Origin of the sequence: Nocardioides aestuarii, from assembly GCF_039527245.1 — a bacterium.
Lineage (GTDB): Bacteria > Actinomycetota > Actinomycetes > Propionibacteriales > Nocardioidaceae > Nocardioides > Nocardioides aestuarii.
In genome coordinates this window covers 2,619,971-2,676,274 of record NZ_BAAAJT010000002.1, presented here as the reverse complement: position 1 = coordinate 2,676,274, position 56,304 = coordinate 2,619,971, and the positions used below count along the sequence as shown (strand labels likewise).

At 69.4% G+C, this 56,304-nt stretch carries 53 protein-coding genes and 1 pseudogene (1 of these 54 running past the window's edge); 25 read left to right on the top strand and 29 right to left on the bottom strand.

Annotated elements, in window-relative coordinates:
- Both ABD091_RS13560 and ABD091_RS13555 read left to right on the top strand, forming a co-directional pair.
- On the top strand, positions 1 to 24 hold the end of the coding sequence (locus tag ABD091_RS13560) for an SDR family oxidoreductase (protein ID WP_343919282.1). The gene continues 825 nt to the left of window position 1, outside the view; only the last 24 of its 849 coding nucleotides appear in the window; the start codon falls outside the window, past its left edge; it ends in the stop codon at positions 22 to 24.
- Positions 25 to 36: 12 nt separating this feature from the next.
- Positions 37 to 1,035, top strand: a complete 999-nt coding sequence (locus ABD091_RS13555; RefSeq protein ID WP_343919279.1) for a GTP pyrophosphokinase — start codon at positions 37 to 39, stop codon at positions 1,033 to 1,035.
- A 22-nt stretch (positions 1,036 to 1,057) separates the two neighbouring features.
- Here the strand turns inward: ABD091_RS13555 and ABD091_RS13550 are convergent, their stop codons facing one another.
- Entirely contained in the window at positions 1,058 to 2,050 is a 993-nt protein-coding gene (locus tag ABD091_RS13550; protein WP_343919277.1) for an aldo/keto reductase, read from the bottom strand.
- A gap of 68 nt (positions 2,051 to 2,118) precedes the next feature.
- Between ABD091_RS13550 and ABD091_RS13545 the strand changes: the two genes are divergently transcribed.
- Positions 2,119 to 2,508 carry a hypothetical protein gene (locus ABD091_RS13545; protein ID WP_343919275.1) on the top strand — a complete coding sequence of 130 codons (390 nt, stop codon included), beginning with the start codon at positions 2,119 to 2,121 and terminating at the stop codon, positions 2,506 to 2,508.
- On the opposite strand, the gene ABD091_RS13540 is transcribed toward ABD091_RS13545, so the two are convergent.
- The gene (locus ABD091_RS13540; RefSeq protein WP_343919273.1) at positions 2,509 to 2,889 is read right to left on the bottom strand and encodes a DoxX family protein; all 381 of its coding nucleotides are present in this window, start codon (positions 2,887 to 2,889) and stop codon (positions 2,509 to 2,511) included.
- Positions 2,890 to 2,973: 84 nt separating this feature from the next.
- Here ABD091_RS13540 and ABD091_RS13535 point away from each other — a divergent pair, with 84 nt between their 5' ends.
- On the top strand, positions 2,974 to 3,438 hold the full coding sequence (locus tag ABD091_RS13535) for a MarR family winged helix-turn-helix transcriptional regulator (RefSeq protein ID WP_343919271.1): 465 nt from the start codon (positions 2,974 to 2,976) through the stop codon (positions 3,436 to 3,438).
- A gap of 6 nt (positions 3,439 to 3,444) precedes the next feature.
- On the opposite strand, the gene ABD091_RS13530 is transcribed toward ABD091_RS13535, so the two are convergent.
- The 5 genes from ABD091_RS13530 to ABD091_RS13510 are packed head-to-tail and all read right to left on the bottom strand — an operon-like array spanning position 3,445 to position 7,628.
- Complete coding sequence (locus ABD091_RS13530; protein ID WP_343919269.1) at positions 3,445 to 4,413, bottom strand: quinone oxidoreductase family protein; 969 nt, start codon at positions 4,411 to 4,413, stop codon at positions 3,445 to 3,447.
- 10 nt (positions 4,414 to 4,423) lie between these two features.
- On the bottom strand, positions 4,424 to 4,783 hold the full coding sequence (locus tag ABD091_RS13525) for a hypothetical protein (RefSeq protein ID WP_343919267.1): 360 nt from the start codon (positions 4,781 to 4,783) through the stop codon (positions 4,424 to 4,426).
- Positions 4,780 to 5,643, bottom strand: coding sequence for a DODA-type extradiol aromatic ring-opening family dioxygenase (locus ABD091_RS13520; protein ID WP_343919265.1), 864 nt, complete (start codon positions 5,641 to 5,643; stop codon positions 4,780 to 4,782). The genes ABD091_RS13525 and ABD091_RS13520 overlap by 4 nt, the downstream gene beginning before the upstream one ends.
- 9 nt (positions 5,644 to 5,652) lie before the next feature.
- Entirely contained in the window at positions 5,653 to 6,471 is an 819-nt protein-coding gene (locus ABD091_RS13515) for a citryl-CoA lyase (RefSeq protein WP_343919263.1), read from the bottom strand.
- On the bottom strand, positions 6,468 to 7,628 hold the full coding sequence (locus ABD091_RS13510) for a CaiB/BaiF CoA transferase family protein (RefSeq protein ID WP_343919261.1): 1,161 nt from the start codon (positions 7,626 to 7,628) through the stop codon (positions 6,468 to 6,470). The genes ABD091_RS13515 and ABD091_RS13510 overlap by 4 nt, the downstream gene beginning before the upstream one ends.
- A 172-nt stretch (positions 7,629 to 7,800) precedes the next feature.
- On the opposite strand from ABD091_RS13510, the gene ABD091_RS13505 reads away from it, so the two are divergent.
- Entirely contained in the window at positions 7,801 to 9,282 is a 1,482-nt protein-coding gene (locus ABD091_RS13505; protein ID WP_343919259.1) for an amidohydrolase family protein, read from the top strand.
- 3 nt (positions 9,283 to 9,285) lie between these two features.
- Positions 9,286 to 10,107: an IclR family transcriptional regulator domain-containing protein gene (locus ABD091_RS13500; RefSeq protein WP_343919257.1), complete on the top strand. Its 822-nt coding sequence runs from the start codon at positions 9,286 to 9,288 to the stop codon at positions 10,105 to 10,107.
- Here ABD091_RS13500 and ABD091_RS13495 read toward each other — a convergent pair.
- The 3 genes from ABD091_RS13495 to ABD091_RS13485 all read right to left on the bottom strand — a co-directional run bounded on the left by ABD091_RS13495 (position 10,091) and on the right by ABD091_RS13485 (position 12,412).
- The gene (locus ABD091_RS13495; protein WP_343919255.1) at positions 10,091 to 10,747 is read right to left on the bottom strand and encodes a potassium channel family protein; all 657 of its coding nucleotides are present in this window, start codon (positions 10,745 to 10,747) and stop codon (positions 10,091 to 10,093) included. The two genes, ABD091_RS13500 and ABD091_RS13495, sit on opposite strands and share 17 nt — an antisense overlap.
- Before the next feature lie 16 nt (positions 10,748 to 10,763).
- Positions 10,764 to 12,113 carry a TrkH family potassium uptake protein gene (locus tag ABD091_RS13490; protein ID WP_343919253.1) on the bottom strand — a complete coding sequence of 450 codons (1,350 nt, stop codon included), beginning with the start codon at positions 12,111 to 12,113 and terminating at the stop codon, positions 10,764 to 10,766.
- A gap of 86 nt (positions 12,114 to 12,199) precedes the next feature.
- Complete coding sequence (locus tag ABD091_RS13485) at positions 12,200 to 12,412, bottom strand: hypervirulence associated TUDOR domain-containing protein (RefSeq protein ID WP_343919251.1); 213 nt, start codon at positions 12,410 to 12,412, stop codon at positions 12,200 to 12,202.
- Positions 12,413 to 12,466: 54 nt separating this feature from the next.
- Here ABD091_RS13485 and ABD091_RS13480 point away from each other — a divergent pair, with 54 nt between their 5' ends.
- The 3 genes from ABD091_RS13480 to ABD091_RS13470 all read left to right on the top strand — a co-directional run bounded on the left by ABD091_RS13480 (position 12,467) and on the right by ABD091_RS13470 (position 15,055).
- The gene (locus ABD091_RS13480; RefSeq protein WP_343919249.1) at positions 12,467 to 13,009 is read left to right on the top strand and encodes a hypothetical protein; all 543 of its coding nucleotides are present in this window, start codon (positions 12,467 to 12,469) and stop codon (positions 13,007 to 13,009) included.
- A 106-nt stretch (positions 13,010 to 13,115) separates the two neighbouring features.
- Positions 13,116 to 14,237, top strand: a complete 1,122-nt coding sequence (locus ABD091_RS13475; protein WP_343919247.1) for an endonuclease — start codon at positions 13,116 to 13,118, stop codon at positions 14,235 to 14,237.
- Positions 14,238 to 14,311: 74 nt separating this feature from the next.
- Positions 14,312 to 15,055, top strand: a complete 744-nt coding sequence (locus ABD091_RS13470) for a glycerophosphodiester phosphodiesterase (protein ID WP_343919245.1) — start codon at positions 14,312 to 14,314, stop codon at positions 15,053 to 15,055.
- A gap of 28 nt (positions 15,056 to 15,083) precedes the next feature.
- On the opposite strand, the gene ABD091_RS13465 is transcribed toward ABD091_RS13470, so the two are convergent.
- From ABD091_RS13465 to ABD091_RS20245, 3 genes and pseudogenes are all read right to left on the bottom strand, one after another.
- Complete coding sequence (locus tag ABD091_RS13465; RefSeq protein ID WP_343919243.1) at positions 15,084 to 15,854, bottom strand: nuclease-related domain-containing protein; 771 nt, start codon at positions 15,852 to 15,854, stop codon at positions 15,084 to 15,086.
- 55 nt (positions 15,855 to 15,909) lie between these two features.
- Positions 15,910 to 16,650, bottom strand: a complete 741-nt coding sequence (locus tag ABD091_RS13460) for a PASTA domain-containing protein (protein WP_343919241.1) — start codon at positions 16,648 to 16,650, stop codon at positions 15,910 to 15,912.
- A gap of 87 nt (positions 16,651 to 16,737) precedes the next feature.
- A pseudogene (locus ABD091_RS20245) lies at positions 16,738 to 16,833 on the bottom strand (DUF2510 domain-containing protein); the annotation flags it as partial.
- Positions 16,834 to 17,537: 704 nt separating this feature from the next.
- On the opposite strand from ABD091_RS20245, the gene ABD091_RS13455 reads away from it, so the two are divergent.
- From ABD091_RS13455 to ABD091_RS13445, 3 genes are all read left to right on the top strand, one after another.
- Positions 17,538 to 18,071 (top strand): hypothetical protein, encoded by a 534-nt coding sequence (locus ABD091_RS13455; RefSeq protein WP_343919239.1) that lies wholly within the window; start codon positions 17,538 to 17,540, stop codon positions 18,069 to 18,071.
- Between the two features lie 88 nt (positions 18,072 to 18,159).
- Positions 18,160 to 18,339 (top strand): hypothetical protein, encoded by a 180-nt coding sequence (locus tag ABD091_RS13450; protein ID WP_343919237.1) that lies wholly within the window; start codon positions 18,160 to 18,162, stop codon positions 18,337 to 18,339.
- Between the two features lie 40 nt (positions 18,340 to 18,379).
- Complete coding sequence (locus ABD091_RS13445) at positions 18,380 to 19,357, top strand: bile acid:sodium symporter family protein (RefSeq protein WP_343919235.1); 978 nt, start codon at positions 18,380 to 18,382, stop codon at positions 19,355 to 19,357.
- Here ABD091_RS13445 and ABD091_RS13440 read toward each other — a convergent pair.
- The 4 genes from ABD091_RS13440 to ABD091_RS13425 all read right to left on the bottom strand — a co-directional run bounded on the left by ABD091_RS13440 (position 19,350) and on the right by ABD091_RS13425 (position 23,565).
- Entirely contained in the window at positions 19,350 to 20,204 is an 855-nt protein-coding gene (locus tag ABD091_RS13440) for a DUF1707 SHOCT-like domain-containing protein (RefSeq protein ID WP_343919233.1), read from the bottom strand. The two genes, ABD091_RS13445 and ABD091_RS13440, sit on opposite strands and share 8 nt — an antisense overlap.
- An 18-nt stretch (positions 20,205 to 20,222) precedes the next feature.
- Positions 20,223 to 21,368 (bottom strand): hypothetical protein, encoded by a 1,146-nt coding sequence (locus ABD091_RS13435; protein WP_343919231.1) that lies wholly within the window; start codon positions 21,366 to 21,368, stop codon positions 20,223 to 20,225.
- 243 nt (positions 21,369 to 21,611) lie between these two features.
- Positions 21,612 to 22,871, bottom strand: a complete 1,260-nt coding sequence (locus ABD091_RS13430; protein WP_343919229.1) for an HNH endonuclease signature motif containing protein — start codon at positions 22,869 to 22,871, stop codon at positions 21,612 to 21,614.
- 127 nt (positions 22,872 to 22,998) lie between these two features.
- Positions 22,999 to 23,565: a hypothetical protein gene (locus ABD091_RS13425; RefSeq protein WP_343919227.1), complete on the bottom strand. Its 567-nt coding sequence runs from the start codon at positions 23,563 to 23,565 to the stop codon at positions 22,999 to 23,001.
- A 163-nt stretch (positions 23,566 to 23,728) separates the two neighbouring features.
- Between ABD091_RS13425 and ABD091_RS13420 the strand changes: the two genes are divergently transcribed.
- Positions 23,729 to 24,151, top strand: coding sequence for a hypothetical protein (locus ABD091_RS13420; protein ID WP_343919225.1), 423 nt, complete (start codon positions 23,729 to 23,731; stop codon positions 24,149 to 24,151).
- Here the strand turns inward: ABD091_RS13420 and ABD091_RS13415 are convergent.
- On the bottom strand, positions 24,140 to 24,574 hold the full coding sequence (locus ABD091_RS13415; RefSeq protein WP_343919223.1) for a hypothetical protein: 435 nt from the start codon (positions 24,572 to 24,574) through the stop codon (positions 24,140 to 24,142). The genes ABD091_RS13420 and ABD091_RS13415 overlap by 12 nt on opposite strands.
- Positions 24,575 to 24,591: 17 nt before the next feature.
- Positions 24,592 to 24,996, bottom strand: a complete 405-nt coding sequence (locus tag ABD091_RS13410; RefSeq protein WP_343919221.1) for a homing endonuclease associated repeat-containing protein — start codon at positions 24,994 to 24,996, stop codon at positions 24,592 to 24,594.
- A gap of 9 nt (positions 24,997 to 25,005) precedes the next feature.
- On the opposite strand from ABD091_RS13410, the gene ABD091_RS13405 reads away from it, so the two are divergent.
- Complete coding sequence (locus ABD091_RS13405) at positions 25,006 to 28,134, top strand: DEAD/DEAH box helicase (protein WP_343919219.1); 3,129 nt, start codon at positions 25,006 to 25,008, stop codon at positions 28,132 to 28,134.
- 818 nt (positions 28,135 to 28,952) lie between these two features.
- Here ABD091_RS13405 and ABD091_RS13400 read toward each other — a convergent pair.
- Complete coding sequence (locus ABD091_RS13400; protein ID WP_343919217.1) at positions 28,953 to 29,648, bottom strand: caspase family protein; 696 nt, start codon at positions 29,646 to 29,648, stop codon at positions 28,953 to 28,955.
- Positions 29,649 to 29,671: 23 nt separating this feature from the next.
- A complete protein-coding gene (locus ABD091_RS13395; protein WP_343919215.1) occupies positions 29,672 to 31,300 on the bottom strand; it encodes an AIPR family protein in 1,629 nt (542 codons plus the stop codon).
- A gap of 677 nt (positions 31,301 to 31,977) precedes the next feature.
- Between ABD091_RS13395 and ABD091_RS13390 the strand changes: the two genes are divergently transcribed.
- The 3 genes from ABD091_RS13390 (at position 31,978) to ABD091_RS13380 (ending at position 35,846) form a co-directional block, all read left to right on the top strand.
- A complete protein-coding gene (locus ABD091_RS13390; RefSeq protein WP_343919213.1) occupies positions 31,978 to 33,618 on the top strand; it encodes an Eco57I restriction-modification methylase domain-containing protein in 1,641 nt (546 codons plus the stop codon).
- 21 nt (positions 33,619 to 33,639) lie between these two features.
- Entirely contained in the window at positions 33,640 to 34,386 is a 747-nt protein-coding gene (locus ABD091_RS13385) for a PaeR7I family type II restriction endonuclease (protein WP_343919211.1), read from the top strand.
- Between the two features lie 704 nt (positions 34,387 to 35,090).
- Positions 35,091 to 35,846 (top strand): winged helix-turn-helix domain-containing protein, encoded by a 756-nt coding sequence (locus ABD091_RS13380; RefSeq protein ID WP_343919209.1) that lies wholly within the window; start codon positions 35,091 to 35,093, stop codon positions 35,844 to 35,846.
- Between the two features lie 203 nt (positions 35,847 to 36,049).
- Here the strand turns inward: ABD091_RS13380 and ABD091_RS13375 are convergent, their stop codons facing one another.
- Together ABD091_RS13375 and nrdR are read right to left on the bottom strand one after the other, a co-directional pair.
- Positions 36,050 to 38,950: a vitamin B12-dependent ribonucleotide reductase gene (locus ABD091_RS13375; RefSeq protein ID WP_343919207.1), complete on the bottom strand. Its 2,901-nt coding sequence runs from the start codon at positions 38,948 to 38,950 to the stop codon at positions 36,050 to 36,052.
- Positions 38,951 to 39,134: 184 nt separating this feature from the next.
- A complete protein-coding gene (gene nrdR / locus ABD091_RS13370) occupies positions 39,135 to 39,635 on the bottom strand; it encodes a transcriptional regulator NrdR (protein WP_343919205.1) in 501 nt (166 codons plus the stop codon).
- Positions 39,636 to 39,948: 313 nt separating this feature from the next.
- Here nrdR and ABD091_RS13365 point away from each other — a divergent pair, with 313 nt between their 5' ends.
- Complete coding sequence (locus ABD091_RS13365; protein WP_343919203.1) at positions 39,949 to 40,287, top strand: hypothetical protein; 339 nt, start codon at positions 39,949 to 39,951, stop codon at positions 40,285 to 40,287.
- Between the two features lie 241 nt (positions 40,288 to 40,528).
- Here ABD091_RS13365 and ABD091_RS13360 read toward each other — a convergent pair whose 3' ends face one another.
- From ABD091_RS13360 to ABD091_RS13350, 3 genes are all read right to left on the bottom strand, one after another.
- Positions 40,529 to 40,855: a LysM peptidoglycan-binding domain-containing protein gene (locus ABD091_RS13360; protein ID WP_343919201.1), complete on the bottom strand. Its 327-nt coding sequence runs from the start codon at positions 40,853 to 40,855 to the stop codon at positions 40,529 to 40,531.
- 140 nt (positions 40,856 to 40,995) lie between these two features.
- Positions 40,996 to 41,298 (bottom strand): GNAT family N-acetyltransferase, encoded by a 303-nt coding sequence (locus tag ABD091_RS13355; RefSeq protein ID WP_343919199.1) that lies wholly within the window; start codon positions 41,296 to 41,298, stop codon positions 40,996 to 40,998.
- Positions 41,273 to 42,103, bottom strand: a complete 831-nt coding sequence (locus ABD091_RS13350) for an SDR family NAD(P)-dependent oxidoreductase (RefSeq protein WP_343919197.1) — start codon at positions 42,101 to 42,103, stop codon at positions 41,273 to 41,275. Before ABD091_RS13350 ends, ABD091_RS13355 begins: the two co-directional genes overlap by 26 nt.
- Positions 42,104 to 42,137: 34 nt before the next feature.
- Between ABD091_RS13350 and ABD091_RS13345 the strand changes: the two genes are divergently transcribed.
- The 6 genes from ABD091_RS13345 to ABD091_RS13320 all read left to right on the top strand — a co-directional run bounded on the left by ABD091_RS13345 (position 42,138) and on the right by ABD091_RS13320 (position 49,885).
- Complete coding sequence (locus tag ABD091_RS13345; RefSeq protein WP_343919195.1) at positions 42,138 to 42,929, top strand: GNAT family N-acetyltransferase; 792 nt, start codon at positions 42,138 to 42,140, stop codon at positions 42,927 to 42,929.
- A gap of 59 nt (positions 42,930 to 42,988) precedes the next feature.
- Positions 42,989 to 43,720: a transcriptional repressor LexA gene (gene lexA, locus ABD091_RS13340; protein ID WP_343919193.1), complete on the top strand. Its 732-nt coding sequence runs from the start codon at positions 42,989 to 42,991 to the stop codon at positions 43,718 to 43,720.
- 62 nt (positions 43,721 to 43,782) lie between these two features.
- Entirely contained in the window at positions 43,783 to 45,450 is a 1,668-nt protein-coding gene (locus tag ABD091_RS13335; RefSeq protein WP_343919191.1) for an alkaline phosphatase D family protein, read from the top strand.
- On the top strand, positions 45,447 to 46,700 hold the full coding sequence (locus tag ABD091_RS13330) for an alkaline phosphatase family protein (RefSeq protein WP_343919189.1): 1,254 nt from the start codon (positions 45,447 to 45,449) through the stop codon (positions 46,698 to 46,700). Before ABD091_RS13335 ends, ABD091_RS13330 begins: the two co-directional genes overlap by 4 nt.
- 24 nt (positions 46,701 to 46,724) lie before the next feature.
- Positions 46,725 to 48,194 (top strand): MXAN_6640 family putative metalloprotease, encoded by a 1,470-nt coding sequence (locus tag ABD091_RS13325; RefSeq protein ID WP_343919187.1) that lies wholly within the window; start codon positions 46,725 to 46,727, stop codon positions 48,192 to 48,194.
- An 80-nt stretch (positions 48,195 to 48,274) separates the two neighbouring features.
- Positions 48,275 to 49,885 carry an MXAN_6640 family putative metalloprotease gene (locus ABD091_RS13320; RefSeq protein ID WP_343919185.1) on the top strand — a complete coding sequence of 537 codons (1,611 nt, stop codon included), beginning with the start codon at positions 48,275 to 48,277 and terminating at the stop codon, positions 49,883 to 49,885.
- 20 nt (positions 49,886 to 49,905) lie between these two features.
- Here the strand turns inward: ABD091_RS13320 and ABD091_RS13315 are convergent, their stop codons facing one another.
- Entirely contained in the window at positions 49,906 to 51,900 is a 1,995-nt protein-coding gene (locus ABD091_RS13315) for an ATP-dependent DNA helicase (RefSeq protein ID WP_343919183.1), read from the bottom strand.
- 60 nt (positions 51,901 to 51,960) lie between these two features.
- Between ABD091_RS13315 and ABD091_RS13310 the strand changes: the two genes are divergently transcribed.
- Complete coding sequence (locus ABD091_RS13310) at positions 51,961 to 53,238, top strand: glycoside hydrolase family 32 protein (protein ID WP_343919181.1); 1,278 nt, start codon at positions 51,961 to 51,963, stop codon at positions 53,236 to 53,238.
- On the opposite strand, the gene secD is transcribed toward ABD091_RS13310, so the two are convergent.
- Together secD and ABD091_RS13300 are read right to left on the bottom strand one after the other, a co-directional pair.
- Positions 53,235 to 55,499 (bottom strand): protein translocase subunit SecD, encoded by a 2,265-nt coding sequence (gene secD, locus ABD091_RS13305; RefSeq protein ID WP_343919179.1) that lies wholly within the window; start codon positions 55,497 to 55,499, stop codon positions 53,235 to 53,237. The genes ABD091_RS13310 and secD overlap by 4 nt on opposite strands.
- Positions 55,500 to 55,569: 70 nt before the next feature.
- On the bottom strand, positions 55,570 to 56,283 hold the full coding sequence (locus ABD091_RS13300) for a cache domain-containing protein (RefSeq protein WP_343919177.1): 714 nt from the start codon (positions 56,281 to 56,283) through the stop codon (positions 55,570 to 55,572).
- Positions 56,284 to 56,304 lie beyond the last annotated feature (21 nt).

Genomic DNA, 56,304 nt, shown 5'->3' with positions numbered 1-56,304 from the left:
GAGGCGGTCCGGGCTGCGCTCTGACAAGGTGGACGCATGTCCAGCTCCACCCATGCACCGGTCCGCGAGGCCGTGCGTGCCTACGCCGAGCTCCAGCCGACGTTGCGGGAGCCGACCCGGCGCTGGGTGGAGCTGGTCCAGAGCCTGCTCGACGACGCGGGCATTAACTACCTGACGGTCGCCGGCCGGACCAAGAGCGTCACCTCGTTCGCGGCCAAGGCCTCGCGCCTCGCCGAGGGTGAGCCGATGTACCCGGACCCGATGGCCCAGATCACCGACCTGATCGGGGTCCGCGTCATCACCTACGTCCACAGCGACGTCGCCGCCGTGGCCGCGGTCTTCGACGACCAGCTCGAGATCCTCGACGACCGCGACCTCGGCGAGGAGACGGCCAGCATGGGCCGCTTCGGCTACGCCAGCCGCCACCTGCTCGTGGCGCCGGCCGCGGTCCCGCCCCCGTCGTACGACGACCTGGCCGGCCACCGGGCCAGCATCCAGGTGCGCACCGTGCTGCAGCACGCGTGGGCGGAGTTCGAGCACGACATCCGCTACAAGGGCACCGTCCCCGAGGAGCACGCCCCCGACCTCGACCGTCGCTTCACCCTCGCGGCCGGGCTGCTCGAGCTCGCCGACCAGGAGTTCTCCGCCATCCGCGCGCGCCTCGAGGCCTCGGAACCGCCCGGCACCCCCGAGGCTGACCCGACCGACCCACGGATCAGCGGCCAGGAGCTCGCGGCCTTCCTCGCCGCGCAGTACTCCGACGCCGGCTGGTCCCACACCGACCACTACGGCTGGATCGCCGGCCTGCTGCTCGAGCTCGGCATCACCTCGCTCGACGAGCTCGCCGACCTGCTCTCCTCCGTCGACCCCGACGAGCTGATCGAGCAGATGGGCTACCGCCACCCCGCCGGCGCCGTCCGGCGCCTCGACGACGCCCTCCTCGCCGTCTTCGGCCAGCAGTACGTCGACCTCACCGGCAACTCCCACCGGGTCCCGGCCCTCCGCAGCCGCCTCGAGAAGCTGAGCTGGTCGTGACTCCCCGCCGGGCCGGGCACGCTCACCAGGCGTAGGCCTCCGGCGCCGGCTTCGACCCGTTCGGCCCAGGTGCGGGGAAGATCTCGTCGAGGCGAGCGAGCGTCTCCACCGACAGCTCGATCTCGAGCGCCCGCAGGGTGCCGTCGAGCTGCTCGGTGGTGCGCGGGCCGATGATCGGCGCGGTCACGGCCGGCCGCGAGAGCAGCCAGGCGAGCCCCACGTGGGCGGGGTCTTCCTCCAGCTCCGCGCAGAGCTCCTCGTACTCCAGCACCGCCGCGCGGTGCTGGTCGAGCAGCTCGGCCGAGCGGCCCTTGCCCGAGCGGGAGCCGCCGCCGTCGCGGGCCTTGCGGAGCGCGCCGGACAGCAGCCCACCCATCAGCGGCGACCACGGGACCACCCCGATGCCGTAGTGCTCGGCCGCCGGCAGCACCTCGAGCTCGACCCAGCGGTTGAGCAGGTTGTAGATCGACTGCTCGCTCACCAGTCCCATGAAGTGGCGGGCCTTCGCGGCCTCCTGCGCCTGGGCGAGGTGCCAGCCGGCGAAGTTCGACGAGCCGACGTAGAGGATCTTCCCCTGGGCGTGGAGCACCTCCATCGCCTCCCAGATCTCCTCCCACGGCGTACGCCGGTCGACGTGGTGCATCTGGTAGAGGTCGATGTGGTCGGTCTGGAGCCGCCGCAGCGACGCGTCGCAGGCGTGCCGGATGTTGCGCGCCGAGAGGAAGGTGTCGTTGGGCCAGTCGCTCATCGACCCGTAGAGCTTGGTGGCGATGACCGTCCGCTCACGCCGACCGCCGCCCTGCGCGAACCACCGGCCGATGATCTGCTCGGTGATCCCCTCCCCCTGCTTCCACCCGTAGACGTTGGCGGTGTCGAAGAAGTTGATGCCGTGGTCGTGGGCCCGGTCCATGATCGCGTGGCTGTCGGGCTCGTCGGTCTCGGGACCAAAGTTCATCGTGCCCAGGCACAGCCTGCTCACCGACAGTCCGCTGCGTCCGAGATGGGTGTAGTCCACAGGTGCTCCTTCGTCGGGGGTCGGTCGTCCTCGACAGTACGTCGGGCCCCACGACTAGCCTGCGCCACGTGACCGACGCCTACCGCGCCCCGATGACGGACGCGGCCGCCCTCGAGCGCGGCGTCGTCGGCATCCGCGCCGCGATCACCGAGCGCGACCACGCGCGGCTCGCACGCTTCTGCGCCGTGCCCGACCGCAGCTTCATGTGGACACGCCTCGACGGCGACGTCCACCTCGGGCGCGTCGCCGGGCCGTGTCGTACGTCGGACGACCCCGCCTACCGGGCGGCGGAGCTGGTCCACGTCCGGCCCTGCGAGTGGCTCGGCGTCCCGGTCGACCCCCTCCTGGTGCCCGAGCAGGTGGCCTACGCGTTCTCCCGCGGCGGCCGCAACTTCCAGCGGATCGGCCTGCCCGGCGCCGCCGACGCCACCGCGGCCGTGTGGGAGCGCCTGTCCTGATCAAGCGGTGAACTGCTCCGGGCCGAAGCGACCGACGACCACGACGATCGCCAGGGCGGCCAGCACGAGGTTGACCACGACCATCGGCGTCTCCTTGCGCCGGGCGTGCGTGATCAGCGCGCCGACCATCAGCAGGACCAGGCCGAGCGCGGCCAGCGGCGCGAGGACCGGCACGACGCCCACCAGGGGCGGGACGACCAGACCGACCGCGGCGAGCACCTCGAGGGCGCCGATCAGCTTGATGACGCCGGGGCTGAAGTCCTCGACCCAGCCCATCCCCTGGCCGGCCAGGTCGGCCTTCGACTTCGTCAGCTTCATCGAGCCGGCCGCAGCGAAGGCGACGGCGAGCAGGGCGGCGACGATCCACAGGAACACGTTCATGATCTCTCCTCCGATGACTTCATGGTTGAAGTGATGAGGTCAGAACCACTTCAAGGATGAAGTCATTCCCGCTAGGTTCGACGCATGCCCGAACCGCGCTGGCTCGACGCCGACGAACGCGAGTCCTGGCTCCAGCTCGCTCGGCTGCTGATTCGGCTCCCCGCCGCGCTCGACGCCCAGCTGCGCCGCGACGCCGACCTCACGCACTTCGACTACCAGGTGATGGCCGCGCTCTCGGAGCAGCAGACGCGGAGCCTGCGGATGAGCACGCTCGCCGGGTTCGCCGACGGCTCGCTCTCCCGGCTCAGCCAGGTCGTCGCACGGCTCGAGGGGCGCGGCTACGTCGAGCGCTCCCCCGACCCCGACGACGGCCGCTACACCGTCGCCCACCTCACCGACGCCGGCTGGGAGAAGGTCGTCGCCACCGCCCCCGCCCACGTCGAGGAGGTACGCCGCCTCGTGCTCGACCCACTCACGGCCGCCCAGGTGAAGCAGCTGCGCGCGATCGGCGACCGGATCAACCGTGCGATCGACCCTGGCGCCTGTTGACCCGGCTCAGGGCACCAGCACCTGCCGCACCCCGCTCCCGACCTCGCCCCACGCGTCGTCGACCTCCGACAGAGGGCGTACGTCGTGCGCGACCGCGATCCGGCCCTCGCCCGCGAGGGCGACCACCGACCGCAGGGCGTCGGCGCGCTGGTCGGGACTGAGCGCGTTGTTGGTGTAGCCGAGCAGGGAGAGCCCGGTGCCGCGCAGGCCCGCGGAGGAGAACGTGGCCGAGTCCGACGCGGAGCCGCCGAGGTTGACCTGCCGGCCACCCGGGGCGAGGGCGCGCAGCGCCGCCTCGGCCACCCACCCGAACACCGGGTCGATGACGACGTCGGCCCGGTCGGGCAGCACCTCGAGCAGGGCGGTCGTCAACGACTCCGCGTCCGGGTCGCCGATCTCGACCACCGCGTCGGGACCCTGCGCTGCCGCTCGTGCGGCCGCGGCGCCGGCGCGGCAGACCGCCACGACCCTGCCGGCTCCCTGGGCCCGGGCCGCGCCGATCGCCGCCTGCCCCACGGCCCCGCCGGCGCCGAGGACCACGACGGTCTCGCCCGGCTGCAGCCCGGCCCGCCACCCCAGGGCCTGCCAGGCGGCGACCCCGGACAGCCCGAGCGCCGCGATGACGCTGTCGTCGACTCCCCCTGCCTCCAGCGGCACGACGCCCGAGGACGGCACGGCGCAGAGCTCGGCCAGCGACCCGTCGCCGTCGGCCATCCCGGCCGAGGTGGCGACGAAGACCCGGGTCCCGGCGGCGAGCTGATCCCCGGACACCACCTCGCCGACCCCCTGCACGCCCGGGACGTAGGGCAGCGTCCGCGCCCCGAAGTAGGACGTCCCGCTGGCGCACAGCAGGTCCAGCGGCACCACCGGCGCCGCGGTGATCCGCACGAGCACCTGGTCAGGACCGGGAGGCGGGTCCGGGTGCTCGGCGTACGACGGTGCGGCGCCGTGGGAGGTCAGGACCGCGGCGCGCATCAGGTCGTCCTCATGTCGAGATGTCGGGGTAGGGCAGAGACAGGTGCTTCATCGCCGCGCCGTAGGCGAGCTGGTACTCCAGCGGCCCGTGGTCGCGCTCGAACATCGCGATGAAGAGCGTCAGCGTGAGGAACGGGTGGGCGCCCATCTCGAAGAGCGCGACGTGGTCCTGGCGGACGAGCGCGTCGCGCTCGGCGTCCTCGAAGGCCAGCCACGTCGACCGCTCGTCGGAGATGCAGTTGAGGATCCGGTTGGCCTCCTCCGCCTCCCACCAGGCGACGGTGCCGGCGGGGTCCTCGCGATAGCGCTCGACGAGCTCGGGGTCGCGGTCGACGGTGAACAGGAACTTGTCGAGCAGGTACTTGCTCATGCCGGAGCTCCCTTCGGGTACCAGGTGAAGTAGGCCTCCATCGTGTGGAAGAGGTCGAGGGAGTCGACGTGGTCGGCCTTCTGGCCCTCGCCGGCGACGCCCATCATCAGCATGAAGTCCATGAAGCCATGGGTGGCGTTGCCGGGCAGGTGGAGGCTGTCGAGGGTGACCTCGCGGCAGCAGCCGTCGATGTCGCCGTTCGCGATCCACTCGACAGCCTTGCGGTCGAAGTCGGGGTCGGGCCCGTGCTCGCCGAACTGGCGGGGCCCGCCGAGCTCGAGGGAGAGGTGGCCGGTGCCGATGACGGCGACCCGCTGGTCGGAGGGCCACGACTCGACGAGCTCGCGGATCGCCTTGCCGAGCGCGACGAAACGCTCGGGCCGCGGCAGCGGCGGCGCGAAGATGTTGGTGTAGATCGGGACGATCGGCAGGTCGGCCTCGGGTCGCAGCGTGATGATCGGGCAGGTGATGCTGTGGTCGATCCGCAGCTCGTTGCTGAACGCAAGGTCGAAGCCGAGGTCGAGGCCGCCGCGCAGGACGTGGGCCGAGAGGTCCTCCTGGCCCGCCAGCGTCATCCGCGGCAGGCCGAACTCGCGCTCCTCGTTGTACCAGTTGGCGTCGTAGAAGGGCGCCTTGCCGACGAGGAACTGCGGCATGTTGTCGAGCCACAGCTGATGGAAGTGGTCGCTGCCGACCATGACCAGGACGTCGGGCCGCGCCCGCGTCAGCGTCTCGCGGAAGGTCTCGATCTTGCTGACCCACTCGTCCGCGAACGGCGGCCGGTCGTCGCCGACCGACGTGCTCGCGCGGTAGTAGAACGGGTGGTGCGTCGAGGCGATGACGGCGACGATCTCGGCCATGGCGGCTCCTCAGTCCTGCTCGGTCTGCTCTGTCTGGTCGGTCTGCGGGTCGACGTAGACCGCGTTGCGGTCGACGGTCAGGTAGGCGTCCATGCCGATCGGCCGGCGCCGCTCCTCCGCGATCTGGCCGAGCAGCCCGGCGGCGCGGGCGAGCAGCGCGAAGCCGCGCAGCATCTCCACGGGCAAGCCGAGGTCGGCGAGCGCGGCGCCGCAGACGCCGGCGCCGTTGAGCGGCAGCGTCCGGCCGAGCACCTCGGGGTGGACGCGACCGATCGCGGCGAACAGCTGCAGGTGGGGTCCGAGCAGCCCCTCCTCCTCGGCGATCCGCATCAGGACCGGGGTGCGCGGGTCCTGCACCTTGTGGACCGGGTGGCCCAGGCCCGGCACGAACCGCTTCGCCTCGCGCGTACGGCGTACGGCGGCGAGCGCGAGCTCGTCCCAGCCGGCGTCGTCGGTGGGGAGGTCGGCCTCGGCCACGCCCTCGATGACGTCGTGGAGGTAGCCGCCGCAGTCCTCGGTGACGCCGAGGAAGCGCGACCCACCGCCGAGCAGCCCCGCGGCGAGCGCCCCCTGCAGCGAGTCGGGGGCGGACAGGTAGGTCAGCCGGGCGGCGATAGCGGTCGGGGTGAAGCCGTGGTCGGCGAGCGCGACGAGGACGGCCTCGAAGAGCCGCGTCTCCTGCGGCGTCGGCCGCCGCATCGCGACCAGCCAGAACGCGAGCTCGCCGAAGCCGACCTTCCCCATCAGGTCGGCGGTGAGGTCCTGGCCGAGCAGCCGGATCTCGTCGGCGGTCGACGTACCGAGGGACGTCGGGAACTCGGGACTCATGCGTCCTCCTGGAGCCAGGCGCGGATCTCGTCACCGTGCTCGTCGAGCTCCGGCGGGGGCAGGTCATAGCGGGCCTCGGCGTCGGAGAACCGGATCGGGTGCCGTACGCCGGGCAGCGCGGCGTCGCCGGAGCCGACGGTCACGACCGGGTCGAGGCCGATGCTCTCGGCGAAGGCGACGCCGCCGTCGACGGTGTTGATCGGGCCGCAGGGGACGCCCGCGCCGATGATGTCGTCGAACCACTCCATCGCCGTCCGGGTCGCCAGCCGCTCGACGAGGAGGGGCCGGAGCTCGTCGCGGTTGGCGGTGCGGTCCTCGTTGCGCGCGAACCGCGGGTCGTCGGCGAGCTCGGGGACGCCGAGGACCTCGACCAGCTTGCGGAACTGGCCGTTGTTGCCGGCGGTGATGATCAGGTCGCGGTCACTGCAGGGCAGTGGCTCGTAGGGGAACAGGCTGGGGTGGGAGTTGCCCATCCGGAAGGGGACGGTCCCGCCAGCGACGTAGGCGCTGGACTGGTTGACCAGCCCCGAGAGCGCCGAGGACATCAGGTTGACCTCGACGTGCTGGCCGCGGCCGGTGCGGTGGCGGTCGTTGAGCGCGGAGAGGACGCCGATGGTGGCGTGGAGGCCGGCCATCACGTCGAACACCGAGATGCCGGCCCGGAAGGGCTCGCCCTCGGGGTCGCCGGTGAGGCTCATCAGGCCGCTGATCGCCTGGACGATCAGGTCGTAGCCGGGCAGCTTGGCCCCCTGCTCGCCGCTGCCGAACCCGCTGATCGAGGCGTAGACGACCGCAGGGTTGGTGGCCGAGACGGTCTCGTAGTCGAGGCCGAACCGGGCGAGGCCGCCGGGCCGGAAGTTCTCCAGGACGATGTCAGCGCGGGCGACCAGCCGCTTCGCGACCTCGAGGTCGTCGGCGTCCTTGAAGTCGAGGGCGATCGAGCGCTTGTTGCGGTTGACGCCGAGGAAGTAGGTCGAGACGCCGTCGCGGACCGGGGGCTGCCAGGTCCGGGTGTCGTCGCCCTGCGGGCCCTCGACCTTGATCACCTCCGCACCGAGGTCGCCGAGCAGCATCGTGGCGTAGGGGCCGGCGAGGATCCGGGACAGGTCGGCCACCACCAGCCCGGCGAGCGGTCCCTGCTTCGGACTCTCGGTCACCCTCGGCCTCCTTTCACGGACAGACGTCCGTGGTTGCGTGACGGTCAGTGTTCGCGGGCGTCGACCGGCTTGTCAAGGGACGACTCTTGACACGATGAGGCCCGCAGGATCACAGTGACACGCACCACAACGACCGTCATACGGACATGCGTCCGAGAACAGGAGCGGGTCGATGACCGCCTCGTCCGACCGCCGTCCGGTGCTCTTCACCGGCGGCACCGTGCTCACCATGGACGACCAGCACACGGTGCTGACCGACGCCGACGTGCTCGTCGTCGACGACCGGGTCGCGGACGTCGGCCAGGGCCTGTCCGCCCCCGACGGGGCCGAGGTCGTCGACGCCTCCGGCGGCATCGTGATGCCCGGGATGATCGACACCCACCGCCACATGTGGCAGACGGCGATGCGGGCCTACGGCGCCGACTGGACGCTCACCCAGTACTTCGTCTGGTACTACCTCGAGCACGGCGCGAAGTTCCGCCCCGAGGACATCCGCGCCGGCAACTTGCTCTCGGCGTGGGACGCGCTCGAGGCGGGCGTGACCACGACGGTCGACTGGTCCCACGGGCTCCAGACGGTCGACCACGCCGAGGCCGCGGTCGACGCCCTGCGTGCGGCGCCCGGCCGCTACGTCCTCGCCTACGGCAACATCCAGGCCGCGCCGTGGGAGTGGACCGCCGACCCGGCCGTCCGCGGCTTCTTCGACCGCCACCGCGGCTCGGCCGACGACATGCTCGGCTTCCAGCTCGCCTTCGACGTGACCGGCGACCCGGAGTTCCCCGAGAAGGCCGCCTTCGAGTTCGCCGCCGACCTCGGCCTCCCCGTGACCACCCACGCCGGCGTGTGGGGCGCGACCAACGACGACGGGATCCGGCTCATGCACGAGCACGGCTTCATGAACCCCGACACCGTCTACGTCCACGCCGCGACCCTGACCACCGACAGCTATCACCGGATCTCCGCCACGGGCGGGTCGATCTCGGTGAGCACCGAGTCCGAGCAGAGCGCTGGCCAGGGCTACCCCCCGACCTGGCAGGTGCGCCGCCACGACATCCCGGTGTCGCTGTCGATGGACACGTCGGTGTGGTGGAGCAGCGACCTCTTCAGCGCCATGCGGACGACGCTCGGCGCCGACCGGTCGCGGGAGCACCTCGAGGCGCACGCCGCCGGCGACACCGTCACCCACTCCCATCTGCGCGCCGAGCAGGTCGTCGACTGGGCGACGCGCGGTGGGGCGCACGCGCTCGGCCGCGACGACCTCGGCCGCCTGACCGCCGGGGCGAAGGCCGACGTCGTCCTGATCAAGAACGACGACTCCCCCGTCTCCTTCCCGCTGCTCAACCCCTACGGCCACGTCGCCTTCCAGGCCCAGCGCGGGGACGTCCACACCGTCGTCGTCGACGGCCGCGTCGTGAAGCGCGACCACAAGCTCGTCGGCGCCGACCTCACATCGGTGCGCACCGACATCGAGAACACCGTCGACCACCTGCGCGGCGCGATGGGCGAGGACGTCTGGCAGCAGGGCATGAACCCCGACCTGCCCGGCGAGGGCAACAAGGTCCTCGACAACCCCTACCAGTACACCGACTACCGCTCCGACACCACGCACGGGGCCCGCGGTACGGTCTTCGGCGAGCCGAACTCGGGGAGGTAGCCGATGGCCGGTCGTGGCACCGGGCCCGACTTCGTCGAGTCACTCGCCCGCGGGCTCGACGTCCTAGCGGGCTTCGGCCCGGAGCGACCGACGATGACGCTGTCGGAGGTCGCCGCGACGACCGGGCTGGCCCGGCCGACGGCGCGGCGGCTGCTGCTGACGCTCGAGGAGCTCGGCTACGTCCGCTCCCGCGACGGCGCCTTCTCGCTGACCCCCCGCGTCATCGGGCTCGGGATGGCGTACGTCGGGTCGCTGGGCCTGTGGGACGTCGCCCGGCCCCACATGGAGGACCTGGTCGGCCGGATCGGTGAGTCGGTCTCGCTCGCCCAGCTCGACGGCTCCGACATCGTCTACACCGCCCGCGTCTCGGTTCCGAAGATCATCGCGCTGCGCGTGGAGATCGGGACGCTGTTCCCGGCGGCGCAGACGTCGAAGGGCAAGGTGCTGCTCGCGGCGCTGCCCCCGCGTCGGGTCACCGAGGTGCTGGAGGCTCCCAGTCGATCCGGGCTGCCGCCCTACATCGGGCGGACGGAGGAGCAGCTGATGGAGGAGCTGAGCCAGGTCCGTGCCCGCGGCTGGGCGCTGGCCGACGAGGAGCTCGCCCCCGGCGTACGCTCGATCGCCGTCCCGGTCCGCGACGGCCACGGCGAGGTCCACGCCGCGATGAGCGTGACCGTCCACGCCGCCGAGACCTCCCGCGAGACCCTGGTCGAGGACCACCTCCCCCACCTGATCCGCACCGCCGGTGAGGTCAGCGCCGAGTGGGCGCTGTGGCAGTCGCGCCCCCACACCGAGGTCGCGCCGCCGGTCAGCTCAGCTCGCTGAACCTCTCCACCGCCCGGGTGCTGCCCGAGACGATCACGAGGTCGCCCTCCTCCAGGACCGTGTCGGCGGTGGCGTAGGTGAAGTCCGAGCCGGCCCGCTTCACGCCGACGATCGTGACGCCGAGCTGCGCGCGGACCTGGGTGTCCTGGAGCCGGACGCCCCACAGGCTCGACGGCGGGCTGGTCTTGACGATCGCGTAGTCGTCGTCGATCTCGATGAAGTCGAGCATCCGGCCGCGGACGAGGTGGGCGACGCGCGTCCCCATGTCGTGCTCCGGGCGGACGACGTGGTGCACGCCGACCTGGTGGAGGATCCGCGCGTGGGCCTTGCTGATCGCCTTGGCCCACACGTTCGGGACGCCGAGCCCGACCACGATCGAGGCGGTGAGGATGCTGGCCTCGAGGTCGGTGCCGACACCGATCGCGACCCGGTCGAGCTCGGCGATCCCGAGCTGGCGCAGCGCCTCCTCGTCGGTGGAGTCGGCGACGACGACGTGGGTGAGCCGGCCCGACAGCTGCTCGACCGTGCGCCGGTCGCTGTCGATGCCGAGCACCTCGGTGCCGGTCGCCTCGAGCTCGAGGGCGAGTGACCGGCCAAAGCGGCCGAGGCCGATGACGGCGACGGCTCCGGGGTCAGCCACGCGAGTCTTGCCTGTCCTAGCCAATGATCGGCCTTCCTTCGGGGAGCTCGTAGTGACGGCGGCGCTCGCGCAGCGCGAGTGCCGAGACCAGTGTGATCGGACCGAGCCGGCCCAGGAACATCAGGCCGACCAGGACCAGGTCGGCGGAGGTCGGCAGGTCGTAGGTGATGCCGGTCGAGAGCCCGACGGTCGCGAACGCCGAGGTCGCCTCGAACAGCACCGGCCCGAGCGGCAGCCCGGTCAGCGACATCAGCAGCAGCGTCGACCCGACGACCGCGCCGACCGAGAGCAGCGCGACGGTCAGCGCCTGCCGGATCACGCGGTCGTCGACCTGCCGGTCGAACGCGTTGACCCGGCTCTCGCCGCGCACCTCGGCGTAGATGACGAAGAACAGCAGGATGAAGGTGGTGACCTTGATGCCGCCGGCGGTGCCGGCCGAGCCGCCACCGATGAACATGAGGACGACGGTGCCGAGCAGCGTCGAGTCGTTCATCGCCCCGACGTCGAGGCTGTTGAAGCCGGCGGTGCGCGGCATCACGGCGTGGAAGAACCCGACGAAGACCCGCTGCGGGGCGCTGAACGCGCCGAGCGTGTCGGGGTTCGACCACTCGCTCGCGGTCATGAAGACCGTGCCGAGGACCAGCAGGCCCACGGTGACCGAGATGGTCATCTTCGTGTGCATGCTCCAGACCTTCGGCCGCCGGATCTCGCGGCGCAGCTCGAACCACACCGGGAAGCCGAGGCCACCGAAGATCACCGCGAGCGCGATCGGGACGCAGACCCACGGGTCGGTCACGTAGCCGATCAGGCTGTCGGCCCACAGCGCGAAGCCGGCGTTGTTGAACGCCGAGATCGAGTGGAAGACCCCGAGGTACGCCGCGCGGCCGGGCGACTCGTCGTACGCCAGCCAGAAGCGGAGCCCCAGGACGAGCGCCACGGCTGCCTCGACCAGCAGGCTGACCTTCACGACGCCGGTGACGACCTTGCGGATGTCGGCGAGGCCGACCGCCTTGGTCTCGGCCGCCGCCGACAGCCGCGTCCGCAGCCCCATCCGTCGCGAGATCAGCAGCCCCACGACGGAGGCGAAGGTCATGATCCCGAGGCCGCCGAGCTGGATCAGCGCGAGGATGACGACCTCACCGAAGGCCGACCAGTACGTGCCCGTGTCGACGACGACGAGGCCGGTGACGCAGACCGCGCTGGTCGAGGTGAAGAGCGCCGTGACGAAGTCCGTCCCGCCCGCTCCGGTGCTCGCGACCGGCAGCATCAGCAGCGCGGTGCCGACCAGGATGGCGGCGGCGAAGCCGACGACGATGGTCTGCGCGGGGTGCCTGAGCCACCGCCGGCGTACGACCCGACCTGCCACGCCCTGTCCTTCCCTGCGGGATCCGCCCGGACTGCCGGGCGGAGACACGCTACGCCCGCCCGCGGCGGTTCAGGACGTGGGCTCGGTCACGCGCGCTCGACCTCGCTCTGGAGCTTGAGGACGGTGGTGCCGTCCTCCTGCTCGATGACGTAGGCGGGGTCGTCCTTGCTGCCCTTGCGGGTGATCTTCTCGCCCTTGGTGGTGCGGGAGACCTCGTCGTGGTGGACCTCGGTGACCGTGCCCTCGGCGTGGGACTGGCCCCACTTCCACCTCACGGTCGTGCCCTTGCGGATCGCCATCCCGCGAACGTACGCCGCCGCCGGCTGTCCCGGTTCACCTCTAGGTTGGTCGTCATGACGGAGGACGAGCTCGTCGACCTGATGACCTCCCTGGAGGAGGGGGTTCCGGTGCCGGGCAAGGCGGCCGCGTTCGAGGACGAGGCCCGCCGGCTGGCGGTCGGTGAGCACGGCAGGGCACAGCTGCTGGCAGCCGCAGGTGAGCACTGGCAGATGAGAGGCGAGTACGACGAGGCCCGCCGCTGCTACCGGGAGGCGAGGGTCGACGGCGGCGACGCCCTCGTCGACATCTGGGCCCACTTCCTCTCCCTGGCCCTCGCCGAGGGCGACGAGGAACAGGTGACCGTGGTCGACAAGTCCCTGCGGGTCGCGGTCTCCGTCGACGCGCTCGAGCCCGCAACCTGCCACTTCGTCGGCGAGTCCTACGAGCTGCACGGCCGGCTGCGCGACGCGCTGCGGTGGTTCACCCTCCCACTCACGTGGGGCGAGGAGGACGACCTGGACGACGAGTGCCTCAGGGCTCGATGGCGGGTCCGACGCGACCTCGGGTTGCCGATCGACCGTCTCGACTCCCTGGCGACACCGCCCGGTCCCGGCTGACCCCAGCTGTTCACGCTTCACCCCTTCCGCGGTGACCTCCGATGCGGCAGGCTCCAGCGCCATGACACGTCATCTCGGGACGGGGCGGGCCCTCACGCTCGCCCTCGTGACCCTCCTCCTCGCGCTCGGGCTCACCGCCCCGGGCACCACCCCCGCCGCCAGTGCCGTCCAGACCGCGGCCACCCCGCTCACCGTGAGCCAGGCGATCGGCCAGCAGAACGGTTCGACCCAGACCGTCCGCGGCTACGTCGTCGGCCAGCCGACCGCGACCAACACGGTCGTCACGAGCGGCTTCCCCAACGACTACGCCCTTGCGATCGCCGACACCGCCGGCCAGACGAGCACGTCGCAGATGCTCTACGTCCAGATCCCGTCGGCGTTCCGCAGCCAGTGGGGGCTGAGGACGAACCCGTCGCTGGTGGGCAAGCGGATCGACGTGACCGGGTCGCTGGCGTCCTACTTCGCCCACCCGGGCATGACCGGCACCAGCGCCTTCGCGCTCGCCGGCGGCACCACCGACCCTCCCCCGGGCGGCGGCTCGCCGTACGACAGCACCTACTACGCGCCGGCGATCGGCAAGACCGGCACCGCGCTCAAGGCGTCGCTCCACGACATCATCGACGGCAACGCGACGCTGTCCTACAGCCAGGTGTGGGAGGCGCTGAAGGACACCGACCAGGACCCGAACAACTCCGCCAACGTCATCGAGCTCTACACCGGCCGCTCGATCCCGAAGTCGAGCAACGGCGGCAGCACCGGCAACTGGAACCGGGAGCACGTCTGGGCCCAGAGCCGCGGCGGGTTCGACACCAGCGCCGGGCCGGGCACCGACCTCCACCACCTCCGCCCCGAGGACGTGACGGTCAACTCCACCCGCGGCAACAAGGACTTCGACCTCGGCGGCTCGTCCGTCTCCGGCTGCGGCGGCTGCTACACCGACAGCAACTCCTTCGAGCCGCGCAACGCGGTCAAGGGCGACGTCGCGCGGATGCTGTTCTACATGGCGGTGCGCTACGAGGGCGGCGACGGCTGGAACGACCTCGAGATGAGCTCGACCGTCGGCAGCTCGTCCTCGATGATCGGCGACCTCGAGGTGCTGCTCGCCTGGAACGACCAGGACCCCGTCGACGCCTTCGAGATGCGACGCAACGACCGGATCTACACCGCGTGGCAGGGCAACCGGAACCCGTTCATCGACCACCCCGAGTGGGCCGACGCGATCTGGTGAGTTAGGCCGACATTCACCCCCGTGGCCACCCGGTCGTCACCGGGTGGCCACATCGGTTTCGGACCGTCGAGGCTGTGCTCACAGACAAGGTCCTCAGCGTCGCCCACCGCGGTTCCAGCGCCTACGCCCCCGAGAACACCCTCGCCGCCGTCCAGGTCGCGATCGACTCCGGCTGCGACCTGGTCGAGGTCGACGTCCAGCGCACCCGCGACGGCGCGCTCGTCCTGGTCCACGACACCGACCTCGAGCGCACGACCGGCCGCCGCGTCCCCGTCGCCGATGTGGCCCTCGAGGAGCTGCGTCGCCTCGACGCCGGCTCCTGGTTCTCCCAGGTGTACGCCGGGGAGCGGGTCCCGACGCTCGACGAGCTGCTCGACCGGCTCGATGGGAGCGCCACCGGGCTGCTGCTCGAGATCAAGCGGCCCGACCTCTACCCCGGCATCGCGGTCGACGTCGCCCGCCTCCTGCGGGCCCGGCGTACGCCGGTCGACGCGGTCGTGGTGCAGTCGTTCGACCACCACGTGATGCGGCAGTTCTCCCGCTACGCGCCGGAGTTCACCGTCGGCCTGCTCGGTCACCCGCCGGTCCGTCGGCTGCGTGAGCTGGCTCGCTGGGCGGCCTACGTCAACCCTCACCACCGGCGCGCGACCAGCGGCTATGTCACCGCGGTGCACGCGGCCGGGATGCGCTCGATGGTGTGGACGGCCGACAAGCCCGCCGACCTCCAGCGCGCCCTGTCCCTCGGCGTCGACGGCGTCATCTCCAACCGCCCCGACGCGCTCCAGCGGATCCTCGAGGAGCGGTTGATCCCCGCCTGAGGACCAAGGCCGAGCCGGGAGCCGGCGGCTACTTCTGTCTCTCCCGCTGCCGGTCCTTCTGCTTCTTCCCGGGCTGCTTCTCCTCGTCGGCTGGCGACAGTGGATCGGGAGTGACTCCCTCGACGATCTGCCGGCTCACCCAGTCCACGGCCGGTGTGGTGAGCCCGGACATGAGTGCACCGGCGAAAGCCAGTGCCAGTCCGGCACCTACGAGCGGACGCAAGAGGGACGGCCTCCTGCGGTTTGCCCGACGAACTGGAGTCCCCGAGAGCGGTCGACGCGCGGCCGCACGCGAGGTCCCCGCCGACGACCCCGCGGCTTGAAGGGCGGTTTCGAGCCGAGTGGCGAGCAGGCCCACCTGATCCGGGGTGAGCACGTGGGGTCGGGTCTGGATCAGGAGGTCCAGGTTGTTGGTGGAGCACAGCATCACGTCGCGTATCCAGCCCGTCAGCGACTCGTCCCTCAAGAAGCACATCACCGGGTGCACCGGGACGTCGGGCACGAGCTGGAACACGGCCAGACTGGCCTCAGCCGCGCCCGCGACAGTCGATTCGCGGGGATGGCCGTTCTGCTTCAGCACCCCGTCGGCCACGGTGAGCTGCCCTGACCAGTTCTTGCTGTCGATGACGAAGACGCCCGGCGGTCCGACGACGACGTGATCGATGTTGGCGCGCTTCCGGCCCGGCCAGCGAACGTCGTGCCACACAGTCCAGATGGCGGGGTCGAGACGGGACAGGACCTCCCCGGTTGCCTGCTCGCCGACTGCACCTGCCTCCCAGGCTTTGGCACGCTTCTCCAAGCGCTCGATCTTCTCCCGGGTTAGCCGTGCCCGCTGTGATGCAGAGTGACCGGCCTTAGGACTCACAAGCGAGTCCATCTCCGTCCGCGTCGAGCCCGTACGGGTCAGAGCCCGTCACCCGTACGAATCCGGTGTACTCCGGGCCGTCACCTGAACCACCAGCGCAGTCATAGTCGCTTGCGGGAGGAAGGCACGGCGAATAACCGGGCGTGCAGTTGCTCGGGGCGGGAGCGGCGGCCACCGGACGGACAACATTGGCGAGGACGATCTCGACCACGGATCCCGGAGCGGCACGGTTCGCCCCGGTGGGCGACTGGCTGAGGACAGTGCCAGTGGTGCCCGACGTCACCGTCTGACGACTGATCTTGACCCGGAACCCTGCCTTGCGAAGGGCCTTGAGTGCATCCTTCCCCATCGATCCGACCGTGCCCGGAACCATGGGCATGGCCGATGCGACAACCAGTGTGACGACAGTGCCCGGCGAGACCTCGCGACCTGCCTTCATGCGCTGCGTCAGCACAGTGCCGACGGGCTTCCACGAAGGCTCCTTCACGACCCGCACGCCAAGATCTGCACGCTGCAGTCGTGCCTTGGCCTTCGAGAGCGACGCACGAGCAACGTCTGGCACCTCGGCCACCTCGGGCTCGGGAGCTGGCTCGGAGTCCGTGTCGCCCTGGCCGTCTTCGGCGGCTTGTACCTGCCCAGCCGCAGCGTCCTCGCCGGCAACTGCAGGCGGGTCCTCTTCGCTCGGCACCAGAACCCAGAAGACAACGAGGGCAGCCGCGACCGCCAGCACCTTGGTACGCAATCGGAGTGCCTTCCATCGCGCCGCCATGCCCGGGCTCTCCACCGCGCTCGAGCCGGGAAGTCCGACCGCCGGCTGCGTGTAGGGCGTCCACTGGCGACCGTCCCACCAACGCTGGAGTCGCTGGTCGTTCTGGTCTGAGTACCACCCAGGTGGCGGTGTGCTGGTGGGCATGACGAGTCCCCCGTCGACGAATGAGTTCCTGGAAATCGTCACTCAAGACATCCCTGACGTCTCGAGAACTGAGGAATCAATGGATTCGTGCGATCGCCCGCGCGGATGTCGCACTCCGCTTAGCCTGCCGGGCAACCGACCAACGACCCATCTATGGAGAATCGGTGCGCATCTTCTCGGTCAAACTCGCTCCTGGCCTACGCGTGAGCGCGTCTTCTCGCGGACTTCGAACGCACGTAGGCCCGCGACTCGCTCGCGTCCATGTAGGCGGCGGGCGCACTGGCATCTCCACTGGAGCAGGGCCCTTTACCTACTACACGAGCGGCAGTAGTCAGCGACCAAGTGGGGCGAGCCCAGCGGCCATCCGCGCGACGTCGCCGATACCCCAGGCGCAGTCAAAGGCTGAAGAGGCGCATTCGCTGGCCCAGGAGATCCAGACGATTCTCGACCTGCACCGAGTCCAGTTCACGCCGGCCTCACGGCCGCAGGCGAGCCCACCCCCAGCCCCGAACAGTCGATCCATCCGGGCGAAGTATCGACGGTTTGCACGCGACAGCACGAGCCTCTTCGCACGCGCGGAGAGGCGATCGGCGCTGTCCGAGGCCGACCGCCGTGCTCAGCACGAGTCAGAAGCGATCGCGCAGGAGTGGAAAGGACAGCAGACGGCGTGGCAACGAGAGCTGGATGACCAGTGGGAAGGTCTCATGAGGAACGAGCCCGACACAGTGCTCGGCGTCCTGGCCGTTGCCTTGGAAGACAACGAAGCCTACGCAGCAGCCGTCGGCGTCGACGGTGACGAAGTGTCAATCGTCGTGCTGCTTCCCGAGGTTGAGGTGCTCCCGGAGCGAAAGCCGGGAGTCACCGCGGCAGGCAACCTGTCCCTGAAGAAGTTCACCAAGACTGAGGCCGCTGAGCTCTATAAGGAGCTCGTGGCTGGCCACCTGCTCACGACGGTCCAGGAAGCCCTGGCAGTCGCACCGGCAGTTCAAGTCGTGAGGGTTGTCGGCGTTCGACGTACCACAAAAGGACGAGTGGACGCACTGGTCGCGGCGCGCTTGTCGCGCGCGGCCCTCGCAGCAGCCGCGTGGAGCACGGCCTCTGCAACCGAGATCCTCAACGGCGCCCAGACCGAGCTGGTCGTCAACCAGAAGGGCGTAACGAAGGCGCTCCATGCACTGGACCTACGGCACGAGCCGGGTCTGCAGGCGCTTGTCGACGCGGTGGAGTTCGACAGCTGAGGACGCACTCGCCCGGCATGCTGAGGACCATCGACCCTGTGCCCGGCAACGGTTGTCACCCCAAGATTGCTCGAAGGAGGCGATGACGATGGCATCCAGCAACGCAGGCGCCGCGGGCGGCGGCGCGATCTACGGACTCGGGATGTTCGGCGCATGGGTGTGGTTCTTCACCCAGGCCGACACGTTCCCGCAGTACCTCTACGCGATCTTTCAGGGCATCTTCTGGCCGGCGTACATGGTCTTCGAGGCGTTCCAGGCTTTGAACTGAGTCCCGGGTAGGTCCGGCATCCGTGTGACGATCAACGGCCGTGAGTACTCGGGAGTCCACGACCACTGACTCGACCCTGTCCGCCGAGGACCGCAGCTCCCGGATCGCGGTGACGCTGTTCCCGGTCCTGATCCTCGTCGGCGCGGCGGTCGCGTTCGCGGCCCCGGCGACGTTCACGCCGCTCGGCGAGATCATCAGCCCGCTGCTCGGCATCATCATGTTCGGGATGGGTCTGACGCTGACCCTGCCGGACTTCAAGCTCGTCGCGACCCGCCCGCTCCCGGTCCTGCTCGGTGTCCTCGCGCAGTACGCCGTGATGCCGCTGCTCGGCCTGGGCATCGCCTTCGCGCTCCAGCTCCCCGCCGACCTCGCCGCCGGCGTGATCCTGGTCGGCTGCGCGCCGGGCGGGACGTCGTCGAACGTCGTCACCTACCTCGCGAAGGGCGACACGGCCCTGTCGGTCGCGATGACGTCGGTCTCGACGCTGCTCGCGCCGCTGCTGACGCCGGTCCTCACCTTGTGGCTCGCGGGCCAGTACCTCCCCGTCGACGGCGCGGGCATGGCGCTCTCGATCCTCCAGATCGTGCTGCTCCCGGTCGCCGCCGGCCTGCTCGTCCGGCTCTTCCTCCCGCGCCTGGTCACCCGCGCCCTGCCGGCCCTGCCGTGGATCTCGGTCATCACGATCACCCTCGTGGTCGTCGCCGTGGTCTCCGGCAGCGCCGACTCGATCGTCGACGCCGGGCTGCTGGTGCTGCTCGCGGTGGTCCTCCACAACGGCCTCGGCTACGCCATCGGCTACACCTTCGGCCGCCTCACCGGCCAGCCGGAGCGGGTCCGCCGGACGATGTCGGTCGAGGTCGGCATGCAGAACTCGGGCCTCGCCGCCGGCCTCGCGGCGCAGTACTTCAGCCCGCTCGCCGCCCTGCCCGGCGCCGTCTTCTCGGTGTGGCACAACGTGTCGGGCGCGGTGCTGGCGGCGTACCTCCGCCGCCGTCCCATCGACGAGCCCGTCAGCTGACGTAGCGCCGGACGACCTTGCCCGCGCACGTCGCGTCGACGTACGCCGTCTCGCCGTAGTCGTTGGTGGCGTACGCCGAGAAGCAGGTGCCAGCCTCGCGGCCGAGGGAGCTCACCAGCACATAGGTCGACGTCGGCTCCTCGACGAGCTTCCCCGCCTTCCGCAGCACCGACGCGACCACAGGCCCGTCGAGGTCGGCGAGGTCGAACCGCTCCGTCTGCGCGGTGCCCTTGCCCGTCCACTTCTGCCAGGCGCCGTCGTAGTACCAGCCGTAGGAGCGCTGGCCGTTCTCGTCGACGGGCACCTCGACCACGGCGTAGCGCGGATAGACGGTGGCGTCGAAGACCACGGTGGTTCCGGTCTTCTGCCGCAAGGCGGCCACGAACTCGTCGAATCCCTTGGCCGAGGTGAGGTCGGGCACCGCACGCTCCACCTGGGTGCTCGAGGCGGAGTCACCACCCGAACCCACGCCGCCGACAGTGCCGACGAAGAGCACACCCGCCAGGCCGACACCGAGCAGCACGACAGCGATGATCGCCGCCACGATGATTCCGACGAATGTCCGACGACCTTCCTCGGGACGGGCCGCGCCGTACGCCGTGGGCGTCGCGGCCCGGGTGGCACCCAGCACGTCCGTCGGTCGTTGCGGGACCGGGGCGGCCGTCGTCACTGCCGGCAGCTCCCGCGTGATCGCCTGCAGCTCCGCGATGGTCTGTGCCTGATCGATCCGCTGCAGCCGCAGGTCGTGGTCAGGCTGGCTGATCCGGCCATGGGCGAAGGCAGCGCGTACGACGTCGGCGGCCGCGTTCCGGTCGCCGTCCTTCGCCTTCTTGAACGGGTCGATCACGCGCTCAGGGTAGAGGCCTCAGGCAGCCATGCGTTCGCAGATGGCCGCGAGCTGGAGGCAGCGTTCAGAAACCGGTGCTGACGTGGCCGCCGCCAACCTTCGCCAGCTCGCCGTGTGCTCCGGGGCGACGCTGTGTACGCACGCAGCCTCGAAGACGGCCCTGTCCGTGAGGACCGCTGTCAGATGCGGTCCGATGTGGACCGCGCCGCCGTCGTCGACGACCCGAGCAGCGATCAGCGCCACCTCGGCGACCACGACTCCGTTGGCCACATAGGTCGAGAGGCCGGCGTCGACCAGGTCACGCATGCGTCCCGACAGCTCGCCATCCGGCTCGCGGTCGGCGCCCGGCTCCGGGACGATGTCGTTGCTGAACATCGTGATCCCGTGACAGGAGAAGGCCCACTCGAGACGCTGCTCCTCCCGGCCGCGCGAGATCGCCTCGAGGACGGCCAGCGGGTCCCGCCGGATCCCTGCAGCAGCCTCTCGAGCGGTGACCGCATCGACGGGGACAGGCCGGGTCTCGAACATCTCGAAGGGCGGCACCGAGATCGGGACGATGCGACCGAGGACGGTGTCGGACTGGTCGACGAAAGCCCCGACGTTCAGCACCTCTCGGTCCCGGTCCTCGACGAGGTCCCTGACCGTGACCGTGCGGTCATTGAGGGACAGAAGCCGGTAGACACCCCAGGGCGCCGCGGCCCACTCCCGGATGTGGTCGCACTTCTCGACGAACGACTCGTGGGCCCGGAGGTCCAGGAAGTCGTGCAGCCCGCCCAGCTCGTAAACACACATCTGCTGCACCAACCAGTCGTTGGCCGCCACTAGGTTGCCGTATTCCATCAGGTCGGGTTGCCGGCCCGCGATCCTCTCCAGCTGGTCGAGGTGGGCCCAGACGAGCACGGTACGGACTGCGTCGTCGACCCGCGGGTCCTCCGACATCAACATCCAGCGAAAGGCTTGGTCGACGCACCAACGGGACTGGATCCACGCTGGTGCGTCCTCACCCAGGTCGGCAATCTCCCGCAGGCGGTATCGGTGCATCGACCGCTCCACCACGAGGCCGCTCAGGTGGTGAGCGAGCGCTCCCGCAGCGTCACCGCGCGCCGCGGCCTCCATCTCGGCCTCGAACGCTTCGCGGTCCGCATCGGTGATCAGGTGGTCCATGCTCTGACCGGGCCGGAGCGTGGCAACGGTGACCCGACCGCTCGCAGACGAGGCGTCGGGCCTGCGAGCTCCACGCGTTCTCTGCTGCTTTCGCTGGGACTTGGTGGGTCGGGAGCGACGACGCTTCTTCGAGACTGGCATGCCGACAACTTCCCGCGGACGGGGCACTGACGCTCGATGAGCGGGCCGAGCCTGTGGAAGACGATGAGGGCGGCGCCATTGTGGAGAGAAAGTGGCCTGCCCTTACGTCCGCCGATGGAATCGGTAGTCGCCGTTCGGCAATCGCTTCATGTCGTAGCGGGGGTCGTGGGCGCGGTGGTGGTGCCAGCCGCAGTAGAGGACTCCTTCGTCGACGCTGGTGCCGCCGCCCTTTGACCACGGTGTGAGGTGGTGCGCCTCGCACCAGTCGGCTGGGATGTCGCAGCCCTCGGCCCGGCAGGTCTGGTCGCGCAGTCCCATCGCCAGCCGCATGGCCGAGTCGTGGAACCGCTTCTTGCGGCCGACGTCGAGCGGGCGGGACCCGCCACCGAGCACCACGGGGATGATGCCGGTGTTGCAGGCGAGCCGGCGGGCTTCGCCGGCGCTGATCCGCGTGCCGGTCGACAGTCCTGCCGTCGCCAGGTCGGTGGTGAGCTTGTCGTGGTCGAGCGTGACGACCACGGTCGCGGCCACGCCACCGTGGGCGGGGGACGCCGTGCTCGGCAGCCGCTCGAGCAGCGAGCAGAACCCCTGGGCGAGCAGCAGCGAGTAGGGCAGCCGCTCCCCCGTCGTCGGATCACGCCGGTCGATATTCTCGAGGTGGTCGCGACGCGGAGAGGCATAGGCGTGGAGCTGGGTGTAGAGCAGGTCGGCGTGCAGCACGGGCAGGTCGGCGGTGATTCGCACGAGCCCGTCACCGAGGTCGCGTCGGGTCACGCGCATGAGACGGCAAGCTCGTCGCTCGCCACGCTCGATGGCCTGCCGTTCGATCTCCTCCGCGACCTCGGGAGCCAGCACCTCGAGCACCCGCTGACCTAGCGTGCGCAGCTCACGCGGCCCGAAGTCGGCCGCCTGTTCCACCAGGTGCGCCTCGGCGCGCCCAAGCAGCGAGGGGTCGGGGTCGGACGGGAGCGCATCCAGTGCGGTAGCGATCACCTCGGCCTGCGCACGCGACACGTCGCCGACGGCGAGCGCGGACGCCAGGACGTCGTACCGCTCGTCCAGGGCCTCCCCGAGCCGTTGGAGACGGCGCCCGTCCGAGCGCTCGAGACGAGCCGCGTGGGCGAGCCACGCCCCCGGGTTCCTGGCCGAGACCTCGTCCGCCACGTCGGCGGAGGCCGCGAGCACCGACGCCCGCAGCCCCTCGAGCCGGGCGATCTGGCGCGACAGGTCGACCAGCGCCCGGCGCTTGGCCGAGGTCGGCAGGTAGGTCGCCTGGCTGCCGGCTGCGTCGTCGAGGGCAGCACCGATCGCGGAGACACACCTCTCGATCGGGTGCTCCAGCGGGATGGCTGCCTGACTCATGCCTCCACGCTCGGCGCGACCACCGACAGGACCGGCCCGGCGACGAAACCCCTGTGGAAACAGGTGTTCCGGGGCCAGTTGTGGATGACAACTGGCCCCGGAACGGGGAGGGAGGAGTGGTGGAGCGTCAGCCCTGGGCGACCCAGGGCGTCATGACCCGGCGGTCACCGAGCCAGTCGACGAGCCCGTGCGACGAACCGTCGGTGCGCTGGCCCGAGACGCGCATCGCGACGCGTACCTCGTCGGCGCCGCCGAGGGCTTCCTGCGAGACCCGCAGGTGCACCTGCTCGGCCGTGAAGTCGAGGGTCATCTGGTAGGAGCCCTCGACGGGCTCGCCCCAGTTGGCGCTGGCGAAGCCGTCGGTCTCGAGGAGCTGGTAGTCGGTGCCGCTGTAGAAGCCGCCGACGAGGACGTACTCCGGGCCCCAGTCGTCGCGGTCGGTGTCGAGGTAGATCCGGCCGCCGGAGCCGGACTTGAAGTCCGGCACGAGGTTGTCGTGGGTGGAGGTGACGTGCACGTTCTTCGGTCCGTTGACGACGGAGACGTCGCGGATGTCGGAGCCGTGGAATGTGTCGCGGCTGTCGTCGACGCCGTAGCGCTCGGCGTTGGCCGTGCCGGCGAGTCCGGCGGTCAGCCCGACGGTGAGGGCAGCGGCCGACAGGGCGACGGCGGTGCTGGTGAGGGAGGTACGCATGACTGTTCTCGGTTTCTCGTGAGTGGTGGTCTGCCCTGCCGGGCCACGTCCCTCGAACGGGACGTGCCACCAAGACGCACCTCCGGCCGCGATGGTTGCAATCGCCGTCAGGGCCTGTGGATGACGGACACCACGGATCGCCGATCCGGGGAAGGGTGGAGCCATGACCTTCCGACCGATCATTCGCACCCAGCAGGACCTCGAGGACGCCTGGCGTGAGCTCATGGGCCCGCTCGGCTTCACCCGCACCAGCATCTGGCTGATGCTGATCGAGGCCGACGGGACCCCGATCCCCCAGCTGAGCAAGATCGAGGCACCCGTCGCCGTCCCGATTGCGGCCGAGCTCGACGCGTTCACCGACATGGTCGGCGGGCTCGTGCGCGAGTTCGTGCCCGGCGGCCGCGTCGCCTTCCTCCGCAGCCGCCCCGGTGCACCCGGGCTCACGGTCGAGGACCGCGCGTGGGCGCAGGCGCTGTACGCCGCAGGGCGGGCCGCCGGCGTACCGGTCGAGGTGGTCCACCGAGCCTGTGACAGCGACCTCGTGCCCGTCCCGATGGACGAGTCGGTCCCGGACTCAGCTGCCTGAGCCGAGCTCCTTCGGATCGTCCTTCGTGGACGACTTCGCTCGCGACGCGATCTTCCGCGCAGCGCGTCCAGCGCGCTTGCTCACCCTCAGCTCGTCGTGCTGTTCGGGAGTGACCCGCTGAGAGAGGTTGGCCCGCTTCACCAGGTCTGCGAGCGGCGTGACCACCTCGGGGTACGCCGCCACCGGCTCGTCGCCAGCGAAGACGACGAACACGACCTCGTCCCCCTCCCGCTGCCGCAGGACGCTCCCGGCGGCGAGGCCGCGAGCCTTGTCGAACGCGGCGTTGCGGTTGGCGACGCGCTTGCGCTGGGTCTCGACGGCCTCCTTGGCCGCAGGCCCCACGACCTTGGCGGCCGCGACCGCGTGCGGGCCGTACTTCGCCGCCAGCTTGGCGGCCTTGGCTGCGTTCGACGATGCAGGCATAGGACCAGCCTGCCACTTCAACGGGAGGCGGCAGCCACCTTGGCCACGTTCCAGCCTCCGAAGACATTCCGCACTGTCTGCCCGCTCGGCACCTCATGCCGACCCTTCGCCCAGGCTGCATAGGCGGCGAATGACTGCCCGCCGGCCTCCGGATCAGCTAGGAACTCCGCCACGGCTGCAGCCACGCTGGTCTCGTTCCATGACGCGGAGCGACCTGCCCGCTGCGCGTTGGTGGCAAGCCCGGCCGCCGCGCACGCCTCGTTCCAGGATCCGAAACGGTGAACGATGGCCAGCCAGGTGGGCAGACCCCGCGCCCGCTGAACGCGCTCGTAGGCACCGGTCGACATGGGCTGCCCGACCAGAGCAGCCACCTCGCGAAGCCCGCGGAGCATCTGCTCGTCGCTGTACCTCTGCTGGACCACGAGCCCAGCATGCCGCACGAAACGCACGAATATCCGCCTGGCGTTTGCGAAGCTCGTCCCGTGGATCTCGGACTATACGAATCGCTGATCACCGAAGCTCTCTCGAACGAGCTTGAACCCATCGCTGATGGTGATGTGCGAATCGGCGCGGTGGATCCGGCCGATCAGCCGCATGTCTTGGCCCGCCACGTGTACGACGTCGTGCACCGCGTGCTTGCCAACACCAGGGACCCCCAATCGCGCCTCGACCTGGTGAACCGCGTTCTCCTCGACCTGGAGTCAGCGGAGGACCGAGTCCAGCCGCCGGCGGCCCAACTTCTCCGCATCGCATCAGTCTCTGCTCCGGGGATTCTCGCCTTGGAAGACGTCCGACCGAGCACCCCACTTAGCGAGGCAGCGCTGCTCACCAACACCAAGGGCGAGCCCAACCTAGGCGCGGAGCTTCGCGCCGAGATCGACACCGCAGACGAGGTCGATCTCCTCTGTGCCTTCGTCAAGTGGCACGGGCTCCGCTTGCTCGAGCCCGAGCTTCGTCGTCTGCAGTTGCGCAAAGCTCCGTTGCGCGTCATCACCACGACCTACATGGGCGCCACCGAGCGAGCCGCGCTCGATCGACTGGCTCGCGAGCTCGGCGCCCAAATCAAGGTGCAGTACGACGCCCAGCGCACGCGGCTCCACGCCAAGGCATGGATGTTCCGACGCCAGACCCGATTCGACACGGCATATGTGGGCTCTTCCAACCTCTCCCGCGCCGCGCTTCTCGACGGTGTCGAGTGGAACGTTCGGATCTCGCGAGTAGGAACGCCGACGCTCCTGGAGAAGTTTCACGCCACCTTCGACACCTACTGGAACGACGCCAGTTTCGAACCGTATGACCCCGATCGTGACCGCGACCGGCTTGATGACGCCCTGGCCGAGGCATCAGGGGTCTCCAGACACAACCGCGTGACCATCACCCTGTCGGGCTTGGAAGTGCGGCCGTTCTCCTACCAGCAGGAGATGCTCGATGCGATCGAGGCGGAGCGCAACGTACACGGCCGTCATCGCAATCTGGTGGTCGCGGCTACCGGGACGGGCAAGACTGTTGTTGCGGCGCTCGACTATCGGCGTCTCTGTTCAGGCTTGGACCGTCCCCGTCTGCTCTTCGTCGCTCACCGCCGCGAGATTCTCGAGCAGTCCCTCCGCACCTACCGCGAGGTGCTCGCTGACGAGAGCTTCGGCGAGCTCTACGTCGGCGGCGCACGTCCCGAGCGGTGGCAGCACGTGTTCGCCAGCGTCCAGTCGCTCACCTCCTACGGGGTTGCGAACATCCCCGCAGACGTCTTCGACATCGTGGTGATCGACGAGTTCCACCATGCCCAGGCCGTCACCTACCGACGACTCATGGACCATCTCGCGCCCGGCGAGTTGCTCGGACTCACGGCGACACCAGAACGCGCTGACGGGCTGGACGTGCGTGCGTTCTTCGACGGCCGCACGGCTGCCGAGCTTCGCCTGTGGGACGCCCTCGGCGCAGACTTGCTGTGCCCGTTTCACTACTTCGCCGTGGCCGACGGCACGGACCTGCGAGACATCGGCTGGAGTCGCGGTCGCTATGACGAGGCTGAGCTATCAAACGTCTTCACCGGCAACCGAGCGCGGGCGGCCATCGTGCTCAGCCAACTGCGAGACAAGGTTCTCGACCCAGGGCGGATGCGGGCTCTGGGATTCTGCGTGAGCGTTGCCCACGCCGAGTTCATGGCTGACGTCTTCAACGAGGCCGGCGTTCCAGCTCGCGCCGTCAGCGGAGCGACGCCGGCACACGCTCGCGAGGAAGCTCTCGCGGACCTCAAGGCTCGTCGGGTGAATGTTCTGTTCGCTGCCGATCTCTTCAACGAGGGACTCGACCTTCCGGACGTTGACACGGTGCTCTTCCTACGTCCCACCGAAAGCGCCACGGTCTTCCTCCAGCAGCTCGGTCGGGGGCTGCGGCGTACGGCGTCGAAGGCCGTGCTGACCGTGCTGGACTTCGTGGGATACCACCGCAAGGAGTTCCGCTTCGACATCAAGCTTCGGGCCTTGACCGGCTACACGCGACGCGGTCTCGAGCGAGAGATCCAGCGGGACTTCCCCTTCCTGCCGTCCGGCTGCCAGATCGTCATGGACAAGCAGGCGCAGTCTCTGGTGCTCGACAACATCCGGTCGCAGGTGGCCAGCCGCTGGAGCCAGATGACAGCCGAGCTACGGTCATATGGCGACCAGGATCTGCCCACCTTCCTGCGAGAGTCGGGGATCGAGCTGTCCGACATTCTTCGTCAGGGTCAGCGCTCATGGACGCAGTTGCGGCGGGCCGCCGGGCTACCGACTCCGATGGGCTCCGATCACGAGACCAAGCTGCTGAAGCGAGTGCGAGCCTTCACTCACGTCGACGACCCCGCCCGGGCCCAGGCATATGACCGTCTGCTCGATGAGGAAATCACCGACCTCACGCATCTGTCGCCGGCGGAGCAGCGACTCGCGCGGATGCTTCTGTTCTCCCTATGGCCCGATGGGGGCGGCCACTCCTCGTACGCGGCGGGCATGCGCGCCTTGCGCGAGGAGACCGCCGTCCGCGGGGAGCTTCGCTCTGTCGTTGACCTCTCCTTCGACTCCGCCCGACACCAGACGACGCCCCTCGACGGACCACTGGCTGCCGTGCCGCTCCATATTCACGGCCACTACCAGCGGGAAGAGATCCTGACCGCCCTCGACTACGCCTCATTGGAACGGAAGCCGACGAGCATGATGCAAGGCGTCGCCTACTCGGCACGTTTCAACGCCGACATCCTGTTCGTCACCCTCAAGAAGTCCGAGGCCGACTACTCGCCCACCACGATGTACCGCGACTACCCGATCAGCCCCACGCTGTTTCACTGGGAGTCCCAGTCGACGACGACGGTCCAATCGCCAACCGGCCAGCGGTATCTCAACGGCACCAGCAACGTGCTGCTCTTCGTCCGAGAGCATCATCTGGATGACTTCGGCACCGCGCCGTACCTCTTCCTCGGCCCAGCGCACTACGTCTCACACGAAGGCGAACGACCCATCGCGATCACCTGGCGACTGGACCAGCCGATGCCTGCGGAGTTCTTTGCCTCGGCCACGGTGGCTGCCGGCTGAACGGAAGCGACCTAGAGTGCAAAGCATGTCATCGGTGCCCGAGCTGCTGCGTGCCTTCATGGACGAACGCGACTGGTCCCAGTTCCATAGCCCGGAGAACCTCGCCAAGAGCATCGTTATCGAGGCCTCTGAACTCTTGGAATGCTTTCAGTGGTCGCCGGAGGCAGATGCGGCCAGGCCAGTGGTTTACACACAGGCTTGGCGCTTCCCAGGCCGAGCCGCCCTGCTGCTGTACACGCGTTCAGTGGCGCAGGTCAAAGGTGTACAACCGTTTGACGATCGAACGCGCAGGTCCGTGTCATGGTGTCCGACCAAAAGCCCTGTCTCAATGACGTCGTGCTCCACGGGGTTCGGGACGCCGATCACCCATTCACCGGCGCATGACCTTCTCGTCGACGTCGAGCTACACCAGCAGGTCCGTGCTGGCCGCGACAGTAACTACAGCGACCGGGTACAGATGCTTTCGCCTGGCCCCGAAATAGGCCGCCACTACAGACCATTTGAACGGGATGGGTACCCACGCACTTCGGCACCACTATGCGTCCGTGTTGATCCGATACGACGAATCAGCGACGACAGTGCACGCGGATCTCGGACACGCCTCCCCGGGCCAGGTTAGGAACCTACAGCGCATTTGTGCTACGACTCTGACGAGCGGACATGACTGATAAACAACACTGAGTCGTGCCTTGGTTGAAATCGAAACCCCGCCGAGAACACAGATGGGAACCTGGACCACTGATCGAGTCACACGGATAGGTTCCGTGGAGCGTCACCTCTCCTCGCCGCATGGTCTGCAGGAGGTCAACGACCTTCGCCTAATTGCGGTCGCGGAGAACAACATCCGTCGAAATATGCGCTTTCAAGACTGGCGTCTGCCCCAAGGTCGGCAACACCACTCGTACGTTCTGGAAAACGTCGAAGACGGTCGCTGGCCCGTCACTCTGAATCCGGGCATCGGAGAGCGCACCAATGAATTGTTCGGTGAATTGACTTGTGGGGTCACCACCCCAGGCGGACTCGAACTCGCGCGAAGCGGCCAGGATTGCCACGTTCTTCCTCAGCAACAGCGCGTCGAACCTCGTATCGAGTGTGATATCGCCAGCTGCCCCGGAGTGGCAGCAGTCCAGGATAATCGTGAGGCTAGCGAACGTCTTCTGATTCGCCCGATGAAGGAGAGAGTCGAATGCGAATCCAGCGTCAAAACTGCCGTCTGTATCTGCGCCAGCCAGATGCAGGCCGTATGGCGTGTTAGAAGCATGGCCGGAGAAGTAGATAAGACCGTCTGTGATCGGCCCCGCATCGAACCACGCGTCCGTCGTCCGCATAAGATCTTCAACGGTCAGCATGTTGTCGTCGTCGCTGACCTGGACGGTCACCTCAAAGTTGTCGGTACCACCAACGTGGTAGCGAAGCAGGTCTGCGACTTGCTCGGCATCAGCTACTCCTGAAGGCAAGTTGGGGAGTGCTTCCGACTCGTACGTGGCCATGCCGAAGACCAGGGCACGCCGCATCGCCGGCGGTGACGTTGAATCCGTCACCGGGCGCGCCCATTCGCGAGCCAGTCGCGCGTCGCGTCTGACGCGAGGTGCAGCAGGGCCTGCTTCGATTTGAAGTCGATGTAGTAATTATTGAACCCCGCGGGTCGCTCGTCGAGGTCGCGGGCCGCGAACACGTTGGCAACAGACGCGACCACCCTGGCGATAGCTGAGTCGATCTGTGCGAAGTCTTGATCGGGCCGGATCGCTGCAAATAGCATCGCCTTCATGTCGTTTGACGCGCGCATTGTCTGCCCGACCAAGTAACAGGCAGTAAGCGCGCTGAGACTCCATGCACGGTGATAAACTTCGGGGAACGCCTCCTTGCGTTCCTCTATCGCCCGTCGGATTCGTGCAGCCAGCACAATGCGGCTGACCGGCAGGTCCGCTGGAAAGATCCTGCTGTAGTTCACCTGAAGGAAGAGGCTTGTTCGCTTAACAGCAAGCCAAGGCTCCTCCAGGTAGATGGCACAGAGCCACTGAGCGACGACGTCGTTGTGCAGAACATTGGTCGAGACCGGCCGTGTCCGATCCGGCCTAGTCTCGTAGTCGAGGCCATAGGGGACGAGTTCTCGGCGCAACCGGATTTGGGTGGGGTCCAATGCACGCAGGTTGCGAGTCGTCACCGGGTTCTGCGAGTTGCTTCGAACGGCGATTTCTTGTGCATCGTCGAGAGCGTCCTGTATCTCGACGAATTTGACCAGCAGGCGAAGTCGCTCCGAGACTGTCTCCTTGTTCGCATACAAAGCCAGCAGGGTTTGCGCTCCGTTCACCACCGAGATTCCGTCTAAATCGATCCTATTCTCACGAACCGTTAGAGCCTTGGTCAGGACGGTGAGCCCATTGTGGTGAGCGAGGATGTTCTCCTGTCCATCCACTGTCGAGAACGCCTCGTCGAGCGACCGACGAACACGATTCATGCCGAGACCCAGCCGTACGTTCAGGTCAAAGAGTCGCCGAGATTCAATGCCTGGCCAGTCCAGCGCCTCGAGCGCCGGCACGACGGCGATCGCCACGCGGCGATCTCCTGCCCTCGTTTCAATGACCTCGCCGGGCCTGACAGCGACGGAGTGCGCGCCTGGAACTGGTCCCGGTTCGGTGACTGCATTGCGAAGGCTGGCAAGGGCGTTCTCGTCCAAGATCTCGGTCGCGATGACACTTGACTCCACCGCGGCACTCTTCGGAACCCTGGATGCAGGGGCGACGGTCACGATGGTCAAGTGGAGGTGGTCATCTGCAGGCACCACCTTGGCCCGCTCCAGAATTGCGGAAACTTCTCTCGACTGACGCGCCACGCTGCGAAGTACGTCGGCGGCGGAACCCAAGTCGATGAGCGATGACACGTCCGCGGCGACTCGGGCGCGGCCCGCTGGTACCCGGTACATCAGAATAGCTACGTCATGTCCGACTTCGCTGGGTTGGACCAAGATGCCGTCCACCCGAAGCGCTTTCCCCTTACCGGATACTGCAACCGGCGTCGGAAGCACGTACTCATAGGCGTCCAGGTCATCGACTCCAAAGCGTGCCGACGCAACCCAAAGAAGAATTCGCTCACGTGGTGTCAGGTCTCTGTTGGAGTCCCCTGTCAGGGCGTCGGCGATCTGCAGAACATCACGCGGTCCGGGCACGCGCTCACTCTAGGGCCGGCTCGGGGGCCGCGCTCGTCTTGAGCTCAACCCCGCCGTCAAGAACCAGCCGGGGACGTCCGGCCTTCGGCATCCCAGCGTCCGCAGATAAAGGTCGAAAGCGCCCGCACCACGACCAATCGCCTCGCCCACACGTCCGCGGGGTCGGCACTCCTGGACCGCTGGGAGGGATATCCGGGCCGCTCGACTACGCATCCGCTCAGCCCTTCTGGAAGAGTTGGGATCGTGCAGGCCACGGCCCGGAAGAAGCGGAGAGGGGACGGAGGTCCGCATCAAGGGCGCCTGGGAGTAGGTCACGATCACGCCGAGAACCCGGCTCTGACCCAGCCCGCCGCCCTCGTTTGCCCGCCTGCTCACGATCAGTTGGACATCGGCGCCCTCGCCATCGTGGTCGTCTCGATCGAGGTGGTTGGGGTGGGTGACGCTGAGTGAGGCGGCCCACGCCTCCCCAACCGACCGGCGTCCGGAGACAGCAACATCGACTCAGACACCACCGCGCGCCAAGAGCCTTGGGCGTCCAGTGTCCAGCCCATCGCGAGCCATCGCCTGCGCCTGAAACCTGTCCGGGTCTCGAAAGCGGGCCCTGGCACTCGAACGCACGTACGGCTCGCTTGTGGATCCAGTCCCTACTTGTCATAGCCGGGTGCGATGCTTTGGTCATGACGTCAAGCGCCCTCGCCGCCGCCAGCACTGCGCAGAATTACGGCGAAGTGTTCACCCGCCGGTGGGTCGTTGAGGCAATGCTGGACCTCGCCGAGTACACGCCCGAGAAGGACCTGACTCATCTGACCGTGGTTGAGCCCTCGGTCGGAACTGGTGCCTTCTGGGGACCCTTGGTGGAGAGGCTGGTGCAGTCTGCTCTCGAGGTGCAGCGTCCGTTTGAGAGCCTCGCTGGTTGTCTGCGGGGGTGGGACTTGCGACCGGAGCACGTGGACACCTGCAAAGCCCTGACTGCCTCCGTCCTGCTCGCTAGCGGGTGCGATCCGCTGACCGCGACTTTGTTGGCGGATGCATGGCTGAGGACTGGCGATTTCCTGCTTGATGAAGAGGTTCCGCGAGCGGACCTGGTTGTGGGCAATCCGCCGTACATCCGGTACGACGACCTCCCGAGTGAACTGGCCTACGCGTACCGCCGCCGCTGGTCAACCATGAGTGGGCGGGGCGACATCTTCGTTGGGTTCATCCAGCGCGGTCTCGAACTCCTAAACGACGGCGGTCGGTTGACGTACATCTGTGCGGACCGCTGGATGCGGAACGCCTACGGTGCGGACCTTCGCGAGTTCGTGAGCACGCACGCCGCTGTGGAGGCAATCTGGCAGATGCATAACGTAGACGCGTTCGAGGCCGCGGTGTCCGCTTATCCCGCCATCGTCCAGTTCCGGAATGGTCCACAGGGCGAGGCAGTGATTGCTGACTGCGGAGCCCGGTTCACTCAGGCAGACGCTCTCAGCATCATCCGGTTCGCCCAGGACCCTTCTAAGGCGGAGCGCCTGCATCTTCCCGACACCGCCGCCCACCGAGTGCACGGCTGGTTCACCGGTAAGGCACTATGGCCTGCGGGGTCACCGGACCGCATCGCACTGTTGGAGGACCTCAACGAACGCTTCCAGCTCTTGGAAGCGACTGGCGTGAAAGTCGGCATCGGTATCGCCACGGGTGCCGACAAGGCATACATCGTGGACGCCTCGGTTGATGTCGAGCCGGATCGGAAGTTGCCAATCGTCGTCACCAACGACATTCGCTCTGGCGAGTTCTCCTATGGAGGCAAGGTTCTCCTCAACCCGTGGGCCCCAGACGGTAGCATTATCAACCTGGATGACTTCCCAAAGCTGAAGCGCGAATTGTCCGCGCATGCGGGGTTGCGTGAGCGGTTTGTCGCTAAGCGAAACCCCGGTACGTGGTGGCGTACAATTGATAAGGTCAACTACTCGCTCATCGAGCGGCCCAAAATCCTGATACAGGACATGAAAGCCCTGATGACGCCCGTCCTTGACCCGGGCGGCCACTATCCGGCGCATAACCTGTACCACCTGACGTCAGACCGGTGGGACCTTGAAGTGCTCGGCGGTCTTCTCCTGTCGAGGGTGACGCAGGCGTTCATCGAGGCATACGGCGTGAAGATGCGTGGCGGCACACTCCGAATGCAGGCGCAGTACCTCCGCACCATTCGCGTGCCGGCGCCGGAGACGATCAACCAAGCAATTGCTCAGGACCTCCGGACGGCGTTCCGGACTCGTGACCGGGGCCTGGCGACGAAGGCGTCGATGGAGGCTTATGGAATCGATGACATCGTTTGGTGACTTCCGGCAGAGTGGCCCCTCGTGAAGGTCAAGTGGGAGGATTATGACGACGCCGTGCGCGCTTTGTGGACAGGGCGGCAGACCGCAGCCGAGCGAGCACTCCTGCATGGGAAAGCGGATACCGGCACTCGCGGCACGGTCACGAGCGGGAAACACCTCGACCCGCTCCAAGCTTTGATAGCCGCGCAGTTCGAGCCTCTCCTTGCTCTTGGCGCCGAGATCGGTCACTCGATGCAACTCCCGCTGCCGGGCTACTACCGGAAGAGTCGGAACTGGGACGTTGTGGTCCTGCTGGACGGACAACTAGTTGCCGCTGTTGAAGCTAAGTCGATGTCAGGCTCGTTCGGGAACAACCTGAACAATCGCGTGGAAGAGGCCATCGGGTCCGCAGCCGACATCTGGCGTGCCTACCAGGACGGGCTGCTCGGACAGGTTCAGCCCTGGATTGGGTGGGTGTACGTGTTGGAGTCCCGAGACGGGCCAGGCGGGTCCAACCACATTGTCCAGGAGCAGGTCCAACCAATATTTCCGAGCGACCCGTTCTTCGCCAACCTCACTTATATGCAGCGAGCACGAGCGTCGGCAGTCAGGTTGGTGCACGAGAATCTATACAACGCCGCGTGCATCATCGCCAGCCGGAAGGACGACGGCATCGAGGACGAGCCGGACCCGCTCATCTCGACACATAATTTGACCGCTTCCATCGCCGCCCGCGTAACGTACTTTGAGACTCTCTACAAGGCGCGGACACGTCCACCGTCGCGCTAAAGGACCTTCCGACGACATAGGCTGATGTGCCCGAGCGCATGGACTTCCAGCAGGTTCCCGACGCTGTAGTACTGGAGGAACGCGCCTGCTGCGAGCCGGGGGGCACCGTCGGTCCGAGAAAACGCAAGAGTGCGCCGTGGTCCCGTCCGAATGTTCGATGCGTTCGGGCCCGGCCTGGCAGGTGTGGAGCCACGACTCAGTCGGATGCGGAAAACGTAGCCCACCCTACGTATCTACGAGTGACGAGAACTCACCTCGCGCGCCCGCGCCATAACGCGAGTCGCAGCATTCTCAATGGCGGGGTGTCGCCGCTGGCTCTCCTGCGGCCCGTTCGCGGAGCACCTCCCGGCGGATAGCGGGGTTCGACGGGCACCGCAGGTTGCCCCAAGAAGAGCACTTTCAGCGGCAGTCTGAGTCCAAGGCCTCCTCCAAGTGCCCCACAGACTTCATCGAAGTGTCCGCGACGAACGGATACGGCCTCCGCGAGTGAAGTTGACGAGGCGTGACCCGCGTCAACCTCTGCCCTCGTCGAGGCCAAACTCGATACCACCCGCGATGGCTTCGCCTGATCAACAATATGTCGGCGGTCTCCAACAAGTGGGCTACCCCTGCGGGCGTGCGAATTCGTCGAGGTCGGCCTCCTCGGCCCAGGCCGCCCAACAGTTCTCCGGACCGGACACTGTCCAGTAGGCCAGACTGCGGCGGTGGCAATCACACCTCAGCGTGTCCTGCACGACTACCTCCTGCTCGCCCTCACAGCGCTCGGAGGTTCCGCTACGAAGCGTCAGGCCCTCGACTGGATTGACGAGCACTTCGGGGTCACGCTGACCGTGGAGGATCGCCAGAGTCAGCCAAGACGCGCCGAACCGAAATGGGAGAATCAGACTGCCTGGGAACGGAACCGCATGGTTGAGACTGGTTTGATCGCGCCGTTCATCGAGGGTGTAACCGAGCGGGGTCGCTGGACGCTTACGCGGGCGGGTCGCACGGCCGCCATCCCGATTGCTGACGCGGTGCTCAGTGGACCGAGCCGTGAACCGTTGCATTTTGCCACGGGGCAGACTCCGGTTTCGGACCCTCAGCGGCGGAGAAAAATTGAGGACGCCGCACAAGATCGACTCATGGCGCTCTATCGCGCAGACGGCTGGGAGGTCGTGGATACCCGCGTCGGGCATCCATACGACGCCCGTGCCTTCAAAGGCGACGTTGTTCGCTACTTGGAGGCAAAGGGCACGACGAGCGCCGGAGAGAGCGTCATCGTGACCCGCAACGAGGTTGAGTGGGCACGTACGCACGTCGGCGAGTGCGTGATGGGCATTTGGTCAGGCATCGAGTTCAGCGCAAACGACGAGGTGCTCTCGGAATCCGGCGAGTTCCGCCTCTTCGACTGGGATCCGGCTCCGGCAGAACTCGTTCCAACTCAGTATGACTGGGTGCCAGACGCCGCGAAGTTGTTGTGACGAGTGCGGGGAGAGTGCTCGGTCCCCCCGGACCGCGCACGGTCGTTGTCCGCCCGGTTATCAGACTCCCCAGGGGCCTAGCAACCCCGCACGGGGCGCTATGCAGCGACTCGCGCGGTAGCTCAACCGGGGCGAAGTGCTGTGTCACAACCCAGACGGGCGTGGCTGAGGAACCTCCGCCACGCCCGTCTGACGTCGACCTATCAGCTGCAGCCGGACGTGCTCCCGCAGCCCTCGCAGACGTAGCAGGAGCCGGCGGGGCGCATCTTCGTGCCGCAGGTCATGCAGAGCGGGGAGTCGACGGCGGTGCCGGTGATCTTCTCCAGGAGCTCGGCGGAGGTGTGGGCCTCCTTGGGGGCGGGCTTGGCGCCGGCCTCGCTCGCGGCGGAGGTCTCGACGTCGCTCGCTGCGCTCGCTGCTCGACCACCTTCGACGACCTCTACCTGTGGGGCCGGGGCGAGGAGTTCGGCGGCGGAGCCGGTCTCCTCGGAGGTGGCCTCGTAGGAGCCGGTCTCGAGGTAGCGCTGGCGCTCCTCGGCCGAGTAGATCCCCATGGCGGAGCGCTGCTCGAAGGGCAGGTAGTCCAGGGCCAGGCGTCGGAAGACGTAGTCCATGATCGACTGCGACATCCGGACGTCGGGATCGTCGGTGAGGCCGGCGGGCTCGAAGCGCAGGTTGGAGAACTTCGAGACGTAGGTCTCCAGCGGCACGCCGTACTGGAGGCCGACCGACACCGCGATCGAGAAGGCGTCCATCACGCCGGCCAGGGTCGAGCCCTGCTTGCCGAGCTTGAGGAAGACCTCACCGAGCTGGCCGTCCTCGTGGGCGCCCGAGATCATGTAGCCCTCGGCGCCACCCACGGTGAAGGAGGTGGTGCGCGAGACCCGGGACTTCGGGAGCCGCTTGCGGGTCGGGGCGTAGACGATCTTCTCGACGACCTTGGTGGTCTCGGCCTCGTCGGCCGCAGCCTTGTCGGCGGCGTCCTTCTTGGCCTTGCCGCCACCGTCGGCGAGCGGCTGGCCCACCTTGCAGTTGTCGCGGTAGATCGCGGTGGCCTTGAGGCCGAGCTTCCACGACTGGAGGTAGACCTCCTCGATCTCCTCCACGGTCGCCGTCTCCGGCAGGTTGACCGTCTTGGAGATCGCGCCGGACAGGAACGGCTGGGCCGCCGCCATCATCCGGACGTGGCCCATCGGCTTGAGCGAGCGGGCACCCATGGCGGTGTCGAAGATCTCGTAGTGCTCGGTCTTGAGTCCGGGCGCGTCGATCACGTGGCCGTGCTCGGCGATGTAGTCGACGATCGCCTCGATCTTCTCCTCGTCGTAGCCCAGCTTCTTCAGGGCCCGCGGGATGGTCTGGTTGACGATCTGCATCGAGCCGCCACCGACCAGCTTCTTGAACTTCACCAGCGAGAAGTCGGGCTCGATGCCGGTGGTGTCGCAGTCCATCATGAAGCCGATGGTGCCGGTGGGCGCGAGGACCGAGGCCTGCGCGTTGCGGAAGCCGTTGGTCGCGCCGGTCTTGATGACGTCGGCCCAGGCCTGGGTGGCCAGCTTGTGCACCGACATGTCGTTGGCGTGCATCGTGCGCAGCGAGTCGTTGGCGGCCTGGTGCTTGCGCATGACCCGCTGGTGGGCGTCGGAGTTGCGGGCGTAGCCGTTGTAGGGGCCGACCACGCCGGCCAGCTCGGCCGAGCGGGCGTAGGAGGTGCCGGTCATCAGCGAGGTGATCGCCGCGGCCATCGCCCGGCCGCCGTCGGAGTCGTAGCCCAGGCCCATCGCCATCAGCAGCGCGCCGAGGTTGGCGTAGCCGATACCGAGCTGGCGGTAGTCGACCGTGGTCTGGCCGATCGCCTCGGTCGGGAAGTCGGCGAAGCAGATCGAGATGTCCATCGCGGTGATGATGATGCGCACCGCGTCGGCGAACCGCTGGGCGTCGAAGGTGTCGTCGTCCTTGAGGAACTTCAGCAGGTTGAGCGACGCCAGGTTGCAGGACGAGTTGTCGAGCGACATGTATTCCGAGCACGGGTTGGACGCGGTGATCCGGCCGGTCTCGGGGTTGGTGTGCCAGTCGTTGATCGTGTCGTCGTACTGCAGGCCCGGGTCGGCGCACTCCCACGCGGCCTTCGAGATCTTGTGGAACAGCTCGCGGGCGTCGACCATCTCGATGACCTCGCCGTGCTTGCGGCCGCGCAGGGCGAACTCGCCGCCCTCCTCGACCGCACGCATGAACTCGTCGCTGACGCGGACCGAGTTGTTGGCGTTCTGGTACTGAACGCTGGTGATGTCGGCGCCACCGAGGTCCATGTCGAAGCCGGCGTCACGCAGCGCGCGGATCTTGTCCTCCTCGCGCGCCTTGGTCTCGACGAACTCGACGATGTCGGGGTGGTCGACGTCGAGCACGACCATCTTGGCCGCACGACGCGTCGCGCCGCCGGACTTGATGGTGCCCGCGGACGCGTCGGCGCCGCGCATGAAGGAGACCGGGCCGCTCGCCGTACCACCGGAGGAGAGGAGCTCCTTGGAGGAGCGGATGCGGGAGAGGTTGAGGCCGGCACCGGAGCCGCCCTTGAAGATGAACCCCTCCTCCTTGTACCAGTTGAGGATCGAGTCCATCGAGTCGTCGACCGAGAGGATGAAGCACGCGGACACCTGCTGGGGAGACTGGGTGCCGACGTTGAACCACACGGGGGAGTTGAACGAGAAGTACTGGTGGACCAGCAGCCAGGTCAGCTCGCGCTCGAAGAGCTCGGCGTCGGCCTCGGTCGCGAAGTAGTCGTGGTCCTCGCCGCCCTGGCGGTAGGTCTTCACGACGCGGTCGATCAGCTCGCGCAGGCTCTGCTCACGGGCGTCGGTGCCGACGGCGCCGCGGAAGTACTTGGTCGTGACGATCGTCGAGGCGTTGGCGCTCCAGAAGTCGGGGAACTCGACGCCGCGCTGCTCGAAGACGGTCTCGCCGGTCTTCCAGTTGGTCTGGACGACGTCGCGGCGCTCCCACGTGATCTCGTCGTAGGGGTGCACCCCCTCGGTCGAGAAGATGCGCTCGATCGTGAGACCCGCGCCCTTCTTACGAGTCCCTGCGCTGTTGCTGACCGTCTCCGTCATGCCGACTCTCCCCAGTGGTGGTGCCCGGTGTGGGCGGTGTGGTGGTGCTTCTTCCATGGTGGCTCGCGCCACCGACAACTGCGGTCCCTCGACCGGCCGTCTCGGGTGGCCGGCGAGGGGGTGGGTGCTTGGTGTGGCCCGGCGCATGCAGCTTCCCCACTACACACGCCGGGCCAGATCGTGGTCAGCCCGTGGGCTGGGGTTGCGGATCGCTTGACGCCTCGGACGCTGCGTCCGATTCCAGGCGCAGCAGCTCGATCTCCTTCTCGAAGTCGTCCACCGACTCGAAGGCGCGGTAGACGCTGGCGAAGCGGAGGTAGGCGACCTGGTCGAGCTGGCGGAGCGGGCCGAGGATCGCCATGCCGACCTCGTGGGCCGGGATCTCGGCGCCGCCGCTCTGCCGCAGCGCGTCCTCGACCGCCTGGCCCAGGCACGCGAGGTCGTCCTCGGAGACCGGGCGGCCCTTGCAGGCCTTCCGGACGCCGGCGACGGCCTTCTCGCGGGTGAACGGCTCGGTCGCGCCCGACCGCTTCAGCACGGTCAGCTGCATCAGCTCCACGGTGGTGAAGCGCTTGCCGCAGGTCTCCGAGGCGCAGGTACGCCGCCGCCGGATCGCGCTGCCGTCGTCGGCGACGCGCGAGTCGACGACCCGGGTGTCTGCGTGACGGCAGTAGGGACACTGCATGCTGGATCGCCTCCTTTCGGGCGCGCCGACATCGCCCTGCGAACGGGCGGCTCGGCCTGTGGATCAGACGGGGTTTGCTGTGGATGGATCGCGCTGTGCTGTGGGTGACACACCCGGCTCTTGTGAACTAGATGTGGAGAACCACAACGGTGTAACTACTAGATGTAGTGGTAACCGTACGTCGCGGACCGACGGGGTGCAAGCGGAACGGGGACAGTTTCCGAAGTTGTCTCGACCGGTTTTCAAAACCGCAGGTCAGGCCCCCTTTGTGGGTTCGGAGGACGGCGTGTCGGGGGCTGGCACAATGGCCCTCGTGGCGAGTCGGGGCAAGCGCGCGGGGGCGAAGAAGAGGGCGCGCTTCCGCCCGAGCGTGCTGCTGCTGGCGATCGGCATCACGGCTGGCGTCGTGGCCTGGGGCTACCTCGTCAAGGCCGCCATCGACTTCGGCGTCCAGGCCCGGTCGGGCACCTCCGACGCGTGGCTCTTCCTCGGTCTCGCCTCGGCCGGGGCGGTCGCGTGTCTCTTCATCGGGCTGATGCTCATCGCGCGGCTGCTGCGGACCCTGGGGATCACCTCGGAGCGCACCCCGTCGTCTCCTGACGAGCCGGACGCTCCCCCGCGGATCCCCGGCGGGCGGCGCGCGGCCCGCTGAACGGGGTCCGGAGGTCTCGACACTCGCCCTCGCCTAGCGGCTCGGACGGCTCGACCACCTAGGCGCGGCGGGCGGCTCGACCACCTAGGCCCGGCGGGCGGCTCGACCACCTGGGCCGGACGCCGCTGCGCCTCGGACCGAGGCCAGCGTGTGGCTCGATCCGAGGCGCAGTCTTCCCCGGCCCTCCGCACGGTCCGGGGTCGAGTCGGAACCGGGCGGAGGAAGTTATTCAGTTGTGGGGTTACTCGACGGGGACGCGGAGCTTCTGCCCTGCGTAGACCATCGAGGACTCGAGGTGGTTGAGCTGCTGGATCCGCTCGACCGTGGCGTTGACGTCGCCGGTCGAGACGCGGGCGGCGAGGTCGTAGAGGGTGTCGCCGGGCTCGACCTGGACGGTGAGCGTCGCGTCGCGACCGGGCTCCTCGCTCGCCACCGAGCCGGAGCCCCAGAGCACGCCGAGCGCCAGCACCAGCAGCAGGCCCGTCATGAAGACGACCAGCCGGCCGCGCCGGGTCAGTCGCAGGGACGGGGTGTAGGAAACGCTGGGGGTGATGGCCATGGTGCTCATCGGGACCTCCTGGGGAAGTGGCGGTCAGCCTGTCGGTCGGTGTTCGAATCAGACCCTGACGGAAGCCACTGACAACCTCGGGTTTCGATCAGAGGTTCGATCGAACACATGTACGAAGTTAGAGCAGGTGTTCGAACAAATCAAGCATGTGTTCGAACGGAGTGTCGGACGTGCGGGTCGGGGTCCTCGACACCGCCGAGACGCCCGTAGAACGGGCCGTTGAAGGCCACGTCGCGGAAGATCGTGCCGCAGATGGCGGAGTAGCCGGCCTCGCGGCAGCCCGAGACGACGTGCTCCAGCAGCCAGCGGCCGACCCCCTGCCCGGCGACGGCGGGATCAGTGGAGACCTGGTCGAGCGCGACGAGGTCCGGGGTCAGCTCGGTCAGCCGTGCAAGGCCGACGACACGTCCGTCGAGATCAGCGGCGCCCTTGGCGGCCGGCATCCTTGGCGATCGCCTTCTTACCCTTCGCCTCGACCAGCTTCATCGCGTGGCGGGAGACCGAGGGGGCGAGGGCGGAGAGGCGCACCACTCCCCCGCGCGATCGCGGGACGCTGAGGACGACGCGGTTCGTGCCGAGCAGGCCGACCGCCTCCTGCGCGACCTCCGCCGGCTCGAGCACGCGGGAGCCGGAGTGGGCGAGGCGGGAGCCGAGGGAGTCGTGGGTGTGGCCCTCGTGGAGCATCGCCGTCTGCACCACGTCCGGGCAGACCGCGTGGACGCGCACCGACGGCGGGGTCTCGAGCTCGACCGAGCCGGTCAGCGACACCACACCGGCCTTCGTGGCGGCGTAGGCCCCGTAGCCAGGGATCGGGCCGAGGCCGGCGAGCGAGGCGGTGTTGACGATGTCGCCGCCCCGGGGGCCGAACGCGTCGAGCGCGGCCCGCATCCCCCACATCACGCCGAGCAGGTTGACCTCGACGAGCCGGCGGACCTGGTCGTCCGGCATCTCCGCGAGCCGGCCGTCGTCGCCGACGCCGGCGTTGTTGAACCAGGCGGTCAGCGGTGCGTGGTGGAGGGCGGCCTCGGCGGCGGCACGGTGGTCGGCGGGGTTGCGGACGTCGTGGGTCAGCCCCTCGTCGGCGCCGATCTCGGCGGCCGTGTCGGCCGCGGCCGCGCCGTCGATGTCGGTCAGCACGACGTGGTGGCCACGGGCCACCAGCAGCTCCGCGATCGCCCGGCCGATGCCGCGCGCCCCCCCGGTCACGACGACGCTCGACCCAGCACCGGAACCGCTCAAGGAGGCCATGGCGCCGGAGTCAACCACGCACTAGCGTCCAAGGGTGAGCGACCCCCGCGTGGCGCCGGTCGAGGAGAACCTCCTCTCGTTCTTCCGCGCGGCCCAGCAGTGCCCACCGATGACACCGCTCCCGGACACCGACGTCCTCGCCGCAGTCTCCGACATCCCCTTCCCGCTCTTCAACGCCGTCCTCGGCGCCTCGTTCTCCCCCGGGACGGCCGGAGACCGCACGGCCGGCCTCGTGGCGGCGTACGTCGAGCGAGGACTGCCGTGGCTGTGGTGGACCACGCCGTCCCACACCTCGCCCGAGCTCGAGGCGGCGCTCGCCGCCGCCGGGATGGGCCGCGGCGACACCCCCGGGATGCACCGGCGGCTCGACGGTCCGGTCGAGGCTGCCGTCCCCGCGGCCCTCGACCTCACCCTGGTCGACGTCGCCGTCGAGCCCGATCCCTGGATCGGCACCATGCTCAGGGGCTTCGACATGCCGCCCGACCTCGCCGGACCGATGACCCAGGTCCTCGGCGGGGTGCCCGCCGGCCAGCTGGTCAACATCCTGGCGCGGATGGGCGGCGAGCCGGTGGCGGTCGGCAGCGGCTGGATCGACGACGGCACCATCGGGCTCTACAACATCGCCACGGTCGAGTCGGCACGCGGCCGCGGGATCGGGTACGCCGTGACGGGGGCGCTCCTGCAGGCCGGGCACGAACGGGGAGCGCGGCAGGCGATCCTCCACGCGACCGACCTGGGACGGCCGGTCTACGAACGGCTCGGGTTCGAGGCGGTCTGCCTCGTGCCGCAGTGGGTCTGGCTCCCCTCGGACCCCGGCCAGGGGTAGCGACACGCCGTTCGAACAGGTGTTTGATCCGGGGGGCGTGGTGGTGGCACCCTGAGCGCATGCCGCAGAAGAAGAGCTCCGGTCGTGAGGGTGTCACCGAGCTGCCCGACGGCCCGCCCGACACCACCGGGCTGACCGCGCGCCAGCAGAAGGTGCTCGCGACGATCAAGGACGCGATGGAGAAGCGCGGCTACCCGCCCAGCATGCGGGAGATCGGCGAGGCCGTGGGGCTGACCAGCTCCAGCAGCGTCGCCCACCAGCTCAAGACTCTGGAGGAGAAGGGCTTCCTCAAGCGCGACCCGAAGCGGCCGCGGGCGCTCGAGGTCTTCCTGCCCGAGGTCATGGCGGCGCGCCGCTCGATCGGTGGCGCCGAGGAGCACGACCTCGACGAGACCGGCGTCGGTGACGCGCGGCCCGCGGCGTCGTACGTCCCGGTGGTCGGCCGGATCGCGGCCGGCGGCCCGATCCTGGCCGAGGAGCGGGTCGAGGACGTCTTCCCGCTGCCGCGCCAGCTCGTCGGCGACGGCCAGCTCTTCCTGCTCGAGGTCCGCGGCGACTCGATGGTCGACGCGGCGATCTGCGACGGCGACTACGTCGTGATCCGCCAGCAGCCGACGGCCGAGAACGGCGAGATCGTCGCGGCGATGATCGACGGCGAGGCGACGGTCAAGACGTTCCAGAAGAAGACCGGCCAGGTCTGGCTGCTCCCCCACAACGCGGCCTACGAGCCGATCGACGGCACCCACGCCACGATCCTCGGCAAGGTCACGGCGGTCCTGCGGAGGATGTGACCGTCGCGTTCCGTTCACGCGGCGTTCGCTAACCCGGGGCCGGGTGGGTCGTTGACCTGTCCGTGAGCCACCTCGTCCCCCGCCGTACCGTCCTGGCGACCGGAGCGGTCAGCGCTGTCGCGCTGCCGGTCCTCGGCCAGGGCTCCGCGCGCGCCGCCGACGACGGCGTCTTCGCCCACGGCGTCGCCTCGGGCGACCCCCTGCCCCACCGGGTCCTGCTGTGGACCCGGGTCACCCCCACGCCCGCCTCGACACCCGGCTCGGGGCAGGGTCCGACGGTGCGGGTCCACTGGGAGGTCGCACGGGACGCCGGCTTCACCCGCGTCGTACGCCGCGGGCACGTCTCGACCGGCGCCAGTCGCGACCACACGGTCAAGGTCGACGTCGACGGCCTCGACCCGGCGACCTGGTACCACTACCGCTTCACCTACGGCGGCACGACCAGCCGCACCGGCCGCACCCGGACGGCGCCCGCCCGGCGCGCCACCCCCGACAACCTCCGCTTCGGGGTCGTCTCCTGCGCCAACCTGCAGGCGGGCTGGTTCTCGGCCTACCGCCACCTCGCGGCCCGCGACGACCTCCACGCGGTCCTCCACCTCGGCGACTACCTCTACGAGTACGGGCCGGGCGAGTACGGCTACGGCCCGTCCAACGAGGACATCCGGCCCCACGAGCCGGCGAAGGAGATGGTCGCCCTCGGCGACTACCGCCAGCGCCACGCGCAGTACAAGGCCGATCCCGACCTGCAGGAGCTGCACGCGCGCTATCCCTTCATCGCGACGTGGGACGACCACGAGGTCACCAACGACCAGTGGAAGGCCGGAGCGGAGAACCACCAGCCCGACACCGAGGGCGACTACCGGCGGCGCCGCGCCCGCGCCCACCGTGCGTACGACGAGTGGATGCCCGTGCGGATGAGCGGCACCGCCGACCTGCGTGACGGCACCCGCCTCTTCCGGCGGCTGCGCTTCGGCGCGCTCGCCGAGATCTCGATGCTCGACCTGCGGACCTACCGCGACGAGCAGGCCGACCAGACCGGGGTCAGCGACCCCGAGCGCTCCATCACCGGCGCGAAGCAGCTCGACTGGCTGCGCGACTCGTTGATGCGGCGCGGGCCGCAGTGGAACCTGGTCGGCAACCCGGTCATGATCGCGCCGGTGGACTTCGGGACGCTCCCCGACGAGCTCACCGGGGCGGTCAACGACGTGACCGGGCTCCTTCCCGAGGACGGGGTCGCCTACAACGCCGACCAGTGGGACGGCTACACCGCCGACCGCAACCGGGTCCTGCGCCATCTCCTCAACCACTCCGTGGAGGACGTCGTGTTCGTGACCGGCGACATCCACTCCGGGTGGGCCTGCGAGCTGCCGAAGGACGCCTCGGACTACCTCTACGAGAACCCCGCCCGCGTGACCGCCGGCGTCGAGTTCGTGTGCAGCTCGGTCACCTCCAACAACCTCAAGGACATCACCGGCGACCCGACCGGCGTCACCAGCACCGCGGTCGAGGAGGGGATCAAGGCCAACAACCGACACATCCGCTACCTCAACTTCGACGACCACGGCTACTCCGTCCTCGACCTCACCCCCGAGCGCGCGCAGATGGACTGGTTCGTGATCAGCGACCGGGCCGACCGGGACGCCACCGTCCGGTGGGACGCCTCGTGGGTGACCAGGTCAGGGACGAGCCGGGTCGAGCCGGCCGACGCCCCGGTGGGAGGTGCGCGATGAACGCCGCGCTGAACGTCGGTCGCCGTACCTTCCTCGCCGGCGGTGCCGGTGCCGTCTTCTCGACCGTCCTGCTCCCCGGCGGGGTCGCCGCCGCGGCGCAGGGCCGCAAGCGCGCGTACGTCGTCGTGGTCGACGGCTGCAAGCCCGACGAGATCACGCCGACCCTCACCCCCACCCTGGCCGCGCTGCGGGCCGGCGGGCTCGACCACCCGCAGGCCCACTCGATGCCGGTGATGGAGACGATCCCCAACCACGTGATGATGATGACCGGCGTGCGGCCCGACCGCAGCGGTGTGCCGGCCAACGTGATCTTCGACCGCGCGCTCGGCGAGACCCGCACGCTCGACCAGCCCTCCGACCTCCACGCGCAGACCGTCATCCAGCGGCTCGACAGGGCTGGCTTCACGACCGGGACGGTGCTGAGCAAGGAATACCTCTACGGCATCTTCGGCGAGCGGGCGACCTACCGCTGGGAGCCGGCGCCGGTCATCCCCGTCAGCGGCCACGCCCCCGACGTCGCGACCATGGACGCGACGCTCTCGATGGTCGAGGAGCACGACCCCAACCTGGTCTTCGTCAACCTCGGCGACGTCGACCGGGTCGGCCACAGCGACTTCACCGGGGCGCTCGACGCCCGGATCGCCCGCCACGCGGCGCTCGCCGACACCGACGTCCAGGTCTCGCGGCTCGTCGACCGGCTGAAGTCGACCGGCGCGTGGGAGCACAGCCTGGTCGTCGTCCTCGCCGACCACTCGATGGACTGGTCGCCGCCGAACGGCACCGTCAGCGTCGGCGCGGCCCTCGAGGCCGACCCGATGCTGGCGGGGAGGGTCGCGATCGCCGAGAACGGCGGCGTCGAGCTGCTCTACTGGCTCGGGCCGGCGCGGCAGCGGGACGAGGCGGTGGCACGGATGCGGGACGCCGCGCGCTCGGTCGACGGCGTCCTCCACGCCCACCCGCGGACCAAGCGGTTCCTGCGGCTCGGACCGGAAGCCGGTGACGTGGTGCTCTACTGCGAGCAGGGCCGACGGTTCAGCGAGGACCCGGTCTCCAACCCGATCCCGGGCAACCACGGCCACCCCGCGACGATCCCGATCCCGTTCTTCCTGACCGGCGGTCACCCGCGGGTCCCGCGCCGCCACTCGTCGTCGCTGCAGGCCCGGACGGTCGACGTCGCACCGACGCTCTCGTCGTTCTTCGGGGTCGGCGGACCCCGGGGTGGGTACGACGGGACGAATCGGCTGCCGTAGGGGCTGCGCGTTAGCGTGCGCCCCATGCGTCTCGGACCCGTCAGCCTCCTGGTCGCCCTCGCGCTCGCCCTGCCCACCGCCGGACCGGCGAGCGCCGCTCCGGGCGGCGCGCCGCGCGACCCCGCGCTGGTGCAGGCCGAGGCCGCGCTGACGTCTCCGGCCGCGAGCGGGACCACGCCCGCGCCCGACGCCACCACCGCGCTGCTCGAGCTGGGGCGCGCCTACCCCCGCCTCAGCCCGGCCGAGCAGCGGGCGGCCGACCGCCTGCTCGCCCGGCCCACCGACAAGGCGAACGACCCAGAGGACGACGGCTACACCGTCGACGAGGAGACGCCGCTGTGCGGCGCCACCGTCTGCGTCCACTACGTCGCCACGACCAGCGACGCCGCGTCCCCGGCGTACGCCCAGCAGGCGCTCGACCTCGCCGAGCAGGTCAACGACACCTACACCGCAGCCGGCTACGACCGGCCGGCGGGAGACGGCGCCCTGGGCGGCGAGCAGGACAAGGTCGACCTCTACCTCGCCGACGTCGGCAGCAAGCGGCTCTACGGCTACTGCACCTCCGACCAGCCGGGCGGTTTCAGCGTCCGCACGCGGTGGGCCTACTGCGTCGTCGACAACGACATGGCCGCGCGGCAGTTCCCGCAGCACTCCCCGCTGGAGAACCTGCAGGTCACCCTCGCCCACGAGTACTTCCACGCCGTCCAGTTCGGCTACGACTACTGGGAGGACCTGTGGGTGATGGAGGCGACCGCGACCTGGGCCGAGGAGCAGGTCTTCGACGACGTCGACGACAACCGGCAATACCTCCGCTCCGGGCAGGTCGGTCGGCCCGAGCTCCCGCTCGACCACTTCGGGCAGAGTGCGCAATACGGCAACTGGGCCTTCTTCCAGTTCCTCTCCGAGCGGTGGTCGGGCACCACCGGCACGATGCCGACGATCGTCCTCGACCTGTGGGAGCGCCTCGGCGCCCGCCCCGGTGACCCGGACGCGTCCTCCGTCGCCGGCATCCGGCACGTGCTGGCCGACCGCGGCCGCGGCTTCCGTTCGGTCTACGGCCGGTTCGTCGGTGCACTGCGCTATCCCGAGCAGCGGTTCTCCGAGGGCGACGCGGCGGACTACCGGCCCGCACGGCCGGTCCGCTCCCGCACCCTCTCCCGCGAGCGGCGTACGACGCCCCGCTGGACGCGCCGCGTCGACCACCTCGCCAGCCAGACCGTCCGGATCCGTCCCGACCGGTCGCTGCGCAGCCACCACTTCACGCTGCGGCTGCGGCTCGAACAGCCGCGTGACGCGAAGCCGATGGCGCGGGTTCTGATCCATCGGCGCAACGGCGCCGTCAGCTCGACGATCGTCCGGCCGCGCGTGACGCGACCGAAGGCGCGGATCCCCTTCAACCGCTCCGTGAAGTACGTCGAGGTCGTGATGGCCAACACCAGCAGCGCGCTCGACAACCGGCCCTTTCTCGTCCGCGGCCGTCTCGTCCACGACTGACCGACCGAGAACCGGTGCGCCCCCGGAGCAGCCGGGTTAGATTTCCTCGTCTCTGTCGCCCGACTCGGGGGAACCCACCCATGCGCGCACGTCTCGCGGCCGCCCTGCTGGCCGCACTCCTCACCGTCCCGCTGCTGGGGGTGACCAGCGCCTCCGCGGCGCCGCGTGACCTCACCGGCCCCGAGCTGCCCGGACCCACGGCCGTCACCGCCGGCGACCGGGCCACAGCCGCCCTCGACCGGGCCCAGCGGCTCCTCACCGAGAAGTCATCCGCTGCCGCGCGTCGGCAGGCAGAGAAGGGTGCCGACGCCACGCTGGCGCTCCGCAACCTCGTCCGCGCCTACGACGACCTGTCGGCCAGCGACCGGGAGGCTGCCGACCGGCTGCTGGCCCGCCCCACCGACGGCGGGGCCGACCCCGACGGGAACGGCTACACCACGACCGAGGCGACGCCCCGCTGCGGCGACGTCGTCTGCATCCACTACGTCCCGACGACGTCCGACGCGCCGAACATGACGGACACCTCGCCCGCCAACGGGGTCCCCGACTCGGTCGAGCAGGCGCTCGCCCTCGCCGAGGGGGTCAACAGCACCTACACCGCGGCCGGCTACCGCCGACCCGACCCCGACGGCTCGCTGGGCGGTTCCTCCGGCAAGGTCGACATCTACCTCGCCAACCTCGGCGACCAGGGCCTCTACGGCTACTGCACCACCGACCAGGGTGGCGACACCTACAACCGATGGGCCTACTGCGTCATCGACGACGACTTCGCCGAGTTCCCCGCGAACACGCCGTTGGAGAACCTCCAGGTCACCCTCGCCCACGAGTACTTCCACGCCGTCCAGTTCGCCTACGACACCTTCGAGGACGGCTGGGTCATGGAGGCCACCGCGACCTGGGCCGAGGAGCAGCTGTTCGACTCCGTCGACGACAACCGCCAGTACATCCAGGCGGGACAGGTCGGGCGTCCCTACTACCCGCTCGACTACTACGGCGACTCCGCCCACTACGGCAACTGGGTCTTCTTCCAGTACCTGACCGAGCGGTGGCGCGGCGAGACCGGTGGCATGCCGACCCTGGTCCTCGATCTCTGGAAGCGACTGAGCGGTCGGGCCGGCGACCCGGACGACTTCTCCACGCAGGCCCTCCAGAACGTCCTCGCCGCCCGCGGGACCAGCTTCACCAAGACCTACGGGCAGTTCGCCGAGGCCATGCGGCAACCCGCCAAGGCCCTCGCGGAGGGCAAGGCCGCGGCGTACCGGCCCGCCGCCCCGGCGGACTCGGCGACGCTGTCGCCCCGCGTCAGAGTCGCAGCTGGTGAGATCCCGGTGAACCACCTCACGAACCTCGCGCTCCGCATCAAGCCCTCCCGCAAGCTGGGGAGCGCCGACTGGCGGCTGAAGGTGCAGGTCGACATGCCGCCCAAGGCGACCGCGCCCGTCAGCCGGGTCGTGACCCACCTCAAGAGCGGGAAGACCGCGTCCACGACCCTGAAGTTCCGCAAGCGGGGATGGTCGACCACCGCTGGTGCGTTCAGCGCGCGGAAGGTGAAGTACGTCGAGCTGGTGATCGCCAACGCGAGTCGTCGCAGCAACTGCTGGGTGTCGATCGACAGCCCGTTCGCCTGCCTCGGCCAGCCCCTCGACGACGGGAAGGTCTTCGGCATCCGGACGACGGCCTTCCGCCGCTGACCACGGCCCGGAGCGCCTCGTCAGGAACCGGCGAGGCGCTTCAGGGCCTGGCGGACGACGGCGGGGTCGGTCGTGGTCCACATCGGCGGCAGGCTCGCCTTGAGGAAGCCGCCGTAGCGCGCCGTCGAGAGCCGCGGGTCGAGGACCGCGACGACGCCCTTGTCGGTCGTGGTCCGGATCAGCCGGCCCGCGCCCTGGGCGAGCAGCAGGGCCGCGTGGGTGGCCGAGACCTCCATGAAGCCGTTGCGGCCGGCCTGGTCGGCGGCCTTGGCGCGCGCCGACATCAGCGGGTCGTCGGGGCGCGGGAAGGGGATCCGGTCGATGATCACGAGCTGGCAGGTGTCACCCGGGACGTCGAGGCCCTGCCAGAGGCTGAGGGTGCCGAAGAGGCAGGTGTGGGGGTCGCCCACGAACTGCTTCGCGAGCTCGGGGAGCTGGGCCTCGCCCTGGGCGAGGGTCGTCAGGTGGGGCAGCCGCTGGCGCACGACCTCGGCCGCGGCCTCCGCCGCGCGGCGGCTCGAGAACAGCCCGAGCGTCCGGCCCTCGGCCGCGTCGACCAGCTCGACGATCTCGTCGAGCTGCTTCTCCCCCAGCCCGTCGCGGCCTGGCGGGGGCAGGTGGCGGGCGAGGTAGAGGATGCCCTGCTTGCCGTAGTCGAAGGGTGAGCCGACGTCGAGGCCGCGCCACGGGACCGTGCCGTCGTCGTGGCCGTCCTCGGCGCCTGGTCCGACTTCCTCGGCCGGCTTGAGCCCGAACGTCGTCGCCACGGGACCGAAGTCACCACCGAGCCGCAGCGTCGCGCTGGTGAAGACGACCGTCTTCTCCGTGAGCAGCTTGTCGCGCATCGTCCCCCACACCTGGAGCGGCGCGACGTGGAGCCGACGCTGGGTCGAGGGCTGGCCGCCCGGGCCGTCGGAGAGCCACAGCACGTCGTGCTGGCTGTTCGCCGCCATCCGCTCGGCGGTCGTGAACACGTCCTGCACAGAGCCCTTCGCCTGCTGGCGCCCGGCATCCCCCTCGCCGGACTCCTTCTCCTTGGGATAGGCCGACAGGCAGGCGCGCGCGGCGTCACGGACCAGCACCAGGGCGTCGGAGAGCGCCTCGGGCACGAGGTCGAACCTGCCCTGGTCGGCCTCGAGCATCGCGACCTGGAGCGCGTCGCCGGCGTCGGCGAGGTCGTCGGCCTCCGTCCCCTCGACGTGGCGCTGGGAGCGGCGGGCCGCGCGGTCGACGTCGGCGACGGACAGCTCGTCGGTGGCCGCCTGGGTCACCCGCGCGACGAGCTCGTGGGCCTCGTCGATCACGACCGCGTCGTAGTCAGGGATCATCGGGACCCCCTCGATCGCGTCGATCGCGAGCAGGGAGTGGTTGGTGACCACGATCTTGGACTTGTGGGCCTGCTCGCGGGCGACCTCGACGAAGCACTCCTGGCCGAACGGGCACTTGCTCGCGCCGAGGCAGTCGCGGTGGCCGACGCTGACCTGCCGCCACTCGCGGTCGGTATGACGCGGCGCGGCGTCGCGCTCGCCCGTCCCGCCCGACTCCGCCTCCTGCTCGGCCCACTGGCGCAGCTCGAGCACCTTCTTGCCCATCGAGCCCTCCGGGACCTCGACGAGCGTCCCCTGGTCGTCGGGGACGCCGGCGCGGATCCGGTGGAGGCAGGCGTAGTTGGAGCGGCCCTTGAGGACGGCGTGGGAGGTGTCGACGTCGGGGTGGGACTGCGACACCGCCTCGACCAGCCGCGGGATGTCGCGCTCGACGAGCTGGTGCTGGAGCGCGAGGGTCGCGGTCGCGACCACGACCCGGTCACGGTGGAGCAGGCTCGGGACAAGGTAGGCGAGCGACTTGCCAGTGCCTGTGCCGGCCTGGACGAGCAGGTGCTGGTCGCCCTCGAGCGCCTCGGCGACCGCCTCGGCCATCGCGACCTGGCCGTCGCGCTGCTGGCCGCCGAGCGCCGTCACGGCGGCGCCCAGGACGTCGGCGACGGCGGGTCGGGCGGCGGTCTGCTCGGGCACCCCCGAACTCTAGGTGGCCGCCCCGACACCGTGGACCCCCGACCTGCCACCCTGTGGACCATGCGCGACCCGCACCGGCCGACCTTCCACCTGGTGCCGCCCTCCGGCTGGCTCAACGACCCCAACGGCCTCGGCCAGTGGGACGGCGTCCACCATGCCTTCTACCAGCACAACCCCGACGAGGCGCGCCACGACCGGATCGCCTGGGGCCACGCCACCAGCGACGACCTCGTCCACTGGCGTCACGAACCGGTCGCGCTCCGCCCTGACACCCCCGCCGACGCCGACGGCTGCTGGTCGGGGGTGCTCGTCGACGACGGCGGCACCCCCACGCTCGTCTACTCCGGCCACCGCGAGGGCGAGCTCCAGCAGGCCTGCCTCGCGCTGGGCAGCGCCGACCTCCGGACGTGGCGCAAGCACGACGGCAACCCGGTCCTCACCGCGCACGACGACCTGCCCGACCTCGATCTCACCGTCCTGCGCGACCACTGCGTGTGGCGCGAGGACGGCCGCTGGCGGATGCTGATGGGCGCCGGGTTCGGCGACGGCTCCGGCGGCGCCCTGCTGTTCGACTCCCCCGACCTCCGGTCGTGGACGTACGCCGCCACGCTGGCCTCGAGCGCCCGCCGGGCGGAGCCGGACACCGGGTCGGCGTGGGAGTGCCCGGACCTCTTCGGGCTCGACGGCCGCCACGTGCTGACGTTCTCGGCGTGGCACGACGACGACCTGATCCACGCCCTCGCGTGGACCGGCCACTACGAGGGCGACGCCTTCACGCCCGACGCGCTCCACCGGCTCGACCTCGGCGGCGGCGCGTTCTACGCCCCCCAGTCCTACCGCGACGACTCCGGCCGGCGGATCATGCTCGGCTGGCTCCCCGAGGCACGACCCGAGGCCGACTGCCTCGAGGCCGGGTGGGCCGGGGTGATGTCGCTGCCCCGCGAGCTGACCCTGCGCGCCGACGGGACGATCCACCAGCAGCCGGTCGCCGAGGTCGCGACGCTGCGCGGAGCCGAGCTGTCCGGCGACGACATCGCGGGCGATGCCCTCGACGTCGAGCTGCGGGTGACGCTCGAGGAGGGCGGGAGCGTCAGGTGGCGGGTCCGCGGTGCGGCGTACGAGCTGAGGCGGGACGGGGCGACGACGCTCAACGGCGAGCCGGTCCCCGGCGACGGGCAGGTCGACGTCCGGGTCGTCGTCGACCACTCGGTCGTCGAGGTCTTCGCCAACGGCACCCCGCTGACCACCCGCAGCTACACCGGGATCGGCGAGCCGCTGTCCCTCGAGGCGGAGCGCGCCGACGTCACCGTCCGCGCGTGGGAGATGGGTCCGGCCTAGAGGACGGCGCCGGAGTCCTCCGGGTCGCGAACGGTCCGCTTGACCTTCGGCGCGCGGGTCATCGGCCATCGCTCCTGGAGGTGGGTCAGCAGCGGGGTCGCGGTGAAGACCGAGGAGTAGGTGCCGACGACCAGGCCGACCAGCAGCGCAATCGCGAAGTCCTGGAGCGAGTCGCCGCCCAGGACGGCGAGCGCGGCGAGGATGAACATCGCACCGAGGCCGGTGTTGACCGTGCGCGGCATCGTCTCGACCGCGGCCTTGTTGGCGACCGAGGTGAAGTCCTGCTCGTGGGAGCCGCGCCAGCGCTCACGGATGCGGTCGAAGACGACGACGGTGTCGTTGACCGACAGACCGATGATCGTCATCACCGCAGCGAGGAAGATGCCGTCGATCGGCTTGTCGAGCCAGGCGAAGAGGCCGACGACGATGAGGACGTCGTGGAACATCGCGAGCACGGCGGAGGCGCCGAAGGTCCACTTGAAGCGGATCGCGAGATAGAGCATCTGGACCAGCAGCGCGATGCCGAAGGCGATCAGTGCCTTGTCGCGCAGCTCGGTGCCGAGCGAGGCGCCGATCTTCTCGTCGCGCTCCTTGGTCGCCCCACCGGCGGCGTCGCCGATGGCCTGCTCGATCTCGACCGCCTCGTCGTCGGTGACCTGGCCGACGCGGACGCTGATCTTGTCGGCGTCGCTCTCCTGGACCTGTGCCTCGGGGAAGCCGGCGTCGGCGACGGCGGCGCGGGCGTCGTCGGCGGAGATCGGCTGGGGCGTCGAGTACTCCAGCACCCTGCCGCCGGTGAACTCGACGCCGAGGTCGAGGCCCTTGCCGACGATGCCGCCCATCGCCACGACGAGCAGGGCGCCGGAGATCGCGAGCCAAAGGTTGCGCTTGACCATCAGGTCGGGGTTGCGGCGCTCGAGCCAGGTCCGGACCCGGCCGAGGTTGCCGAGACCGCTGATCGCGGGCCGCTTCTGGACGAAGCGGGTGCCGACGCCGACCTCGGTGAGGACCCGGGCGATGACGAGCGCGGAGACCATCGAGGCGACGACACCGATGGTGAGGGTGACGCCGAAGCCCTTGATCGGGCCGGAGCCGAAGATGAAGAGCAGGGCCGCCGCGAGCAGCGTGGTGACGTTGGAGTCGATGATCGCGCTCCACGCCTTGTTGAAGCCGATCTTGAGGGCGGCGGTCAGCCCCCGGTCGGGCTGGGCGTGGTATTCCTCCCGCGCCCGTTCGAAGACCAGCACGTTGGCGTCGATCGCGAGGCCGATGGCGAGCACGAAGCCGGCGAGGCCGGGCAGCGTCAGCGTCGAGCCGAGCGCGACCAGCATCGCGTAGGCGAGCAGGGCGTAGGACGTCAGCGCGATCGTGGCGAGGAAGCCGACGAGGCGGTAGACGAGCGCGATGAACAGCAGGGTGAGGGCGAGGCCGATGAGCGCGGCCTGCCACGACGCCTCGATGGCGGCGGCGCCGAGCGTGGGGCCGACCGTCCGCTGCTCGATGACGGAGACCGGCAGCGGGAGGGCGCCGCCCTCGATCAGGATCGCGAGGTTCTGGGCCTCCTCCTGCGTGAAGTCGCCGGTGATCTGGGTGGTGTTGCGGATGCTCGACCCGCAGGCCACGTTGACGCCCGGGGAGGAGATGACCTCGCCGTCGAGGACGATCGCGATCCGGTTGCGGGCGTCGGTCTGGCAGGCAGCATCGGCCGAGAGCGTCCCGAAGGCGTCGGAGCCGGTGTTGCTGAAGTCGACGTTCACGGAGTACTGCACGCCGGTCTGGTCGAGACCTGCCTCGGCGCCGGTGATCTCGGAGCCGTCGAGCGCCGACGGGCCGATCTCGATGACGTCACCGGAGTCGCTGGGCAGGACCTGGTTGGCGTCGTCCTGCGGCTTCGCCTCGGGGTCGGCGACGGTGCGGATCACGGGGTGGACGGTCAGCTGCGCGGTACGACCCAGCGCGTCGACGGCCTCGCGCGGGTCCTGGACGTCGGGCAGCTCGATGAGGATCCGGTCCTCGCCGGAGCGGGCCAGCGTCGGCTCGGAGACACCGAGGGCGTCGACCCGGCCGCGCAGCACCTCGATCGCCTGGTCGACGTTCTCGGCGTTGGCCTCGGCCCGGTCGGTGCTCTCGGCCTGCAGCGTGATCTGGGTGCCGCCGCGGAGGTCGAGGCCGAGGCGCGGCTCGCGCTCGACGGAGATCCACGCGCAGCCGGCCAGCAGGCCGACCACGAGCAGGAGCCGGAACCACGCACCGCGAGACATGGGGCGCATCCTCATCCACCCCACCGGGTGGGACCAAAATCCCGACCCCGTTGTTGCCGAGTCGTGACCCTCAGCGCTCGCCGAGATCGAGCAGCGCGAGCTCGGAGCCGGCGACCGGCACCAGCCGCGGGTCGCTCGCCGCGAGCAGCCCGGGGACGTCCACGTCGTCGACCAGGTCGCCGCTGAGCAGCGCCGCACTGGTGCTGACCACCACCCGCCCGGCCTCGTTGACGAGCGCGAGCACCCGCCCGGTCGCCCGCAGCCCCGCCAGGACGTGGTGCTCGACGGCCGAGACCCGGACGTCGACGCCGGCCACGCCCGCGAACGAGCCGTCGGGGCGGCGTACGGCGCGGGTGAAGGTCAGCGTGTAGTCGTCGGTGCAGAGGTAGTCGACGTAGGGACCGGTCACGACCCCGTCCGGCGCCTCGCGGTCGCGCGGCCCGGCGTACCAGGGCATCAGCGTGTAGTCGAAGAAGTGGGCGCCGGCCGGGTCGGTCTCGGAGACCAGCCGCTGGACGCTGCCCGAGTCCCACGCGAACCACTCCAGCCACCACGGCGCGTCGGCGAGGACCCCGGGGGCCGAGACGAACCCGCCGCCGTGGACCAGCACCTCGCGGTCGCCGAGCAGGTCGCGGACGACCGCCTCGACCTTGTCGAGGTCTCCCCTCCGGGTCGGGTCGTGGGCAGCCAGCGCGGCCTCCACGGCGGCCGCGATCCGGCCGGTGGCCACGCGCATGCCCTCGACGAGGTCGGTCAGGCCCGAGGCGTCGGGGGGCACGGTCACCGGTCGAGCTCCTGGAGCCGC

What these genes read in the sequence shown, in the direction of transcription:
- ABD091_RS13555 (WP_343919279.1), top strand. Translation starts at nt 37, where the DNA reads ATGTCCAGCTCCACCCATGCACCGGTCCGCGAGGCCGTGCGTGCCTAC.
- ABD091_RS13540 (WP_343919273.1), bottom strand. Translation starts at nt 2,889, where the DNA reads ATGAACGTGTTCCTGTGGATCGTCGCCGCCCTGCTCGCCGTCGCCTTC.
- ABD091_RS13535 (WP_343919271.1), top strand. Translation starts at nt 2,974, where the DNA reads ATGCCCGAACCGCGCTGGCTCGACGCCGACGAACGCGAGTCCTGGCTC.
- ABD091_RS13530 (WP_343919269.1), bottom strand. Translation starts at nt 4,413, where the DNA reads ATGCGCGCCGCGGTCCTGACCTCCCACGGCGCCGCACCGTCGTACGCC.
- ABD091_RS13525 (WP_343919267.1), bottom strand. Translation starts at nt 4,783, where the DNA reads ATGAGCAAGTACCTGCTCGACAAGTTCCTGTTCACCGTCGACCGCGAC.
- ABD091_RS13520 (WP_343919265.1), bottom strand. Translation starts at nt 5,643, where the DNA reads ATGGCCGAGATCGTCGCCGTCATCGCCTCGACGCACCACCCGTTCTAC.
- ABD091_RS13515 (WP_343919263.1), bottom strand. Translation starts at nt 6,471, where the DNA reads ATGAGTCCCGAGTTCCCGACGTCCCTCGGTACGTCGACCGCCGACGAG.
- ABD091_RS13505 (WP_343919259.1), top strand. Translation starts at nt 7,801, where the DNA reads ATGACCGCCTCGTCCGACCGCCGTCCGGTGCTCTTCACCGGCGGCACC.
- ABD091_RS13500 (WP_343919257.1), top strand. Translation starts at nt 9,286, where the DNA reads ATGGCCGGTCGTGGCACCGGGCCCGACTTCGTCGAGTCACTCGCCCGC.
- ABD091_RS13485 (WP_343919251.1), bottom strand. Translation starts at nt 12,412, where the DNA reads ATGGCGATCCGCAAGGGCACGACCGTGAGGTGGAAGTGGGGCCAGTCC.
- ABD091_RS13480 (WP_343919249.1), top strand. Translation starts at nt 12,467, where the DNA reads ATGACGGAGGACGAGCTCGTCGACCTGATGACCTCCCTGGAGGAGGGG.
- ABD091_RS13455 (WP_343919239.1), top strand. Translation starts at nt 17,538, where the DNA reads ATGAGGAACGAGCCCGACACAGTGCTCGGCGTCCTGGCCGTTGCCTTG.
- ABD091_RS13450 (WP_343919237.1), top strand. Translation starts at nt 18,160, where the DNA reads ATGGCATCCAGCAACGCAGGCGCCGCGGGCGGCGGCGCGATCTACGGA.
- ABD091_RS13435 (WP_343919231.1), bottom strand. Translation starts at nt 21,368, where the DNA reads ATGGACCACCTGATCACCGATGCGGACCGCGAAGCGTTCGAGGCCGAG.
- ABD091_RS13430 (WP_343919229.1), bottom strand. Translation starts at nt 22,871, where the DNA reads ATGAGTCAGGCAGCCATCCCGCTGGAGCACCCGATCGAGAGGTGTGTC.
- ABD091_RS13425 (WP_343919227.1), bottom strand. Translation starts at nt 23,565, where the DNA reads ATGCGTACCTCCCTCACCAGCACCGCCGTCGCCCTGTCGGCCGCTGCC.
- ABD091_RS13420 (WP_343919225.1), top strand. Translation starts at nt 23,729, where the DNA reads ATGACCTTCCGACCGATCATTCGCACCCAGCAGGACCTCGAGGACGCC.
- ABD091_RS13415 (WP_343919223.1), bottom strand. Translation starts at nt 24,574, where the DNA reads ATGCCTGCATCGTCGAACGCAGCCAAGGCCGCCAAGCTGGCGGCGAAG.
- ABD091_RS13405 (WP_343919219.1), top strand. Translation starts at nt 25,006, where the DNA reads ATGCCGCACGAAACGCACGAATATCCGCCTGGCGTTTGCGAAGCTCGT.
- ABD091_RS13400 (WP_343919217.1), bottom strand. Translation starts at nt 29,648, where the DNA reads ATGCGGCGTGCCCTGGTCTTCGGCATGGCCACGTACGAGTCGGAAGCA.
- ABD091_RS13390 (WP_343919213.1), top strand. Translation starts at nt 31,978, where the DNA reads ATGACGTCAAGCGCCCTCGCCGCCGCCAGCACTGCGCAGAATTACGGC.
- ABD091_RS13375 (WP_343919207.1), bottom strand. Translation starts at nt 38,950, where the DNA reads ATGACGGAGACGGTCAGCAACAGCGCAGGGACTCGTAAGAAGGGCGCG.
- nrdR (WP_343919205.1), bottom strand. Translation starts at nt 39,635, where the DNA reads ATGCAGTGTCCCTACTGCCGTCACGCAGACACCCGGGTCGTCGACTCG.
- ABD091_RS13360 (WP_343919201.1), bottom strand. Translation starts at nt 40,855, where the DNA reads ATGAGCACCATGGCCATCACCCCCAGCGTTTCCTACACCCCGTCCCTG.
- ABD091_RS13355 (WP_343919199.1), bottom strand. Translation starts at nt 41,298, where the DNA reads ATGCCGGCCGCCAAGGGCGCCGCTGATCTCGACGGACGTGTCGTCGGC.
- ABD091_RS13350 (WP_343919197.1), bottom strand. Translation starts at nt 42,103, where the DNA reads ATGGCCTCCTTGAGCGGTTCCGGTGCTGGGTCGAGCGTCGTCGTGACC.
- lexA (WP_343919193.1), top strand. Translation starts at nt 42,989, where the DNA reads ATGCCGCAGAAGAAGAGCTCCGGTCGTGAGGGTGTCACCGAGCTGCCC.
- ABD091_RS13330 (WP_343919189.1), top strand. Translation starts at nt 45,447, where the DNA reads ATGAACGCCGCGCTGAACGTCGGTCGCCGTACCTTCCTCGCCGGCGGT.
- ABD091_RS13325 (WP_343919187.1), top strand. Translation starts at nt 46,725, where the DNA reads ATGCGTCTCGGACCCGTCAGCCTCCTGGTCGCCCTCGCGCTCGCCCTG.
- ABD091_RS13320 (WP_343919185.1), top strand. Translation starts at nt 48,275, where the DNA reads ATGCGCGCACGTCTCGCGGCCGCCCTGCTGGCCGCACTCCTCACCGTC.
- ABD091_RS13310 (WP_343919181.1), top strand. Translation starts at nt 51,961, where the DNA reads ATGCGCGACCCGCACCGGCCGACCTTCCACCTGGTGCCGCCCTCCGGC.
- secD (WP_343919179.1), bottom strand. Translation starts at nt 55,499, where the DNA reads ATGTCTCGCGGTGCGTGGTTCCGGCTCCTGCTCGTGGTCGGCCTGCTG.